This window comes from Ruegeria sp. J8, from assembly GCF_056531925.1.
The window spans coordinates 1-54,264 of record NZ_JBQFMR010000014.1; the positions used below are offsets into that span (position 1 = coordinate 1).

Below are 54,264 nucleotides of genomic sequence, written 5' to 3' on the forward strand. Positions count from 1 at the left end.
TCCCGCGCGCTTTCTCTTCCGGCGCACCGTCAATCTGGTCATACGCTTTGAAGTCACCGAAATACTTGGTGATCGCTGCGGTCAGCGTGGTTTTACCATGGTCAACGTGGCCGATCGTGCCGATGTTGACGTGCGGTTTTGTACGCTCAAACTTTTCCTTTGCCATTCCTCAGGCGCCCTTTTGCGATTTGGGGGACCCGTGGTCCCGTGGTTACATCTGCGCGCGCGAGATATTTGGTTCGCAGGGGAAAATCAAGCACATCCTGCGGGAAAAGCCGTTTACGACGCTGGATTTTGCGTGAGTTCACCGGAATCCAGCGGCTGGATCAGATCGGGGCGGCTTTTGAACCAACCGTTCTGCTGATGTTCCTCGGCCAGCCATTCTTCGACTCGGTCCGCTACCTTCAGGGACAGACCGCTCATCTGCTCTTCCTTGGTGCGCTCATGGCCTGAGCCTTTGAACGCGCTGCCGCCTGTGGTGTCTTCCAGAACCTGAAATTTTTTACCCTTGGCCAGAAACTCTTTCTTGTTCACGTCGTAGACATTCACAAGCACGATTGCAGTGCTGCGCGGGTTGTAGATCAATGGAATGCCCGGAGGCGCAAGCATGTATCCTTCCAGGCTGATGCCGATGTCGTAATCCTGCGCGCCCTCATAGCGGCCGAGACGGATATCCACCGCATTCTGAATCGCCGCGGTCCACTCATCGGGTGTGGCATCGCGTGAAACCGGGCCCTGCACCGCCTTTTCGGCAAAGGCATAGTTGACGCGCAGTTTAAATTCACCCAGCGACTCGGGCTCTTCATACACTTGTGTCTGCGTACAAGCGCCCATCAGGGCCAGTCCGGTGATCAAGGTCAGAATGCGCAACATGTCTCTCGTCTCGATATGCCTGTTTTCTTTGATCTAGCGCACCGATACGGACTGTGCCAAGCCGTATCGGCGGAATTCCCCGCAAGCGGGCGCGAGATCACGAGAATTTATAGTCCCTCGGGAAGCCGTAGGGCGGTTTTTTCCCCACACTGGCGCGTTTGGCCAGCCATTGAGACATATCCGCCTCGTGCCGGGTCTTGTCACCGCCCATGGACCATTTCAGGCCTTCTTCCCAGTTGAACGTCGTGATATCAGACAATCCACCATCCAGCTCCAGCGTTCCCTGCCGCCCTCGTGCCATATTGTATTTTTGCAGGCGCACGCCTTTGCCGCGGGTCATCTCGGGCAGGTCTTCGGTGGGGAAGACCAGGAACTTGCCGTTTTGCGAAACGACAGCCACGTGATCCCCATCGACCGGTTTACAGATCATTGCCGTCTCGTCGCCCTTGACGTTGAGGACCTGTTTGCCATTGCGGGTTTGCGCGAGCACATCATCCTCGGGCACCATGAACCCGTTGCCCGCATCCGAGGCCACCAGCAGCTTGCGCCCCGGCTTGTGGATCAGGATGTCGATGATCTGCGCCTCGTTCGGCAGATCGACCATCAGACGCAGCGGCTCGCCCATGCCCCGCCCGCCGGGCAGGTTGGCCGCGCTAACTGTGTAGAACCGACCATTTGAGGCAAATACCAGCAGGCGGTCGGTAGTCTCGGCATGGAAGATGAAACGCGGGCCGTCGCCATCCTTGAACTTCAACTCGCGCTTAAGGTCGATATGGCCGGTCATGGCGCGAATCCAGCCCATTTGAGAACAGACGACCGTGATCGGCTCCTTGTCGATCATCGCCTCAAGCGGGACTTCCTCGACCTGACCAGCCTCAGCGAACTGGGTACGGCGCGCGCCGCCTTCATAGTCTTTGCCGAAAGTCTTCTTGGTCTCTTTCAACTGCTCGGCGATCTTGGCCCATTGCAGGGCGGGATCAGCCAGCAGGTCTTCGAGATTGGCGCGCTCTTCCATCAACGCGTCACGCTCGCGGACCAGCTCCATCTCTTCCAGACGGCGCAGGCTGCGCAAGCGCATGTTGAGGATGGCGTCGACCTGAACCTCGGACAGTTCGCCCTCGCCTGGTTTGGGCGAGACATAGTCGGATTCGTCCGTCGCTCGAACGTGGTCGATGCCCCAATCTTCGCGCATCAAAGCAGCTTTGGGATCATCGTCATAACGGATGATGTCAATCACACGGTCGAGGTTCAGGAAGGCAACGATAAAGCCCTCCAACACTTCTAACCTGTGGTCGATCTTAGCCATGCGGTGACGCGAACGCCGCAACAAAACCTCTTGCCGGTGGTCAAGGAAGGCGCGCAGCACTTCCTTCATCGAGCAGACCTTGGGCGTCACCCCGTCGATCAGCACGTTCATATTCAGGCTGAAACGCACCTCAAGGTCCGAGTTGCGGTAGAGCATCCCCATCAGCACCTCGGGGTCCACGTTTTTAGAACGCGGCTCAAGGATCAGACGAATGTCATCCGCGGATTCATCGCGGACATCGCCGAGGATGGGGATTTTCTTGGTCTGGATCAGTTCCGCGATCTTTTCGATCAGCTTGGATTTCTGAACCTGATACGGGATCTCGGTGACAACGATCTGCCACTGGCCACGCCCCAGATCCTCGACCTCATACTTACAGCGCAGGCGGAACGATCCACGCCCGGTGCGATAAGCCTGCGCGATATTCTCAGGGGGCTCGACAATCACGCCACCAGTCGGAAAGTCCGGGCCGGGGACATAGTTCAGCAGCGTGTCATCCCGCGCGTCCGGCGTCTTGATCAGATGCAGACAGGCGTCACAAAGCTCCGAGATATTATGCGGCGGAATATTCGTCGCCATGCCCACCGCGATCCCGCTGGCGCCATTGGCCAAAAGGTTCGGGAACTGCGCAGGCAGCACGACCGGCTCGGTCAGCGTACCGTCATAGTTGTCGCGGAAATCGACAGCGTCTTCGTTTAGACCTTCCAGCAGCGCTTCGGCCACGATGGTCATCCGCGCCTCGGTGTATCGCGAGGCCGCCGGATTGTCGCCGTCAATGTTGCCGAAATTCCCCTGCCCGTCGACCAGCGGGTAGCGGACGTTAAAGTCCTGCGCCAGACGCGCCATCGCATCGTAGATCGCGGCATCACCGTGTGGGTGATAGTTGCCCATCACATCGCCCGAGATCTTCGCGGACTTACGGAATCCCCCTGTCGCGCTGAGTCGCAGCTCGCGCATCGCATAAAGGATTCGCCGGTGAACCGGCTTCAGACCATCACGGGCATCGGGCAGCGCTCGGTGCATGATGGTGGACAAAGCATAAGTAAGGTAGCGTTCGCCAATCGCGCGGCGCAGCGGTTCGGCTACCTCGCCCCCGCCTTCGGGGGCCTCCATGTTGGGGTCGTCGATCGTGTCGTTCATATATGATGTGATACGACGCAAGCGCGCCGCGGTAAAGCAACCGGCACTCATTTTGCTGGGGACAAGTGGCGCTTTTTGCAACAGGGGGAGGCAACTGCTGGATTTCCCCCGATCTTTCGACTCGGGGCCTAAGATATGGTACGCTCCGGATCATTAAGCTGCTGCCTATTTCATGTTTCACGATTACCTGGGGGATGCGCCATGACGCGCCTTATCGTTATTAGTTTCGCTGCACTCGGCTGGTGCTTCTATGTCATGAGCGGAGGGCCCGAGTTTGAACCGCGCGGCCTGCGGTCCGAACAACCCGTGCGCGTTGCTGCCCAGCCCAGTCCGACTCAGATCGCACCAGCACCCGCCGAGGCGCTTGTCACCAACGTGGCCGCGCGCACGCCGACCGAGCGCATCACACCGATCAAACAGCAACCCGAGATTGTCGAATTCGTAGCCGAACCCGCCAGCCTGGAGGGGTTCAATGGCTTGTCGGTGTTTGACACCCAAACCAGCGGCATCCAGCTTGCGTCGCTTGAGGACGGTGTGACGGGTCTGAAACAAGTCCCTGCCGAAACCCAACAGGCTGACCCGATAGCACCGGCAGAGCCGGAAAAGGACATCCGCGAAATCTCGGGCACGCGGGTCAATATGCGCGATGGGCCGGGCACGATCTATCCGATCATCGGCAAGGCCACGATTGGCCAGAAGGTCGAAATTCTCAGCGATTCGGGCACCGGCTGGCTGCGTCTGCGCGTGTTGCCACAGCAACAGGTCGGATGGATTTCTGCCTCGCTGGTCGGAAAATCGACGAACTAGCCAAAGCAGCAATTGTCCCGAGCTCAGCCTCACCCTAGCTATGGGCCAGGCTCAGGTTCGGGGACATGATGCAGAAATCAATTCTTATCACCGGCTGCTCGTCCGGTATCGGGCTGGACGCAGCACATGGAATGCGTGCACGGGGCTGGCGCGTCTTTGCTTCGTGCCGTCAGCAACGTGATTGCGACCGGCTGCGCGCCCAAGGGTTTGAAAGCCCCCGCATCGACTATACCGACACCGACAGCATCACCACAGGGCTCGCCGAAGTGCTTGAGGCAACCGGAGGCACTCTCGACGCGCTGTTCAACAATGGCGCGCACGGCCTGCCCGGAGCAGTCGAGGACCTTCCCACCGACGGGTTGCGCGCCATCTTCGAAACCAATTTCTTTGGCTGGCACGAACTAACCCGCCAGGTCATCCCGGTGATGCGTGCGCAGGGGCGTGGCCGAATCGTCCAGAATTCATCCGTACTGGGACTGGTCGCGTACCCTTGGCGCGGCGCATATGTGGCGACGAAATACGCGATCGAAGGCCTGACCGACACGCTGCGACTGGAACTGCGCGACACAGAGATAAAGGTCATCCTGATCGAACCCGGCCCCATCACCTCGCGGCTGAGAGAGAACGCCATCCCGATCTTCGAACGGTTTATCGATTGGGAAAACTCCGCCCTTCGCAGCCGGTACGAAGGATCGCTGCTGAAACGGCTTTACGAATCCTCGGGACCCGACCGGTTTGAACTGCCGGCCTCGGCCGTGTCCGACAAGCTGGTCCACGCGGTCGAGGCCAAGCGCCCCCGCCCCCGCTACTACGTCACGACGCCCACATATATCGCAGGCTGGCTGCGTCGGATTTTGCCGACGCGGGTCATCGACCGCATCCTGTCGGATGTCTGAGACGAAATTATCGGTTCGCATTTTGGTCTCGCGGGTCTAGATGATAGGCCAATGTAATAAACGCGGACGGTGGACCCATGGACCTTTTGATGGTCGTATTGTTGCTGGCCATGGCGGCGGTTGTCGTCGTGCTGGTGATCGGCATTTCAAACTTCGGCAAGGCCGGGAAAAGTGCCGCGCTGAAAAGCAACAAGATGATGCAGCTGCGCATCCTGTTTCAATTCATTGCCGTGGTGCTGATCGTGCTCTACGTCTGGCTGCGCGGACAGGGAGGTCAGTAAATGGTCGTGCTTAACAAAATCTACACGCGCACAGGCGATGACGGCAAAACAGCCTTGGGCAATGGGGAGCGCGTCGCCAAGTATTCGGGTCGTGTTGCCGCCTATGGCACAGTGGATGAGCTGAACTCATTCGTCGGTGTCGCCCGAACTGAAGCTGATGGTGAGGTCGAGGCCGCACTGTCGCGCATCCAGAATGACCTGTTCGATCTGGGTGCCGACTTCTGCCGCCCCGACATGGATAAGGATGCCGAGGCCGAATATACGCCGCTGCGCATCGTCCCCTCGCAGATCGACCGGTTGGAAGCCGAAATTGACGCCATGAACGAGGCGCTGCAACCGTTGCGCAGCTTCATCCTGCCCGGTGGGTCTCGACTGGCAGCGCATCTTCATGTGTGCCGTACCGTCTCGCGCCGGGCCGAGCGTCTAGCGGTTGAGCTGACCAATATGGAACCGGTGAATGAAACGGCGGTGAAATACCTTAACCGCCTGAGCGACTGGTTCTTCGTGGCCGCACGCTGTGCCAATGAAAATGGCGCGGCCGATGTGCTGTGGATTCCGGGCGCAAACCGCTGAGACGTTGACTCTACGGCACCTTTGTTGCGCGCCGTAGCGTCAAAAAACATGAAACGCGACGTCCCAAGCCCACGAGATGACGATTTTGCCCTGTTGTCGCGTGACTTGAGACGTTATTCAGACGTCCGAGAGCATTGGTGGAGTCGCGTCGCGGCTTACCGTTATTTGTGAGGAGCAAGCGCAAAATGAAGGTACTCGTGCCTGTCAAACGCGTGATTGACTATAACGTGAAAGTTCGCGTCAAAGCGGATGGCAGCGGTGTTGATCTCGCCAATGTCAAAATGTCGATGAACCCGTTCGACGAGATCGCCGTCGAAGAGGCGATCCGCTTGAAAGAAGCAGGTAAGGCTGACGAAGTCGTTGCCGTTTCCATCGGCGTCAAGCAGGCGCAGGAAACTCTGCGTACCGCGCTGGCCATGGGTGCAGACCGCGCCATCCTGGTGGTCGCAGCCGACGACGTGCACACCGATATCGAACCGCTGGCCGTTGCCAAAATCCTGGCCAAAGTGGTCGAGGAAGAGCAGCCGGGCATCGTTCTGGCGGGCAAACAGGCGATCGACAACGACATGAACGCCACCGGTCAGATGCTGTCGGCTCTGCTGGGCTGGAGCCAAGGCACCTTCGCCTCTGAGGTGGATATCGAAGGCGACAGCGCCAAGATCACGCGCGAGGTTGACGGCGGTCTGCAGACCATCAGCGTCAAGATGCCGACCATCGTGACCGTTGACCTGCGCCTGAACGAGCCGCGCTATGCGTCGCTGCCCAACATCATGAAGGCGAAGAAAAAGCCTCTGGATGAGAAAACCGCCGCCGATTACGGCGTCGACGTCACTCCTCGTCTGGAAATCGTCAAAACCGAAGAGCCGCCGGCACGTGCCGCTGGTATCGTCGTGGGCTCGGTTGACGAGCTGGTTGCGAAACTCAAAGAAGCGGGGGCTGTGTAATGGCTGTTCTTCTTCTCGCCGAAGTCAACAATGGTGAACTGGCGCTGGACGCCACCGCCAAAGCCGTCAACGCCGCAAAGGCGCTGGGTGACATCACCGTTCTGGCCGCAGGTGGTTCTGCCGCTGCTGCTGGTGAGGCCGCTGCAAAAATCGACGGTGTTGCCAAAGTTCTGGTCGCCGAAGACGAATCGCTGGGTCACCGTCTGGCGGAATCGACGGCAGCCCTGATCGTAGGCCTTGCCGATGGCTATGAGCACATCGTCGCACCGGCGACCACCGACGCTAAGAACGTGATGCCCCGCGTTGCGGCCCTGCTGGACGCGATGGTGATCTCGGATGCATCCGGCGTGGTTGACGGTTCGACCTTCGAGCGTCCGATTTACGCAGGCAACGCGATCCAGACCGTGAAATCGAACGACGCCAAGAAAGTCGTCACCTTCCGTACCGCATCCTTTGATGCAGCAGGCGAAGGCGGTTCGGCTGCCGTCGAGACCATCTCGGTCGGCGACAACCCCGGTCTGTCGTCCTGGGTTGAAGACAAGGTTGCCGAAAGCGACCGACCTGAGCTGACCTCGGCTGGCATTGTTGTTTCGGGTGGCCGTGGCGTCGGCTCGGAAGAGGACTTCAAGCTGATCGAGGGTCTGGCAGACAAACTGGGTGCTGCCGTTGGCGCATCGCGTGCCGCCGTTGACTCAGGCTATGCTCCGAACGACTGGCAGGTGGGTCAGACTGGTAAGGTTGTTGCCCCCGACCTGTACGTTGCCGTAGGCATCTCGGGCGCGATCCAGCACCTGGCTGGTATGAAGGACTCGAAGGTCATCGTTGCAATCAACAAAGACGAAGAAGCACCGATCTTCCAGGTTGCCGATTTCGGTTTGGTTGCCGACCTGTTCCAGGCTGTACCGGAACTGACTGAGAAACTCGGCTGATCTTTAGACCAAGATTTTTCGACGAAAAATCTGATGGGCCCGCCGGATTGGCGGGCCTTTTCTTTAGCGCAAATTCTGGATTGGTCCGACCAACGCATCGGCAATCGACCGATGCCCTGCGGGTCCGATCATAAACTCGGCCATCGGTTGTTGCAGCGTACCGAACAACATATCCTCCAACTCATCCGACTGGCCCGAAACACACACCGTTTCCCGCACAATCCGCGCGCAATAGGGTCTGACGGCGTTCAGCATCTCACGCGTCAACGGCACTTCTGTTTCCTGAACTGGTCGAGAGTCTTCCGATTGCCGTATGACGCGAAGGCACAAAAGGATCACCGGTGATTGCAGGCTTTGCAGCAGGCCGCCGACCTCCCGGACCCAGTTTCGGCGCAATTCTTCCGCCACAGCTTCGAACCTCGCATCCTGATGACCCTGCAGCAGTTTCATCAGATGATGCACGAAATTGACATCAGCGAAATCAATCTCGGGATAGAGCGAGATCAGGTCATCGGTCGCGGCAAGAAACCGGTCGTTCCGCCTTGGGTGCACACGATAGAAGCGATTCGATTGCCCCAAAAGGTCCGGAGCCTGTAAGACGCATAGCTCTGCAGCGTCTAAAATGGACTGCAGGCCTTTTTCCTGACAAAGCGCGTCGACTCCGCAAAACAGACTGCCGAGATTGAGACAACGCCGGTCCAACCGGTCCTCAAGCACTGCTGCAAAGGGACGATCGACAAAACGACCGAAGGTTTCTGTCCCTCCTGCACAAGCCATATATGGTGTATCCAAGGACCGCTTGGGCCCCCGAAACCAAAGCCGCGCACTAGAATATTGGCAAACGGCATCCTCGGGTATCCCCGAGCCTGTTTGATGATAGCTCATAACACTCACCCATTTTTCACCCGGGTGCCATCTTGCAGCCGTAAGTCTTGAGAATTCTCTAATGTGCGCATTTGAAGCAAATTGGATGCACCCGATGCTCTTGCCGCCCGCCCCAATCTACCGATACTGTCGCCCTGACCCGTGAGACAAAGGCACCAAAAAATGGATGTAAAATCAGTCGGAGTGATAGGCGCAGGACAGATGGGCAACGGTATTGCTCATGTCCTTGCCCTGGCGGATTACGATGTTCTTTTGAATGATGTCAGTCAGGATGCGCTCAATAGTGCTTTGGCAACAATCGAAGGCAATTTGGCCCGCCAGGCGTCGCGCGGCAAGATCTCGGATGAGGCAATGCAGAACGCGCTGAAGCGCATCACAACAACGCTGGAATTGCCCCGGCTTGGGCAAACCGATTTGGTGATCGAGGCTGCGACCGAGCGCGAGGCCGTCAAACAAGCCATTTTCGAAGACCTGCAACCCCATTTGCTACCGCATACGATTCTAACGTCGAACACTTCGTCGATTTCGATCACGCGGCTCGCCAGCCGCACGGACCGGCCAGAACGGTTTATGGGGTTTCATTTCATGAACCCGGTCCCTGTCATGCAACTGGTGGAATTGATCCGCGGGATTGCCACGGATGAGGACACTTTCAGTGCCTGCAAGGCGGTGGTCGACAAGCTAGGCAAAACCGCTGCCAGCGCCGAGGATTTTCCCGCCTTTATCGTAAATCGCATCCTGATGCCGATGATCAACGAGGCCGTCTATACCCTTTATGAAGGAGTCGGGAATGTTCAGTCCATCGATCAATCGATGAAACTAGGTGCAAACCACCCGATGGGGCCGCTGGAACTGGCGGATTTCATTGGCCTGGATACCTGTCTGGCGATCATGAATGTACTGCATGACGGGTTGGCCGATACCAAGTATCGTCCGTGCCCCCTGTTGACGAAATATGTCGAGGCCGGGTGGTTGGGTCGCAAGACGCAACGTGGGTTTTATGATTATAGGGGTGATGCCCCAGTACCGACGCGGTAAGGGGGCCAGCCCCCTCGCCCGGAAATTATCCGGGCTCACCCCCGGGATATTTCTAGCCAGATGAAGAGGCGGATCAGTGTTTGGGCGCCTGGCGCAGGGACAATGTGTGTTTTCTGAGCCAGGCCATGAAACCGCGCGGGTCGGTTTCGAGCAGCTGCATATCTTCGTCCGAGATCGGTTCGCCGATAACGGGGGACTGCGGTTTGTTGCAGGAGCGAACAATTTCATGCAGTAACAGACCCTGACGCAGGATCGCTGATAGTTTGTTGGCGATCTGGTAGGCGCGCGAATTGCTGCCTGGGAAGAAGATTGGCACGACCTGAGCGCCGGAGCGGCGGATCATTTTGGCAGTGAAGACATTCCATTCCCGCTCAATCGCGGGACCGAACCAGTCATCGGAGGACATCACTACGCCAGAGGGAAACAGTGCGACGACGCCACCGTTTTTGAGATGCTCCATGGCTTTGCCGCGCATTTCCAGCATTTTGGCTTGTGCTTCGGGGTCATGCGGGAAGGGCACCGGGATCATGAACGACGTCGCCGCCTCGTCAAGCCCGGTTAGAACCGAGCGAGTCAAGATGCGGTAGTCGCTGCGCACACGCCCGATCAGTTCGGCGAAGATCATCCCATCGACCATGCCGTGCGGATGGTTGGCAACCACAACGACCGGCCCTTCCTTTGGAATATTTGCGATTTGCTCTGGCGGGGTGGTCAGGTCAATTCCCATAACCTCGAGCGCACCGCCCCAGAACCGTTGCCCTCGATAATACTCGTTCTTCTTTTCGAACTTGTTGACCATGCGCAAAATGGTCAGTTTGCCGGTGCACCATTCGATCGCGCGGATGGCTGTCGACGTCCACGCATCGTCAAAGGAATTTGCATAGGTCAGAGTTCTACGATCGTAGATTTCCCCCTGATCCTCGACCCCGTTTACAACCGGGCCTGTCTTGGTCTCGTGCGTTGTTTCCGCCAATTCCTGGTCTTCCCGTTCTTGGTCCTGCGGCAGGTGCGGTCAGAACCCCTCGCCGAACTTGTCGTTCACCAGAGTTTCCAACGCATCGGCCAACGCCTCAGCATCCGGTCCGGACGTCTCGACGTCAATAGTCGTTCCACGCGACGCTGCCAACATCAAAAGGCCCATAATGCTGTCACCAGAGGCCGAAAGCCCATCTTTCGACACTTCTGCCTGAGCATCAAACCCTTCCACCACCTCAACCAGTTTGGCCGAGGCACGGGCGTGAAGGCCCTTTTCGTTCACGATCTTCAAGCTTCGGGTGGTCATGTATGGTCAATCCGGTCTTCGTCCAATGTCACATTTTGCGCATTGATATATTTTCGTCCAGCCTCCATCGCCAATCGCACGGCGTCGCCAATCGGCAAATGGCGAGATTTGGCCAGTTTGATCAGCATAGGAAGATTTGCGCCATACAGGATGCGCCGATCCTGTGGCGCACAGGCCCGCAGGCTGAGATTCGATGGGCTGCCGCCGAACAGGTCGGTCACGACAACGACGCCGTCGCCAGCATCCACGCTGTCGGCAGCGGCGCAAATTTCGGCCTGCTTTGCGTTCCGGTCATGATCGGCCTCGATCGAGATTGCGACCAGGCCGGGTTGTTGTCCGACGACATGCTGCATGGCCGCCAGGTATTCCTGGGCCAATCCACCATGTGCAACAAGTACGATCCCGATCAATCCGGCCTCACATTCAACAAGCGACGTTCCATTTCGCGGTGCCTAATTGCCACTTGCTGCCCCTCCTCCGCAAGGGCTTTTGCAACCGCCTCGGCGGTGGCGACCGATCTGTGTTGGCCCCCGGTACAACCAAAGGCAACCGACAGATGGGCCTTTCCTTCGGCGCGATAGGCCGGAAGCAGCAGTTTGAGCAAATCGACCACGCGTTCGAAGAACGGTGCATAGTTCGCGTCTGACTGAACATAGTGCGCCACATCCGGGTTTCGACCATCCTCTGCCCGCAATTCCGGCCGCCAATATGGGTTGGCCAAAAACCGGCAGTCAAACACCATATCCAGCCCGCGCGGTAGGCCGCGTTTATAGGAAAAGGACTCTATTGAAACCGCCAGATGCCTCCCGCCTTGAGGGGCAAACCAACGTTCAACCTCTTCACGCAACTGGTGTACGTTCAAGGGGCTGGTGTCGATCAGGGTGTCAGCAATCTCGCGGATGGGGGCAAGCAGTTCCTTTTCCTGCACAACACCGGTTTCAGGGCTGGCGTTTGCAGCGACAGGGTGGCGGCGGCGAGTTTCCGAAAAGCGCCGCAAAAGGATATCATCCGTACAATCCAGATAGAGCGTGGTCAGATCTACCTGCTCCATCCGGCGCAATTTCGCGGCCAGTTCGATAAAGCCAATGGTCGAGAAATCGCGATTGCGTGCATCAATTCCCAGCGCCATCGGCCGGTCGTCTTGCGAGCCATCCAGCAAGCGCAGAAGTAAACCCATCGGCAGGTTGTCGATGGCTTCGAATCCCAGATCTTCAAGCACACGAATCGCGGTCGAACGCCCGGCCCCCGAAGGACCGGTCACCAGAACGATGCGCCGTTGCGGTGTCATGTGTTGGGCCATTCCGGGTTCACCCGTCCCATTTTCAACATCTGAAAGAGTGCTGCGGCCAAATTGGGCACGCCGCCGCCCCGTAGCAAGGGAACAGTTTGCCTCAGGGCTCGAATTTCTAGCGGATCGGGTAGTCGGGCCTGTTCTGCTTGATCCATATCCACGATACAGGCGACGGGAACAGGCCCAACGTTTGTGGCGCACAGCAGGCCTACGCCTCGCGCCTCGATCAATCCGCTGATATTGGGAGCGGCCTCTGCGACGATGTTCTGGCCGTCCATGCGCAACACTACACGGTCGTCGCCCACCAGCCCGGCGCCCAAAGCCATCATTTGCAATGCAAGGCCGGATTTGCCGGACCCCGATGCGCCGATGATCACAACGCCCAGGCTATCTACGGCAACGCAACTGGCGTGGATGATGGCCTTGTCCTGATTTTCAGTATCAGAGAGGGGCGAGCCACTCATGGGTTAAACCGGCAGCCCAACCACAAATCGCGCACCCAGCGGGTCCGACGTGATGTCGGCTTCGGTCGGGCGAATATTTTCAGCCCAAATCACACCGCCATGCGCCTCGATGATCTGTTTCGAAATCGCCAGACCAAGGCCTGAATTGTTGCCGAAATGCTCGGCCGGGCGTTGCGAATAGAAGCGTTTGAAGACCTTGGTCAGCGCCTGTTCGGGAATGCCAGGGCCGGTATCTTCGACCACGATCAACACGCGGTTTTCGCGCCGCCGCACCCAAACGCGGATTGCATCGTTTTCTTCACAGAACGAAATCGCGTTGGTGATCAGGTTGACGAAAACCTGCGCCAGACGCGCCTCAAGCCCGTTGATGACAATGGGTTGGCTGGGCAGATCGGTGATATAGTCAATCCCTTTCGAGCGCGCATCCTCACCCAGATATTGCCCGATATTGCCAAGCAGCTTGAGCAGGTCGAAGGGCTGCTCCTCTTCTTTCACCAGTTCGGCATCCAGACGCGACGCGTTCGAGATATCGCTGACCAATCGGTCGAGGCGGCGCACATCGTGTTCGATCACATCCAGTAGCTTGTCGCGCTGATCCTCGCGCTTGACCATACGCAGGGTGCCAACAGCCGATTGCAGACTGGCCAGCGGGTTTTTGATTTCATGCGAGACATCGGCTGCGAACTGTTCGTTGGCATCAATGCGGTTGTAAAGCGCCGTCACCATCCCCCGCAGCGCGCGGCTGAGGCGTCCGATTTCATCTGGTCGCGCCGACAAGTCGGGGATACGAATACGTCCGGGATTAACCCCTGTTCCGCGGTCTTTTCCGGTTTCTGCCGCCGCAGCAAGATCGGCAAGTGGGTTTGCAATGGTCGAGGCCAGAACAAGGCTGAGCCCAATGGAAACCAACAGCGCCACGACGAACATTTGCAGGATTCGCTCCTGCTCGCGCCGGGCCAAAGCGTCAATCTCGCCCGCAGGTCCTGCCATGGCGACGGCACCGACCGGCACGCCTTCCAGCTGGATTGCCGAGGCCGCGACGATCACCGTCTCACCTGCGTCATCTTTGACCGCCTGAACCTGCGTCTGCCCCTCGAGGGCACCGGGAATAATGGCCTGAACCCGTTGCGCCAGGGTCGGAGCGACCCCTTGATCGTCACTGGTGAAAACCCGTGACAAGCCCGTCCAGACAGCATTGAGCGCGTCGCTGATCAACGTACTGCCTGACTGAATATCCGCATCAACGCTCAGCAGACCCGGCATTTGTGTCTCACCGCCGCGTGTCCAGCCGATCAGAGTGCCTGAGCCATCGTAAACAAAGACTTCACCGCCTTCGGGCAGGCTCAACTCGGCCAGAGTATCCTTGACGTCCAGCTCTCCGGCATATTCAGACAGGCCAAATTCGCTTTGTCGCAACTGCGCTTCGAACACGTTACTGACAAGCTGGGCGTCCCCCATCAGGTTCTGCGCGGTTTGCGCCACCTGCTCTTCCCGCGAGTCATCCAGATACAGCAATCCGGTGACCAATGTAACTAGAGCGATCAAATTGAAGGTGATGATCTTGCGTGCCAGCGGCGAGCCGCGCAGGGCAAACAGGTTGCGACGGCTGCGCGTCGCGTTCAGTTCGGCCGCGTCGGCATCCTGCGGGATGACCCAGTCATCCCCCAATACGACATCCCCGTCGCGAAGCTCATTGGCGTGTTCCGTATCGCGCACCAGACCCGACTACCTTTGCTTATTCAGTCAAAGTTATTCTTCGTTGTACCGATAACCGATGCCGTACAGCGTCTCGATTGCCGAAAACTCAGGGTCGGCGGCGCGCATCTTTTTGCGCAGACGCTTGATATGGCTGTCGATGGTGCGGTCATCCACATAGACCTGATCATCATAGGCCACATCCATCAACTGATCGCGGCTTTTGACGAAACCGGGACGTTGCGCAAGCGCTTGAAGCAGCAAGAACTCGGTCACCGTCAGCGACACATCCGATCCTTTCCAGCTAACAGCATGACGCAGCGGGTCCATCCGCAGTTCTCCCCGCTCCATGACTTTAGCATCGCCAGTGGTTGCAGCGGTGGCATCTCCCGAGGTCGCCTCCTGCCGGCGCAGCAGCGCGCGGATACGTTCGACCAGAAGACGCTGCGAGAACGGCTTTTTGACATAGTCATCCGCGCCCATCCGCAGACCCAGAACCTCGTCGATCTCGTCGTCTTTCGAGGTCAGAAAGATCACCGGCATCTGGGTTTTCTGCCGCAGACGCTGCAACAGGTCCATGCCATCCATGCGCGGCATCTTGATATCCAGAACTGCCATATCCGGCAGTTTCTTGTTAAATGCGTCCAACGCGGCCTGTCCGTCATTGTACGTCTCGACCTCAAAGCCTTCGGCCTCAAGCGTCATGGACACGGACGTCAGAATGTTTCTGTCGTCGTCCACCAATGCAATCTTCGACATCGGGTTAGCCCCTATTCCTGCTCACTCATGCAATATATCGTTATTAGTAAGGTATTTCTGGCGTTTTTAAGGCCGCGAATCAATCCGTATCTGCGAATCGTGCGATTGTTGTCACACAGATGCGGCAAAAAAGCCGTTAATGTTGCCGGAAAAGCGCCCTTATTTCGGTCGTGAAAAAAGTGATGGCGCTAAACTTGGACTTGGTTGCGCTAACTGCGTCAAACCCGCCTGTTCATGTCCTGAATGACCATGGTAAGACGCGCCCACCCGCCGGTTTTTCCCGGCTAATTGCCCAAATGGCGCATCCGGCCCAATCGCCCTGCGCCGCCACACGGAGAAGACACACATGACATCTGGACGGGTTAACCCGCAATTCCGCCTCGAAGATCAGGGCATCGAGGGTCTGGGCAATGTCTATTACAACTTCATGGAACCGGCGCTGATCGAAGAAGCGCTGAAGCGCGGCGAGGGTACTCTGGGCAATGGCGGGGCCTTTCTGGTCACCACCGGCAAGTTCACCGGCCGCTCGCCCAAAGACAAACACGTCGTGCGCACCGACAGCGTCGCTGACCACATCTGGTGGGAAAACAACGCCGAGATGAGCCCCGAAGGCTTTGATGCGCTTTACGAAGACATGCTGGCCCATATGAAGGGTCGTGACTATTTCGTGCAGGATCTCGTCGGGGGCGCCGACCCGACCTATTCGATCAACGTGCGCATGGTCACTGAACTGGCTTGGCACAACCTGTTCATCCGCCACCTGCTGCGCCGTCCGGATCGTGAGGACCTGGATGAGTTCACCGCAGATTTCACCGTCATCAACTGCCCAAGCTTTCAAGCCGACCCGGCAAAGCATGGCTGCCGGTCCGAGACCGTGATCGCGATGAACTTTGACCGAAAGCTGATCCTGATCGGCGGCACCGAATATGCGGGTGAGAACAAGAAATCCGTCTTCACCTTGTTGAACTACATGCTGCCGGAAAAGGGCGTGATGCCGATGCATTGCTCGGCCAACCATGCCGTTGGCAACCCGGTTGATACGGCCGTGTTCTTTGGCCTGTCGGGCACGGGCAAAACCACCCTGTCCGCTGACCCGGCCCGCACCCTGATCGGTGATGACGAGCACGGCTGGTCAGATCGCGGCACTTTCAACTTCGAAGGCGGTTGCTATGCCAAGACGATCAACCTGAACGCTGAGGCCGAGCCCGAAATCTATGCAACCACCAGCAAGTTCGGCACCGTGATCGAAAACATGGTGTTTGATCCCGAGACCAAAGAATTGGATTTCGAAGACGACTCGCTGACCGCTAACATGCGCTGCGCTTACCCGCTGGAATACATCTCGAACGCGTCCAGCAGCGCCCTGGGTGGTCACCCCAAGAACATTATCATGCTGACTTGTGATGCGTTCGGCGTGCTGCCTCCGATCGCGCGGCTAACGCCTGCGCAGGCCATGTATCACTTCTTGTCGGGCTTCACGTCCAAAGTGGCTGGGACCGAGCGTGGTATTACCGAACCGCAACCCACCTTCTCGACCTGCTTCGGTGCGCCTTTCATGCCGCGTCGTCCGGAAGAATATGGCAACCTGCTGCGGGACAAGATTGCTCAGCATGGCGCAACCTGCTGGCTGGTCAACACCGGCTGGACCGGTGGGGCCTATGGTGTGGGCAGCCGGATGCCGATCCGCGCAACCCGCGCACTGCTCACGGCCGCTCTGGACGGGTCCCTGCGTGATGCCGAGTTCCGCAAGGATGCCAATTTCGGCTTTGACGTACCCGTTTCGGTGCCCGGCGTCGCCGAGGTTCTGCTGGACCCGCGCCGTACTTGGGATGATCAGGCGGCCTTCGACAAACAGGCCGAGAAATTGGTGCAGATGTTTGCCGCGAACTTTGAACAATATCTTCCATTCATAGACGAAGATATCAAAGCCGTCGCAATCGGGTGAGAAGACAGAGGGGCACTTTCGCCCCTCTTTTCGTTTGAGGAGTCTCACCGCATCGTGATCACGCATAAGTTGTAATATGCACGTTGTATTTACAATGCCGTTGCCCGAAGTGTCGGATTGAGGTATCTCACCATGTCATTAGCATGACAAAGCCCGGCGCTTGACGCGCCGGGCAAAAACCAAAAAACCTAAGGGTTGCCTGATCGCACACTCACATTTGCGAATTTGGCCACCTAATCAAGTACTAAAGAACCAAAAAAGGGGATGAGTGTCAATATGAGACGTGCTGGAAAATTCTGAGACCGGTATGTTTCTTCCGCTTCATAAACTCGGCGGGCGACACAGGAGATAACATGACTGAGATTTCGAAACTGACAGAACTTCGCAAGCTGATGCAAAGCATGGAGCGCACATTGGGGCTGGAGCAACTCTCTCCGGTTGAGCGCGACATCTACTACGCAGCGGAAGAACTGTCGAAGAATGATCAAGAAGTCCGCACATTCGGTCTGATCGAACACACGCTGGTACAAAGCGTCTCTCGCCCAACGTTTTTCCGGGCGCTGAAATCGCTGGTACAAAAGGGATACCTGTCGCAAAGCGGCAACTCAAATCGGGGCCGATATATCGTTCATGCCCCAAGATGATGCCCCCAATGCGCGCGGCGATGGCTGACCATCGTGCGCAAATGGGCCTCTGAAACCTTCTTCGCCTCGTTGGCTTATGTCGTGGCATCATTCCTCACGTTCGAGGTTTTGATGCCGCTGCAAAACCTGTTCTTCCCAGAATATCCAAGCCGGGCCAGTCTTCTGTTTCTTCCGCATGGCGTGCGGGTTCTTTCTGCATGGTTGTTGGGATGGCGAGCCATCTTCGCGCTGCTGCCAGGTGTTTTCATTGTATTCGCCGTCATCGGCGGAGCCGACGTATTTTTACCCAGCCGACTTGCTGCAATAACTATTGCCGTTACGACGGTTCCAGCAGTGTTCTATTTGCTGAAGTGGGCCGGTTGGGACCTATTCCCACGCAGCGACCGCAAACCCTGCTGGGCTTGTATCATGGGTGTAGGAGTCATCACGTCCTTCCTTGTCTCAGGCCTGACCAATATGGCTTTTGGCAGCGCCCGCGTTGAATACGTCGCCTATTTGATCGGCGATATCTCGGGTTTGTTCTTCCTTATGCTCGGGCTCTACTTTGCGTTTCGGTTTGCAGATAGGCGTGCCTAGCCAAAGACGGCACGCCGCAACAGATTTAGCCCCCCAAACAGCAACACCAGCAATGTAATCTTGCGAAAACGCGCCTGATCAATACGGGCTTGCAACCGCAGCCCAATCCACATTCCGGCAAGCGCAGGGACAACCAAGATCGCTGAAAAAGGCACCGTCTCGGCGCGCAGAATTCCTGAACCCAGATGCGCCACGACCAGCGCCACGGCGCCCAACCCATAAATAACGCCTTGCACCCGCATTTGAATGTCTTTTGGCGTGTTCATCGCCGTCAGGTAAAGCACCGTCGGCGGCCCCCAAATCCCCGAAATCCCTCCGACAAACCCAGCAACGGCACCAATCGTGGCTTCAATCCATCGAGACGGCTCCGAAAGCGTCAACTTCAGCCCAGCAACCTGAATCAGCGCAAAAAATGTCACCGGAATGCCGATCAAAAACAGAAACGTGGTCTCGGGGACAAGACTGACCAGCATCGCGCCAGCCAGGAGAAACAGAAGTCCGGTTAGCAAGAAAACGCGAAACTGGCGCACTGCATCGACAGCAGCCGGAAGCCCGCCGCGAAGAGCCTGAACGACGTTTGTTACCAATGCAGGCAGGATCAATCCGGCCAACGCCAGTTGCGGTGGTAAAAAAATGCTCATCCCCGACATCAGAACCATCGGCATGGCAAAACCGACCATACCCTTGATCCATCCCGCTGCAAAAGCCACGAGCAGCGCGAACAGAAAATCCTGTGGAGATAAAAGCGAAAACAGTGTCATCCACCCGTGATATCACTCCAGTCGGTTTCTGCATCGCAAAATCTCTTGAGTAATTATTGAACTTTTTTTTGCCTTTGCACGTATTTTTGTTGCGCTGCATGTGCAGCATGGTATGACCAATCGACCCAGAAAAGGACGTGATTCATGGCCCATGACGGACAGGATATGACCCAGATGACAGCATCCGCGATTTTGCCCGACCTACTGACACTGACACGCGCCGCCGTTCCGGCTGTGGAGGCGGTGTTTGACCGCGCGCGCAAATCAGTGCGCGAAATGGTAAGCGCCGAGGGCCGGGTATCCGGAGCGTTGATCGAAGCCAACCAGACCGCCGCCCATGGCCTTGCATGGCTGGCCACCTACAACCAGTCTCTGCAACAGATGCAACGCTGGGCCGAAGCGCTGGAGGCCGACGGCAAGTTCGGCGAGATCGAACAGTTGGTGCACCAGATCGCCTTTGGCGAATACCTACATCAGGTCGCTGGCGGCATCCCCATGAATCAGGGCGAAGTTATCCGCCTGCAAGACATGGGTCTGGGATGGGACGCGCTGTCTGGTTTCCAAATTCCTGAAGTCCAGAGCCTGATGGCGCAGGCAAACTCGCAAGCCGCTCGTAGTCGCCTTGTCGAATTGATGGAGGATCAGGCTGGTGCCACAATGTTTGGCGCCTCAGGCCTGGATGAAGAACTGGAAATGATCCGCGACCAGTTTCGACGCTACGCCGTCGAAAAGGTCGAGCCGCACGCCCATGAATGGCACTTGAAAGACGAACTGATCCCGATGGAAATCATCGAGGAATTGGCCGAGATGGGCGTCTTTGGGCTGACCATCCCCGAGGAATTCGGCGGGTTCGGCCTGTCCAAAGCCTCGATGTGCGTGGTGTCCGAGGAACTGTCTCGTGGATATATCGGCGTGGGTTCTCTAGGCACGCGGTCCGAGATCGCGGCCGAGCTGATCATCGCTGGCGGCACGGATGAGCAGAAAGCCAACTGGCTGCCGAAACTGGCCAGCGCTGAAATCCTACCTACCGCCGTCTTCACCGAGCCCAACACCGGGTCCGACCTTGGCAGCCTGCGCACCCGCGCGGTCAAGAACGCCGATGGCGATTATGAAATCACCGGCAACAAAACCTGGATCACCCATGCGGCCCGGACCCATGTTATGACCCTGCTGGCCCGCACCAACCCCGACAGCACCGACCACCGTGGTCTGTCGATGTTCCTGGCCGAGAAAACGCCCGGAACAGATGAAGACCCTTTCCCAACCCCCGGCATGACCGGCGGCGAGATCGAGGTTCTGGGCTATCGCGGCATGAAGGAATACGAACTGGGCTTTGACGGCTTCAAGGTCAAGGGCGAAAACCTGCTGGGTGGCGAAGAAGGCAAAGGCTTTAAACAGCTGATGGAGACCTTCGAATCCGCCCGTATCCAGACCGCCGCCCGTGCCATTGGCGTGGCTCAGTCAGCGCTGGATATCGCCATGCAATACGCACAAGATCGTAAGCAGTTCGGCAAATCCCTGATCAACTTCCCGCGCGTCTCTGGCAAGCTTGCGATGATGGCGGTTGAGATCATGATCGCGCGCCAGCTGACCTATTTCAGCGCGTGGGAGAAAGACCACGGCCAGCGCTGTGATCTTGAGGCGGGCATGGCCAAGCTGCTGGGCGCGCGAGTCGCTTGGGCTGCTGCGGATAACGGGCTGCAAATCCACGGCGGCAACGGCTTTGCGCTGGAATACAAGATCAGCCGCGTCCTATGTGACGCGCGGATTCTAAACATTTTTGAAGGAGCTGCCGAAATTCAGGCGCAGGTTATTGCAAGACGTCTGCTGAGCTGAAACGGCATTCCTGTTTCCCCAACTTGACCCGGCGCACGCGCCGGGTCTTTTTTCTGCCATCGGTCCTCGGCCGCCGACCGAAAATAGCCCCCTGTACCTGCCCCCGGAATGCCGTTAATCAACGACGACACTCAGCAGGGTTTTCATCGTTATGATCCGACATTTTCTGGCCCTTTTCCTGACCTTCGCGGCGGTGGCACTGGCAGCGTGCGCAACGCAGCCTCCGACCGCTAGCCAGAACGAAATAGACGAGCTAGCCAGCGCGATCCGCAGCCTGAGCCCCACCGTGGACCCAACCGAAGCTCAAACAGCTGCAACCATCTCCTATACGTATTCTCAATACCTGGCGCGCGAATGGAATGTCACTGACTCGGCGATCATCCATAACGCCAAAGTCATAAACGGCCTGCGAGAAAAGGGGTTGTGTAACGATTGGGCAGAAGCCATGACAGCTCGTCTGCGGCAGGAAAACTTCGAAACGTTGGACTTGCACTGGGCGACGTCTCCTCCAACTGCGTTTCGCATCATCCACCATTCTGCCCTGATCAGCGCCAAGGGGGCGTCCATGTACGAGGGGCTGATCCTTGATCCATGGCGCAATAGCGGTGCGCTAACCTGGGCCCCCACGCGCGAGGATACCCGGTACAACTGGCGCCCCCGCAGCGAGGTCAGGGCCGAGTTGATCAGTGGCGAGAACCCCTATTGAACCCAGCTTCCCACGGCGGCAACAGCGAGGTAGAAACCTCTCATGGTACGATTGATCCTGACATTTCCTCTGCTGGCTCTGTTTCAATGCGGCACGGATGAAACTGTCGCCAGCTATGGTGCAGCGGATCAAATCTGGACCTTAAAGGAAATCGACAGCCAACCCTTTGCCGCGAGCGCGCAGTTGCAGTTCCATGGGGATGGCAAGATCAGCGGTCACGCGCCCTGCAACAGCTATAGCGGCACCTTGAACGCCCCCTACCCGTGGTTCGAAATCCAGGACCTGAGCGCAACACGTGCGGCTTGCGCGGGACTCGAAGCTGAAGGGATGTATTTTGCCGCTCTGCTGGCGATGACCCAATCTGAGGTCTCCGGCAATGTGCTGATCCTGCGCAACGAAGACGGGCATGAGATGGTGTTCACAGCCGCCGAGTGAAGCGCTCGACAAACCGGGTTCGCGCTTCGGGCACTGGCTTATGCCCTAGCGCCGGGGCCAAATGGTTCTCAAGGAAATAGCCTGTCGTGAGCAGCCCCTGCGCGATCTCCTCATCCGGCGCGGATCCCTCGCCCCGTAAACAAGGTGGAAGCGGCAATAGCCGATCCGCCCATTCGCCTGCACCTTGGGCACTGACCGCGCGCCCGGTTTTGGGCGAGACATAGACCAGCCCCTCGGTCGATCCGGTCACAGCGCAACTAGACAAATCCAGCCCAAATCCAAGCTCTTCTAGCAACGCCAATTCCCAGAGCAGATAAGCCAAAGGCCAGACCTCATCCTGCCCCAGCAAATCCATCAACTGTTCCGAATGTTTGTAAATCGCCGGATGCGGCTCACGTTCAGGCAGGCAAAAGGACAGCAAGGCGACAACCGAATTCAACCCGGCCAGCGCCAGACGCCCTGAAAACGCCGCGGCCGCGCGAGATCGGAGCGGCTCGACCTGAAACGTCCCGATATGTTCTTCAAGCCGCGCCCGCCACAACACATCCAATTGCGCGCCTGGTTGCAGGATTGGCGCGATCTTGCGACTGGTCCCACCTCGCACAACGCCCGCATGCCGACCATGGGCTTGGGTAAATACCTCAATGATCGCCGCCGTCTCACCATGTCGGCGAGTGGTCAAGAGTATGCCGTGATCGCGCCAGTCCACTGTTTTGCTACCAGGCAGCAACGCAGATTGAGAAAAATCGAAAAAGGCTGAGCCCGTCGTACATTTATTATCCAAAACGTTTGTTAAAGATACTCACCATTATTCTAGTTTCGACGCGCCACCAACGATCTTGGATCAAGCTGTTTTCCCACGGTACAGACACGGTTCCGCCGCTTGCTAGAGCAATTGTACTCCACCGCTGCAATCGGCTCGACTCGCAGTCTGTCTGACTGCTTACCGTATCGAGAAGCTAAAATAGCTCGGGCTGAATCTACAGCCTGTACCATTGTCTGCGTTCTGGCGGGAATGACATACACCACCCCCCGCTTCGCCACAAACGCGTATGTCCCCCCGTTCGGCAGCACTTTGGAGTTACCTCCTCTTTGACCTTCAAACAACGCGAATTGACCACCAGAATGAACAGGAACACTATCCAACATAGCGCCAGGAACACCGCTTTTCTTTTTCCGCGATATCCACTCTGCATTTATGTTGAAGCCAAATGGGCCCATGACGTAACCGCCGTTATCCCCCCTGCACTTTTTTGTAGTCCCCTTCTTAACAGGACAAAACACGCCACCGGCAAATGGCATTTGACCCGTTCCGAAGTGCAATATCATCAGATGCACGTCGTTTGCGCTCAACTGCTTCTGAGGCCTACTGTCACTTGCGCCCCCCAAGGGTTGTTGAGCAATCGCTATCGAAGGTAATTGCAATGCGACAATCAAATAAAGGCCTAAACCCAAAAAGCAGGTCTTCAGGAAGTTCAAATCGATCTCCTTTTTTTAGAGAAACTGCGTCAATACCAATAGATTTTTTTATCGCAGCGGCATCGCACACACCTAAGAAAATAGGATGCCGAGCCTGAGTGAAGAAGAAATCACTCATTCGGGGTCAGCACCAATCAACCAAGAAATTGTTGCTTTCCAAACACAAAAACGGCTTGGCTCCGTGGGCCTATAGCAACCCCTCTTCCCCCAGCAGATGACGCCCTTGCCGATCCTCGACCTCGATTACCCAAAGGTCAGGATCAAAACTACGTTGTTTCGCGATGGCAGCATCGACATCCCTTTCGGACCCCGAGGTTAGCTCGACCCATTTCCGCTCACCGCTCAACAGATCGAAGCTGCGGTGAAAAGCTGTGGCCTGCCCGTCCAGCGTGTTCAGCTTGATCAGGACGGCCCCTGCGGTATCATCGCCATGTGCGACGACAAAAGCGGGTATTTCCTGAAACCGCAATCGGGCCAGATAGGCGTGAACCCAAAACTCTGCGGTCAGACGGGCCATGTGCGCCATCCATCGACAAGCGCCGAGAATTTTCGTCGAACATTCTTAGCCCGTGTCATGCGTTGCCGTCTTTGAAATCCAGACCCATTTCCGAATACCGCTCGGATTCCTCCAGCCAGTTAGGCCGGACTTTCACTTGCAGAAACAGATGGATTTTGCGGTCGAGAAACTCTTCCAGTTCAGCGCGGGCAGCCTGACTGACGGCTTTAATCGTCTCGCCCCGCTTGCCCAGCACTATGCCCTTGTGACCGTCGCGCATGACGTAGATGACCTGATCAATCTTGGCCGAGCCGTCTTTGCGCTCTTCCCAATTCTCAGTCTCGACGGTCAGTTGGTATGGCAGTTCCTGATGCAGGCGCAGGGTTAGCTTTTCACGCGTCATCTCGGCTGCGATCATGCGCAGCGGCAGATCAGCAATCTGGTCTTCGGGGTAGAGCCATGGGCCTTCGGGCAGTTCGCGTGCCAGCCATTGGCGCAGGTCGTCGACACCGTGACCTTTTTCTGCGGAAATCATAAAAGTCTCGGAAAAAGAATAGCGTGCGTTCAGGTCGCTCGTCAGCGCCAGCAGTTTTTCCGAAGGCACTTTGTCTATCTTGTTGATCGCAAGCGCGACGGTACGGCTTTGACCAATTTCCTCGAGCCCTTCGAGGATACGTTCAACGCCTTCTGTGATACCGCGATGGGCCTCGATCATCAGAACGACGACATCCGCATCAGCTGCCCCGCCCCAGGCTGCGGCGACCATGGCGCGGTCAAGACGGCGGCGGGGTTTGAACAGGCCAGGCGTATCGACAAAAACCAACTGTGCGTCGCCTTCCATCGCCACGCCCCGGATGCGGGCGCGGGTTGTTTGTACCTTATGCGTCACGATCGAGACCTTGGCCCCGACCATGCGGTTCAGAAGGGTGGATTTGCCCGCGTTGGGCTCTCCGATCAGGGCGATAAATCCGGCACGTGTGGTCATGTGTATTGCGATCCTGTTTGCAAGTGCGCACCCCTATAGCAGAAAGCACCGGCGGGCCAGAGGGTTTTGTCAGGGTGAGCGTGTGTGGATCATCGCGCCTGTGTGCTTCGAATTGGCTGCGCCAATCCGACCGGGAGGGGGCCAGCCCCCTCGCCCGGATTTTATCCGGGCTCACCCCCGGGATATTTTTGGCCAGATGAAGGGGATCCGGGCAGAAACGAGTGGGACTATTTAGGTAGGCTGTCCAGCAAGGCCTTGGCCGCTGCTTGTTCCGCTTGGCGTTTGGAACCTGCGGTTGCCTGCGCTTCGGCACCGTCTTGCAGACGGGCCGCGATGGTGAAGATCGGGGCGTGATCGGGGCCGCTGCGTTTGATTTCAACGTAAGAGGGCGGCTTTTGGCCGCGTGCTTGCGCCCATTCCTGAAGTGATGTTTTTGCGTCGCGCGCGTCGGCCTCGACCTTGTGGATCCGGTCGCCCCAGAGGCGCAGGATCACGTCGCGGGCGGCCTCGAACCCGGCATCGCGGTATATGGCGGCGATCACCGCCTCCATCGCGTCGCCCAATAGGGCTTGTTTGCGGCGGCCACCGGACAGCATTTCTGACCGACCCAGTTTCAGCACCGCACCCAAATCGATCTGGCGAGCGACATCGGCGCAGGCCTCTTTTCGCACAAGCGCGTTGAAACGGGGGGCTAATTGCCCCTCTGACGCCTTCTTGTCGGCTTCCAGCAGGGCTGTTGCCATAACCAAACCCAACACGCGGTCGCCCAGAAATTCGAGCCTCTGGTTATCGGGGCGCGTCGGCGAGGACACCGAGCCATGGGTCAAAGCGCGCAGCAGCAATTCAGGGTCGGAAAATTGGTACCCCAAACGTTGCTGAAACGCTTTTATCTCGGCCGAAAGTTTCAATTCACCGCCTTGAAGAACCGATCCCCGCGCCAGGTCCAGAAGAAGAGCATCGACCGGCCAGCGGACGAGAACATGATCCGGTCGGCCCGACCGATCAAGTCCTGATAAGGGACAAATCCCACTCCGCCCGCGGATTGCGGCAGGCGGCTGTCGCTGGAGTTGTCACGGTTGTCGCCCATGAAGAAATAGTGGCCTTCAGGCACAGTGTAGATTCCGGTATTGTCCGACCCTTGGTTGCCGATATTCAGCACGTCATACGAGACTCCATTGGGCAGAGTTTCGATCATCCGCGATTTTTCGCAGCGACCGCCAAACCCGACTGGGCCATTTTCACAGCGCGGGCGCAACCCTTGCGAACCCTGAGGCTCGGCCAGTTCGGTGAACACACCATCGGGTTGTTGCGGAACCGGCGTTCCGTTTAGAATGATCTGACCCCCGCGGATCTGAATTCGGTCACCCGGCAAGCCGATCAGACGTTTGATGTAGTCGCGACCATTGACCGGGTGACGGAACACAATCACATCGCCGCGCTCGGGTTCACCGCCCCAGATACGCGTGTCTTCATCTCCCGGTAGCCAGCCGCAGATATCCTCTGCATCGATGTTGAGGCCAAAGCGGGGAATGATCAGGCTGGGACAGGAGGCGTAGGAATAGCCATACGCCATCTTGTTGACGAACAGAAAATCCCCGATCAGCAGGGTCTGTTTCATCGACCCCGATGGGATCCAGAAAGGTTGAAAGAACAGTGTGCGGAATACGCCTGCGATCAGCAAAGCGTAGACGATGGTTTTGATCGTCTCCCATACGGGATTTCCGGTTTTGACGTCCTCGGCCATACTGCTCTCCGGTCCTTGGTTTGTTGGGGTGCTACATGCGGGGCGCAGAGAGGTTAGTCAAGGCTGGCCGCTGCGTTCGTGATGGCGCGCGCTTCAATCACTACGAAAGCCTGCGCCCAAGGATGGTCGTCGGTCAGGGTGACATGGATGATCGCCTCATGGCCTTCGGGGGTCATCTCGCGCAGGCGCTCGGCGGCCCAGCCGGTGACATGCATGACCGGCTGGCCAGTGTTCAGGTTGGTGACGGCCATGTCCTTCCACGCGATGCCCATGCGCAGACCGGTGCCCAGCGCCTTGGAGCATGCCTCTTTCGCCGCCCAGCGCTTGGCATAAGTCCCAGCCGTGTCATGGCGACGTTCGGCCTTGCGCTGTTCGGTGTCGGTGAAAACGCGGTTGCGGAACCGGTCGCCGAACCGGTCGAGCGTGCCCTGAATACGCTCGATATTCGCGAGGTCTGTACCGATTCCTAGGATCATCCGTTTCGCTCCATGTTCTTTAAAAACATCGAGTAGCCTCTTTTGACACCCAGAATGAATGCATATCGGCACAAAATAATGGAGACAGTACCAACGATAGCCACTTGAACAACAAAACCCGTCAGATCGCCTTCATTCCCCGAGATTTCCGGAAAACCGAGATCTAGAACAGCGACAAGAACAATTCCGGCTATGGTTAACAGCCCGGTAAAGACCATGTTTCCAGCAAGCACCCAACTCTTCCAAGACGGCCCACATCGGTTGCCGCGTAAGCCTTTACGCGCCACATAGAAAAGTGATGCCAGAACAAGTGCCAATCCCATGGAAAAAGGGAACGAAGGTTCGGTCAAATCGAAAGTGCGTTTGATCAGATAGAGTGCGGACAACACCGAAAATACGAGCGCAGAATAGGTAATGTAATCAAGTTTCACCCTACCTTTTGCTACGGTTTTCGCCCGACACTGTTTCAAGCCCGCGCCTCATCCATCAGGCGGCGCATCTCGGCAATGGCGGGGGTGAGGCCGCGGAAGATGGCCTCTCCGATCAGGAAGTGGCCGATATTCAGCTCGCGCACCTCGGGGAAGGCGGCGATGGGTTGCACCGTGTCATAGGTCAGGCCGTGGCCCGCATGGACCTCTAGGCCCAGGGAATGCGCAAAGGTGGACATTTGGCGCAGGCTGTCCAGCTCGCGGGTGGCTATGTCTGTGTGGCCCTCGGAGACGGCGTCGCAATAAGCACCGGTGTGCAGCTCGATCACCTCAGCACCGATACGGTGCGCGGCTTCGATCTGGCGCTGGTCGGCGGCGATGAAAATGGACACACGGCAGCCCACGTCGCGCAGGGGAGCGATGAAATGGGCCAGCTTGTTTTCCTCGCGCGCGACTTCCAAACCGCCCTCGGTCGTCCGTTCCTCGCGCTTTTCGGGAACGATGCACACCGCATGCGGTTTGTGCCGCAGGGCGATCTGCTGCATCTCGGGCGTCGCAGCCATTTCAAAGTTCAGGGGCACCGACAGAACCTCCATCAGCCCGTCGATATCGGCGTCCGAGATATGGCGGCGATCTTCGCGCAGATGGGCCGTGATGCCATCAGCCCCGGCCTCTTCCGCCAGCTTGGCGGCGCGCAGAGGGTCAGGGTACGCCCCACCGCGCGCGTTGCGCACGGTTGCTACGTGGTCGATATTCACGCCCAGACGCAGGATATTGTCAGACATCGTTTGATTCCTTTGCCGAATTCTGGCCCGAGCCTAGTGGTTTTGGAACCGAAACGGCAGGCTTGGATTCAGCCAACCGCCGGATTTCGTCGAACTTGGCTTTGATCTTGGCCCGGCGGCGCTGCTGATAGGTTCGGATCAACGGCAGGCTCAGGTAGTGACACACAGCCCCGGCGACAAGACCGGGCAGAATCCCCCCAACCAGATAGGGAAAAAACACCTCATCATAAAAGATCCTTAGCCCGTACCAGTCGGCCATGCGGTCGGTGAAGATCGCCAGAAAATTGTTCTTCAGATCGCCGAGCGCACCAGCGAATTTGCCCATCAGACCGTGGGTGTCGCCTTCTTCGAATTTGGTACCCAGAATGAAGTGGCCGGTTTGCAGGCTGACAACGCCGATCGGGACATATGTCAACGGATTACCAAAGAATGTCCCACTCAGCGCAGCCAGAATATTGCCGTTGATCAACCGCGCCAGAAGCGCAGCAACCACAAAGTGCAGGCTATAAAAGGGCGTGAAGGCAGCAAACACCCCTGCCCCGATCCCACGTGCGATACGTTCCGGGGAATCGGGCAACCGGCGTACACGGTGTTTGACATAGTGAAAGGCTCGGGTCCATCCGCCACGGGGGTAGACGAATTCAGATGCGATCTGGACAGGCGAGCGTCGATCTCGGCGCTTGAATACCACTCCTGATCACCCCTTCTCAGCCAGCCGCCACGGCGGTCTTGGACCTGTCCCTGAACCGTTCCACCGCCGCTACGTCGCTTTCGGCTTCAAGCATCAGCATCAGCGAATGCAGCTGTTCGAGATCACGCAGTTCGACACTGATCAACAATCGGTAAAAATCCGGTTTGCGATCAACGAATTCCAAGTTTGAGATATTGGCCTTTTTCTCGCCAATCAATGTGCAAATACGCCCCAGTACGCCCGCATCATTCCCGATCGTCAACTCCAGCGTTGCACCGTAGACCGCCGGATGGGTTCCGGTATGCCAATGCAGGTCAACCCACCGCTCGGGCTCGCCCTCGAACTCGGTCAGACGATTACAGTCGATGGCGTGAACCACCACGCCTTTGCCGCGATAGGTAATGCCGACGATGCGTTCACCAGGTAGAGGCTGACAGCACGGCGCGCGGTCAAATTTCTGCCCCGGCTCAAGCCCGATTACGGCACGGCGCAACGGGATGGCGTCGCCTTCATCCTGCGTCAGTTCCGGGTAAACGGCGCTGACCACATCATGGGCGGTCAGTTCGGCACTGCCTAGCCGGGCCAACAGTTCGTCTCGATCCTTCAGGCGCAAGTGTTTAGCGGCCGTCTCCAGCGCCTTGTCTGTGGCCTTGCGCCCCACATGTTCGAAGCCCGAGCGCGCCAGTTCTTTGCCCAGTTTGATAAAGCGCTCGCGATCCACCTCTCGCAGAGCGCGCCGGATGGCGGTGCGGGCCTTGCCGGTGACAGCAATCTCAAGCCAAGTGACCTGCGGGGTCTGACCGTCCGCGGTGATGACATCAACCGATTGGCCGTTCTTGATCCGGGTCCATAGCGGAACCCTGATACCATCTACCTTGGCGCCAACGCAGGCATGACCGATCCGTGTGTGGATCGCATAAGCGAAATCTATTGGTGTCGCCCCACGCGGCAGTTTCACCACATCGCCCTTGGGTGTGAAGCAGAACACCTGGTCCGAATACATCTCAAGCTTAACTGCTTCGAGGAAATCCTCGTGGTCATCCTCACTATCAAACTGCTCGGTCAGGTTCGCGATCCACTTGGCTGGATCGACTGCAAACGGGTTTTCCGACCGCACCCCATCCCGATAAGACCAATGCGCCGCCACACCCGTCTCAGCCACGTCGTGCATCTGACGGGTACGGATTTGCACCTCGACGCGCTTACCGTCGCGCCCCGACACTGTGGTGTGAATCGAGCGGTAGCCGTTGGATTTTGGCTGGCTGATATAGTCCTTGAACCGCCCCGGCACCGCACGCCAGCGTTGGTGGATTGCGCCCAACGTCCGGTAACAATCTTCTTCCGTCTGGGTGATGATGCGGAACCCGTATATGTCGGACAGGCGCGAGAACCCCTGATCCTTTTCCTGCATCTTGCGCCAGATCGAATAGGGTTTCTTTGCGCGGCCAAAGACCTCGGCTTCGATCCCGGCTTTTTCCAGCTCGAACCGCATGTCGCCCGTGATCCGGTGGATCACATCGCCGGTTTCACGTTGCAGAGTGATGAACCGCCGGATGATCGACTGGCGGCCTTCGGGATTCAGCACGCGGAAGGCCAGGTCCTCCAGCTCTTCGCGCATCCATTGCATCCCCATCCGGCCGGCAAGCGGCGCGTAGATGTCCATTGTCTCGCGCGCCTTGACGATCTGCTTTTCCGGGCGCATCGCCTTGATCGTGCGCATATTGTGCAGACGGTCGGCCAGCTTGACCAGAATGACCCGCAAATCCTTGGACATGGCCATGAACAGTTTACGGAAATTCTCGGCCTGTTTGGTTTCGCGGCTGGACAGCTGCAGGTTGGTCAGCTTGGTGACCCCATCGACCAGCTTGGCCACTTCATCGCCAAACAGCTCGGACACCTTGCTGTAATTGGCTTTTGTGTCCTCGATCGTGTCATGCAGCAGCGCGGTAATGATCGTGGCATCATCCAGACGCTGTTCGGTCAGGATGGCGGCAACGGCAACGGGATGAGTGAAATAGGGCTCGCCCGAGTGGCGAAACTGACCTTCGTGCATCAGTTTCCCAAACTCATAAGCTCGGGTTATGCGGTCAGCATTTGTCTTGGGGTTGTAGTTGCGGACCAGCGCAATCAGGTCTTCAGCAGAAATCATCCGGTCCGCACCTTCGTCTTTGGGGATTACCCCTGGCCTTGAGCCTCCATCAGAGCGCGCAGCAGCTTCTCTTCGGACATGTCGTCATCGGCGGGCTTGTCGGATTCCGCTCCCATCAGCAGAGCCATCTGATCCTCTTCAGGCTCGTCAACCTCGATCTGGGTCTGGTTGGCCTCGATCAGGCGCTCGCGCAGCTCATCAGCGCTTTGGGTTTCATCGGCGATTTCGCGCAGCGACACGACCGGGTTCTTGTCGTTGTCGCGGTCCACGGTGATCGCGGCACCGGCCGAAATCTCACGCGCACGATGGGCGGCAAGCATCACCAGCTCAAACCGGTTTTGTACCTTGTCTACGCAATCTTCTACCGTCACGCGGGCCATGGGGCGCTCTCCGTTTCTGAATCCATGTCAGGAAGAGGTTTATCTAAGGGCGAATCCCCGCCTTGACAAGCAAGAAATGCTGCAAATGCACCCTTCACAAAGGGGTGACAGAGGCAATTTCATTGGCAGGTAGCTGCGCCAGCATTTCCCGAACGCTCTGACCCAAGACTGGATGCTCCCAATCCGGGGCGATATCGGCCATCGGAACCAGCACAAATGCGCGATCCTGAAGCCGCGGATGCGGCAGAATCAACTGGTCCGGTGCGCGTTGCATCTGGTCATCTTGCGGCAGTGTCCTCCAGCGTTCGTACTCCGTCCGGTCGGGCAATACGCCGTCACCAAAACACACCAGATCCAAATCCAGCGTCCGCATCCCCCAGCGCTGAATCCGCTCGCGCCCGTATTCCTTCTCCACCTCATGCAGCAGATGCAGCAATTCGGACGGCGTCTTTTCTGTCTCAATCAAAGCTGCGGCATTAACATAGTCTGGCCCCGCGCCGGCTGGGAAACACGGTGTCTCAAAAAAGCGGCTGACCGCGCGAATCACCACCCCCTGACGCTTTAGTGCGTCAAGAGCCTTCTCAAGTGTCACCTTGGGCCCATCACCTCTCAAATTGAGATTTGCACCCAGTGCGATCACCGATTCTGACGTAATCTTGCGCATTCTACTCCCTATATTCGGTGAATTGCATACTTGCGATACACATTAAAAACACTAATTATAGGCGTATCAGCGCGCCGCCTATTTCCTAAGCTCACTCACGTAACACCCGGCGTTCTGGTAGATACCGGAAGGACCTATTTATGTTTTATAAAGACGAACGGCTAGCGCTGTTCATCGACGGCTCCAATCTTTATGCGGCCGCAAAAGCACTGGGGTTTGACATCGACTACAAATTGCTGCGCCAAGAATTCATGCGTCGCGGCAAGATGCTTCGTGCTTTCTACTACACAGCGCTACTGGAAAATGACGAGTATTCCCCGATCCGACCCCTGGTGGACTGGCTGCATTACAACGGCTTCACCATGGTGACGAAACCCGCCAAGGAATACACCGACAGCATGGGGCGTCGGAAAGTCAAAGGGAACATGGATATCGAACTGACCGTCGATGCCATGGAACTGGCACCGCGCGTTGATCATATCGTGCTGTTTTCGGGCGATGGGGATTTCCGCCCGCTGATTGCCAGCCTGCAACGTCAGGGCGTGCGCGTTTCGGTCGTCTCGACCATCCGCAGCCAGCCGCCGATGATCTCGGACGAGCTCCGCCGCCAAGCCGACAACTTCATCGAGCTGGAGGATTTGCGCGACGTAATCGGCCGCCCTCCGCGTGACGTCCCGATGGAGCCGCGCAGCGTCGCGGCAAGTGGGCAGTAACACCGCCCCCGTCAGTTCGGCTTAAAAATCGACGCGGTCGGGGCAAATGCCCTGACCGCGTTGCTTAAACTAGGAACAGGTGCTGAAACATCTGATTGCTAACACTGATTCATGTCAGTTGAATGACACAGTCCTGTCTGGACCATGGCGAGGAAAAGACCTACCTGTGGCCGTAAGGAGTATGTGACATGAACAAGCCCCCACTGACCTTGTATCTTGCCGCCCCGCGCGGGTTTTGCGCCGGCGTGGACCGGGCGATCAAAATCGTTGAGTTGGCCCTGCAAAAATGGGGCGCGCCGGTTTATGTGCGCCACGAGATCGTGCACAACAAGTTCGTGGTCGACGGTTTACGCGAAAAAGGCGCGGTGTTTGTCGAGGAACTGGACGAATGCCCCGATGATCGCCCGGTGATTTTCTCGGCCCATGGCGTGCCAAAATCCGTCCCGGCCACAGCCGCACAGCGCGAAATGATCTATGTCGACGCCACCTGCCCGCTGGTATCCAAGGTCCATGTCGAGGCGCAGCGCCATGCTGAGGCCGGGTTGCAGATGATCATGATCGGCCACAAGGGCCATCCCGAAACCGTCGGCACGATGGGGCAACTGCCCGAGGGCGAAGTTCTGCTAGTCGAAACGGTCGAGGATGTCGCCACCGTTCAGGTGCGCCACCCCGAAAAGTTAGCCTTTGTCACTCAGACCACCCTGTCAGTCGATGACACCAAGGATATCATAGCCGCGCTTGAAGCCCGGTTTCCCGCCATCGTCGGCCCGCATAAAGAAGATATCTGCTACGCCACCACTAACCGGCAAGAGGCCGTCAAAGCCGTCGCCCCCAGATCCGACGCCCTGTTGGTTGTGGGCGCGCCGAACTCGTCAAACTCGCGTCGTTTGGTCGAGGTCGCCGCACGTGCTGGGTGCGACTATGCCCAACTGGTGCAACGGTCCACCGATATCGACTGGCGGGCGCTGAAAGGGATTTCCTCGGTTGCCATCACCGCCGGGGCTTCGGCCCCAGAAGTTCTGGTCAACGAGGTGATCGACGCATTTCGCGACCATTACGACGTGACGGTCGAGATGGTCGAAACCGCTGTTGAGAACGTCGAGTTCAAAGTCCCGCGCGTGCTGCGCGAACCGGCATGAGCGGCATACCAAGAGCCCCGTTATTTCTGGGGCTGGCCGGGCTGATCCCCTTTGTCTGGGGCGCACTGACCTACCTGAATGACGATCTGCACGCTTGGGGTACTCAGGCGCTTGGGGCTCGTTTTGTGGGACCTTATGTGCAGTTGTTCTACGGCTCTGTCATCCTCAGCTTTATGTCCGGCGTGCTGTGGGGTTTTTCGACCAAGACATCTGGTAGCAAGGCGGCGACCTGCTATCTGCTCTCGGTTCTGCCCGCACTTTGGGCCTTTGCGAAAACGGGCGGCGGGCCGGTCGCTGCAGGCACCAACCTGATGTGGGGTTTTGCCGGGTTGCTTTTGCTGGACGCTGTGTTCTCATACTGGCGATTGACGCCGGTCTGGTGGATGCGTCTGCGCATGATGCTGACGGCCGTTGTTCTGGCCTGCTTAGCCGTTGGAGTGTACCTGTGACCGACAAGAGAACGATTGACGCCTACACTGCCCGCGTGGCCGAATATCTGAGCATCCCCCTGCCCCCCGAACAAATCGAAGCCCGCATGGCCTTTGCCGAAGCGGTTGCGGAAGGCGGTTATGTGCTGGATCTCGGTTCCGGCCCCGGATCGGACAGCGCCTTTCTACAACGCGAAGGGCTGCGTGTCCGTGCCCTTGATGCCACGCCCGCCTTTGTCGAACATGCGCAGCAGAACGGGATTGACGCGCGTCTGGGCACGTTTGACGACGTGACGGAAGAGGCTGAATATGACGGCATCTATGCCAGCTTTTCCCTGCTGCACGCCCCGCGCGCGGATTTTGCGCGGCATCTGTCCGCCATCCACAAAGCGCTGAAACCCGAGGGTGTTTTTTTTCTGGGCCTGAAACTGGGCACGGGTGAACATCGCGACGATCTGGATCGCTACTACACCTATTTTTCACAAACTGAAATCGAGGAGGCTATGACAAAGTCCGGGTTCACGATCGACCGGATCACGACGGGCGTGGGTGCCGGCCTTGCGGGTTCATATGACGGTTTCATTCTGGTGCTGGCCCATGCCTGAGCTGTTCGCCTATACGGACGGCGCATGTTCCGGCAATCCGGGCCCCGGCGGCTGGGGGGTTCTGCTGCGCGCGATGGATGGCGACAATGTCCTGAAAGAACGGGAACTCAGCGGCGGCGAGGCCGAAACCACAAACAACCGGATGGAACTGCTGGCTGCGATCAGCGCGCTAGAAACATTGGAGCGGGCCTCGAAGATCACCGTTGTGACTGACAGCGCCTACGTGAAAAACGGCGTCACGGGGTGGATTTTCGGGTGGAAGCGGAACGGTTGGAAGACCTCGAACAAGAAGCCTGTTAAGAATGTAGATTTGTGGCAGCGGCTGGATGAGGCACAAACCCGCCATGACGTGACCTGGGAATGGGTCAAAGGTCACGCGGGCCATCCTGAAAACGAAAAAGCCGACGAGTTGGCCCGGACGGGCATGGCCCCGTTCAAGCCCAAGAAAGCAAGGGCCTAGACGGCGCGCCAAAAGGAATACACCTGCCATGAAACCACAGTTCTGCTTTGCAGTCAGTTTCGCCCTTATGGCCGGGTGTACCCCATCCTACGACGCCCTGCGGTTTGAGGCACAGAGCGACCGGATTGTCGCCTCGGGCACTATCGACCACACGTCCTTGCATGCCTTTCAGGAGGTCATCCGCAGCAATCCGCAGGCTAAAACCCTTGTCCTGCAATATATTGAAGGCTCCGTGGACGATGACGCAAATGTCGTCTTCTCGCGTGTCGTGCGGGAACTGGGGTTTGACACGATTGTTCCGTCAGACGGCATGGTGGCGTCGGGCGGCACGGACCTGTTTCTGGCAGGCAACCGCCGCGTTCTGGAACCTGATGCCTGCGTTGGCGTGCACAGCTGGGGCGGCTTGAACATCGTGGCCACCGAAATCCCCAAAGACGACTCAGAGCATGACCGGTACCTGGACTACTATGCCGATATCGGTGTTGACCCGGCCTTCTACTGGTACACGCTTAACGCGGCCTCGGCCGAGGACATGCACTGGATGAGCGCGACCGAAGTTGAACGGTTCGCCCTCACGACCCGTAATGTGCCGCAACTTGGATCATCCGCAACCTGCGACGCGCGATGACCTCAGCGTGACAGCAACCTGGCTCCGATCTCTTTGACGAATTTCGCAGCCACCATGGCCGTCATCCCATACGGGTCACGATGAGGATTCAATTCGACGATGTCAGCGCCGACCAACTGCCCCTTGAAACGGTGGATCAGGTTGATCACCTCGCGGGTGCTTAACCCACCGGGTTCATGATGCGACACGCCAGGCGCAAAGGCGGGGTCCAACGCATCCAGATCCAGCGAGAGGTAAACAGGGCCATCAAAGCTGATTTCAAGATCGGGGCGCCAGCTTTGCATGTCGATCACTTCGACTCCGAACTTGTCGGCCTGTTCCTGCTGGTGCTTGTTCATGGTACGGATGCCAACCTGCACCAGACGGTTAATTGCGCAGGTTTCCATTACCCGCGCGAAAGGGCAGCCATGGCCCAGCGGACCGACCTGCTGACTGTCATACAAGTCTGGATGCGAGTCGATATGAAGGATGTTCAACCCCTCATACCGTTCCGAATGCGCCTTGATCAGCGGATAGGCAACCGAATGGTCCCCTCCCAAAGATAACAGTCGCGCACCGCTTGAAATCCGCGCAGCAGCACCAGCTTCGATCCGGTCGATAGGTTCCTGTCCGATCATCTCGAACACATCCAGGTCGCCTGTATCCTTGAAGCGGTCGGTCGCGCCGAGATCTGTGCCATCCTCTGCGGTCAGGTTAGCGGCTCCGGAATGCAGAGCCTCGCGAATACGACCAGGGGCAAAGGCGGGCCCTTGCAGAAACGAGGAATGAAGATCCAGAGGCACCCCCATAAGTGCGACGTCACCTGGGTTCAGATCCTGTGGCATGGAACACCTTTCAGATAAATTCTGCGGCGATCTGGCCGAATTGATTCCGAAAGGTCAAGAGGTCAACGGCGCAGGTATGTCTGCCAGATCCAGATCACCAACAACGCACCCAAAACCGCACCGACAAAGCCCGACAGCCAGCCCGCTACGGCGATCAATGCACGTAGAAGGAACCCGCCGACCAGCGCGCCAACGATGCCGATCAACATGGTTGTGGGAATATCGGCCTCGATCCGCATCAGTCGTGTCGCCAGAAACCCGGCGGCGGCTCCGATGATGACAAGGGCGATGACGGGCACGTTATTTCCTCCAATGAGTGGGCACGATGATCAGCGCCCCGATGGATGACAGGACCGCGTCCAGTCCGGGCGGGCCGAAGCTGATGCCAAACATGATGCGCACAAAGTAGAACAGGAACGCGCCGCCCGCGCAAATGATGATCGAGGGCAGGTATCCATTGTGGGTAAATCCGGTTTTTTCAGCCAGATACCCCACGATCCCGGCAATCACGACGGTGCCCATCAATATCATGAACATCTGGTTTACTCCGAACTGAGCCGCGTTCCGGTCGAAACAGGCCACCCCCGTAAAAAGGTTTCAACATCCTGCGCCCCTTTCCCTGCCCGTTGCAGCCGCAAAAGGTCAACCGCGCCGTCGCCACAGGCCACGCGGAGTGTGTCATTCAGAACCTCTCCCGGAGCGCCCTGCCCAGCGGCCAGCCGAGAGGACAAAAGCTTGACCCGCTCGCCTTCGATCTCGGTCCAGGCGCCGGGGAACGGGGACAGGCCCCGGATTTGCCGATCAACCTCGGCGGCAGGACGCGCCCAGTCGACGCGCGCCTCGGATTTGTCGATCTTCGCAGCATAGGTCACGCCATCTTCAGGCTGAACCTCAGGGGTCAGGTTCGGCAGCTCCTCCAACGCTTCAACCACCATAGCAGCGCCCATTTCTGACAATCGATCATGAAGCTGCGCTGTGGTTTCCAGCGGCCCAATATCCGTAGCCCGACGCAACAGGACCGGGCCGGTATCCAGCCCGGCCTCCATCTGCATGATGCAGATACCCGTCTGAGCGTCGCCCGCCATGATCGCACGCTGAAGCGGAGCAGCCCCGCGCCAGCGCGGTAACAGGCTGGCGTGAATGTTCAAACAGCCATGTTTCGGCGCATCCAGGATGGCTTGCGGCAACAGCAAGCCATAGGCGACAACGACAGCGACATCTGCGTCCAAGGCCGCAAACGCCGCTTGTTCGTCGGGCGATTTGAGCGAGACCGGGTGGCGAACGTCGAACCCCAATACCTCGGCCCGTGCGTGAACCGGGGTAGGACGGTCCTTTTTGCCACGCCCTGCTGGGCGCGGTGGCTGGCAATAGACAGCGGCGATCTCATGTCCGGCGGCAACCAGAGCATCCAACACCGGTACCGAGAAGTCGGGCGTTCCCAAGAAGATGATACGCATGAGGGTCCTCCGGAGCTGGGGATGCAGGGCAGACGCCCCGGGCTACCCGAGTTTCTTGGCTTTGCGCAGCAGCATGTCACGTTTAATTTTACTGAGCCGGTCGAAATACATCCGACCGTTCAGATGGTCGATCTGATGCTGTACGCTGGTGGCTTCGATCCCCACAAAGTCACGACGGTCGATCATGCCTTGTTCATTCAGAAACTTCACCGTCACCGCGCGCGGACGTTTCACCTTGGCCGAAACGCCGGGCAAGTTGGGGCTGGCCTCATCATGTTCACGTAGCTCAATCGAACTGTGCAGGATTTCGGGGTTCGCCAGACGAACGGCCCGGCCCCGCTCGGTCGAGCCATCCACCACGGCCAGCCGCAACATCACCCCGATCTGAGGCGCGGCGAGGCCGACGCCGGGCATCGCCTCCATCGTGTCGATCATGTCGTTCCAGATGGCGCGAATTTCATCGGTGACCTCTGCCACGTCTTCCGCCTTGGTGCGCAGACGTTTGTCAGGCCACGGCAGACAAGCGCGGACCGTCATGCGCGGGCCATTTCACGTTTCAATTTTTGCATTTTGCGCGTGATCATCTGGCGTTTCAGCGGTTTGAGATAGTCGATGAACAGCTTACCGTTCAGATGGTCGAGCTCATGTTGCACACAGGTGGCCCAAAGGCCGTCGAAGGTTTCCTGCTGCGCGTTGCCGTCGCGGTCGATCCAGGCCACATCCACGACTTTGGGACGGGTGACCTCGGCATATTGCTCGGGGATCGACAGGCAACCTTCTTCGTACACATTGGTTTCGTCGGACGACGCGATGATCTCGGGGTTGAACATGATCAAGGGGCGCGGGGCCTCGCCCTCTTCCTTGACGCAATCCAACACTATCAACCGATCCAGCACACCGATCTGCGGCGCGGCCAACCCGACGCCGGGCGCGTCATACATCGTCTCCAGCATGTCGTCGGCCAGCTTGCGCAGCTCATCCGTCAGATCGGCCACAGGGGCACAGACCTTTTTCAGGCGGGGGTCGGGATGGATCAGAATAGTGCGTTTCATGAGGTTGATTTAGGCCATCGCGCGATCCGCCGCAACGCCCCCCTTGCACCTGCCGCGATTGTAACTAGCTTTCGTCGCGACAGATGGAGATGACATGACGTTCAACGACCTCACCGACCGCCGGGGCACCAACAGTTCAAAATGGGACAAGATGGAGCGCCTCTATGGCATTTCGCCAGATGACGGGCTGGCCATGTGGACTGCGGATTCTGATTATCGCACAGCGCCTTGCGTGATTGATGCCGTGCAACAGGCCGTCGATCACGGTGTGTTCGGCTATTCCTGGATGCATCCGGACTATCTGGCTTCGGTCCAGTGGTGGATGGTAAATCGCCACGGGTGGGAGATTGACACAGATTGGGTCCTGACGTCGCAGGGGTTGGGCAACGCGATCGCCCTGTGTCTGGATGTCTGGTCTCAGCCGGGCGACGGGATTGTGATCTTCTCCCCTGTTTACCATGAGTTCGCGCACAAAGTGAACAAATCCGGCCGCCGCGTGGTCGAATGCCCATTGGTGCGTGATGGTGAAAGCTATGCCGTTGACCTCGAGGATGCGCAATCGCGACTGGACGGGTCGGAAAAGATGCTGCTGTGGTGCTCACCGCAGAACCCCTCGGGCCGGGTCTGGACACCGGACGAGCTGCGCGCGGTCGCGGCATTTGCCGAACGGAACGGGCTGATCCTGGTGTCGGATGAGATCCATCATGATCTGGTCTATCCCGGCAGCATCTTTGTGCCGATGGATGTTGCAGCACCTGATGCGCGCCCTTGGACGGTGACCCTGACGGCGGCTTCCAAGACCTTCAACATCGCCGGTCAACGCACCGGGAATATGATAATTCCCGATACTAAGCTGCGCGCGGACATGCGCCACCGCATTCAGGCGCTGGACTATGACCCCAGCGCGCTAGGTGTGGCGATGATCACCGCCGCCTACACGCCCGAGGGCGCCGCATGGGCCGACCAGCAGGTCGCGCATCTGGACGGAAACCGCAAACTGTTCGACGCGACGATTGCTGAAATCCCCGGCCTTTGGTCAATGCCGTTGCAATCCACTTATCTGGCCTGGGTCGATTTTTCGGGCACAGGCATGGACCATGCCGAGTTCACCCGACGTCTGCGAGAAGATGCCAAAATCGCCACCTCACCCGGCCCCGGCTTCGGAGCAGGCGGAGAAACCTTCGAGCGTTTCAACCTTGCTACTCAGCGCAGCCGTGTCGAGGACGCATGCGCCCGGCTGAAGCGTGCTTTTGCAGATTTGCAGTGATCGGAAGGCCCGGCGGTCTGTCCGTCGGGCATCCCGTTAGTCCTTATGGCCTAGCAGCGCGATGGGCGCATCCGGCGCACGGTAGAAATCCAAAGGAGCCTTATCCGAGGCGGCAGTGCTACGCTTGAACTCATACCGCATCTCACCCGCCTCATCTTCGTCAGCGATGATCAGGCATTGGTACAGATGGTTCGCACCGTCATAGATATCGACCAACCCGCGCAATTTCGGCGTCGTTGCGGCCTCAACCGTGAAGCCGTCTTTCCACAATCTCAGAATTTTATACGTATTGTCGCCGATTTCGACACGAAGGCGGCTGGTCTTTTTCAACCCCGCGATTCGCGCCGCATCCAATTCGGCGCTTATTTCCTTAGAAACATAGGTCGTCATAACAATTTTCCCCCGCAGTACATACTATTGTGAGCAACTCTTCGTAAAAATCCAATGAAGCTGAGAACCTGAAACAAACCGATTTCAATCTGTTGCGCGGAAATCCCGGATCGACCTGTGCAATGACGCAGGCAAGATGCGCGCGCCCTCGCATGGAACCGACCCGAGCGACACCCTATGTTTGCCGAAATCGGATTTCGGAGGGACAAAGATGGGCCTGTTGGTCGATGGCAAATGGCACGACACTTGGTATGACACCAAATCCACCGGCGGCGCGTTCAAACGCAGCGCTGCGCAGTTCCGCAACTGGCTGACCGCCGATGGCAGCGCGGGCCCCTCGGGCAAGGGCGGGTTTAAGGCGGAAGCTGGACGCTATCACCTCTATGTCAGCCACGCCTGCCCCTGGGCACATCGCACCCTGATCTTCCGGGAACTCAAGGGGCTAAGCAATCTGATCTCTGTCTCGGTCGTGCATCCGGATATGCTGGACAAGGGCTGGAACTTTCAGCCAGACGACAAAGGCGCAACCGGGGATGATCTGTACGGGCTGGACTATGCCCATCAAATCTATACCAAGGCGGACCCGTCCTATTCCGGCCGTGTCACAGTGCCGATCCTTTGGGACAAGGAACAGGAAACGATCGTCTCGAACGAAAGTTCAGAGATCATCCGTATGTTCAATTCGGCCTTTGATGGCATCACGGGCAATAACGACGATTACTGGCCCGAGACGATGCGCGATGACATCGAAGCGGTCAACGCCCGGATCTATTCCGACGTGAACAATGGCGTCTACAAATCCGGCTTCGCCACCAGCCAGGCCGCCTATGACAGCGCTGTTGGGCCGCTATTCGATACGCTGGATTGGCTCGAAGATCGCCTGTCCCAAAACCGCTACCTGATGGGGGATCGCATCACCGAGGCCGATTGGCGCTTGTTCACGACCCTGATCCGGTTCGATCCGGTTTATCACCTGCATTTCAAATGCAACCGGCGGCGGCTGATCGACTATCCGAACCTGTGGGCCTATACGCGCGAGCTGTATCAATGGCCGGGCGTCGCGCCCACTGTGAACATGGAGCACATCGTGCGCCACTACCACTACAGCCATGAAAGCATCAATCCGCACCGCATCATCCCGACCAATCCAGTGCTGGATTACGCAGAACCGCATGGGCGCGGTCAGCGATCCGCCGCGTAGTGTTCGACCATCGCCGCCAGATCCTCTGGCGGCGTTCCGCTTTGCACATAGGCGCACGCATTGGGGCTGTGGGCAAAGATGGACCCGTCCGAGAAAAAGGTGGTGTTCGTGACGAAGATCACCCGCGCCTCAGGGCGGCGATAGCTGGCGAAATCAGCCACGGCCAGCGCGCTGCCTGCCTCCAGCACCAAATCCAGCACGATAATGTCAAACGCGACCCCGTAAAGCGCGAGGATCGCGGCCTCTTGCCCGGCGACAAGCGTGACCTCAGCGCCTTGACGTTCAAGGTGCCGCTTCCAGACCCGACCTAGGTCGGGATTACTCTCAACAATCAAAACATTCATAAGTAACAACCTCGGCACATGAAGTGGTGAACGGTGCCGACCCCTGAGTTTGTGATCACGCCAATTCCTTAACAAAGGGTTAACGCTGTTTTCCGGTTGCCGCCGAGGCACGGATTCGCTTGTGCAAATGGCAAAAATCCGCTTGAAACGGGCCGAAACGCGCGATTCCGGCGAGAACCTAATGACAAGCTCTGACAAAAACTTGAACCCGCGCGCCCGTCGCGACCATGGCGGAGGACTGGATGATGCTATCCAAGCCTATGGCGGATCGCGGCAAGACTGGCTGGACCTGTCGACCGGAATCAACCCGCAGCCCTACCCGATGTCTGACCTGAGTGCCGAGGATTGGACCGCCCTGCCCGACCACGGCGCGTTCGAGCAACTGACCAACGCGGCCCGCCAATTCTGGTCCGTGCCTGATAACGCCGCGATTTTGCCTGGGCCCGGCGCCTCGGCTTTGATCGCCCGCATTCCGGCCTTGGCGCCGCAGGGGCGGGTTCAGATCACAACCCCCACCTATAACGAGCACGCCGCCGCCTTTTCCGCGCAAGGCTGGAGCGTTCAGCCCGAAGGTCCAGCCGACGCGCGTGTGATCGTTCACCCCAACAATCCCGATGGTCGCTATTGGACCGAGGCCGACGCCAACGCGCTGCTGACCATCATTGACGAGAGTTTCTGCGATGTCGCCCCCGAAGCATCGCTGATCCATCTGGCCGAGCGGCCCGGCGTGATCGTGCTGAAAAGCTTTGGCAAGTTCTGGGGGTTGGCCGGGCTGCGCCTTGGCTTTGCCATCGGCGAACCAAAGCTGATCGCACGGCTGAACGATCTGACTGGCCCATGGGCGGTCTCGGGTCCTGCTTTGCGAATTGGCGCGCGGGCTTTGCAGGACACGGGCTGGGCCGCAGCCACCCGACGGTATCTTCAGCAAGGCGCGGACCGGCTGGATACCCTCGTGACGGGTCAGGGTGCCTGTTTGGTCGGGGGTACACCGCTCTTTCGCCTTTACTCCGTCGAAGACGCCGCCGAGTGGCAGGACCGTCTGGCCCACGCTCATATCTGGAGCCGCATCTTCCCCTATTCGACAACTTACCTGCGTCTGGGCTTGCCACCAGCAGACGGCTGGGCCCGGCTTGAGGCGGCATTGTGAGCACCGCCTTCCTTCTGGTCTGCGCCCTCTGTCTGGATGCGGCCCTGGGCGAGCCCGACTGGCTGTGGTCGCGGGTGAAACACCCCACCGTCGTGATCGGCAACCTTATTGGCTGGCTTGACAAACGCCTCAACCACGGTGCGCAACGGCGTCTGAAAGGTGTCGCGGTTGTCGCCTTGTTGGTGTGCGGCGCATTGATTATTGGGCGCGCGCTGACCCTTCTGGGACCAGTAGTCGAAATAATCGCCTGCGCCATTCTGCTGGCTCAGAAGTCACTGGTCAGCCATGTGCGCGATGTTGGCACCGGTTTGGCCATCTCGCTGGAAGACGGGCGGGCAAAAGTGGCGATGATCGTCTCGCGCGATACACGCGACATGACGCAGGCGCAGGTCGCGCGGTCAGCGATCGAAAGCGCGGCCGAAAACCTCAGCGACGGGGTCATCGCGCCCGCTTTCTGGTTTCTTCTCGGCGGCCTGCCCGGTCTGTTGGTTTACAAGGCCGTAAACACCGCCGACAGCATGATCGGCTACCGCAGCGAAAAATACCGCGACTTCGGCTGGGCCTCGGCCCGGTTGGACGATGTACTTAACCTGATCCCCGCCCGCCTGACCTGCGTGATGATCGTGGCGCTGTCGGGCCAATGGGCGCGCTGGCCTCAGATGGTCGCGGATGCCCGCCGCCATATCTCGCCCAACGCTGGCTGGCCTGAGGCCGCCATGGCCCGCGCCTTGAACGTCGCCCTGGCTGGACCGCGCAGCTATGACGGGCAGCTGCGCGATCTGGCCTGGGTCAATGGCGACGCCCCCCGCGAGATTGGCGCGTCAGAGGTTTTCCGCGCATGCGACATGCTCTGGCGGGTCTGGGGGCTTGCGCTTGGCATCGTGTCGGTGTCGGTTGGGGTCAGTTTCATTTTCTGACGGACCCGTTTCATGCGTTTGCTCTCTGGCCTTATGGTCGCCGCCCTCTTTGTGTCACCCGCCTTTGCCCAATGCGGCGGCGGGTTCAATAGTTTCGTAAAAGGCCTGAAATCCGAGGCCGTGCAACAGGGCTTTGACCGCGCCACCGTCGACGCCTTCTTCAACGGCGTGCAGCAGGACAGCGCGGTGCTGAAAGCCGACCGCGCGCAAGGCGTGTTCCAGAAGCCGTTCATCGAGTTTTCGCGCCGTCTGATCTCGCAAAACCGCATTGATCGCGGGCAGGCTATGTCGCGCAAATATGACGCCGTGTTTGACCGGATCGCACGCGATTACGGCATCTCACGCGGCGTACTGCTGGCCTTCTGGGCGTTCGAGACCGATTACGGTGCCTTTCAAGGCGATTTCAACACCCGCAATGCGCTCGTGACGCTGGCCCATGACTGCCGTCGGCCCGAGCTGTTCCGTCCGCAAATCTTCGCTGCCATCGAATTGTACGAGCAGGGCAATTTCGACCCCGCCCGCACCACCGGGGCTTGGGCCGGAGAAATCGGCATGGTCCAGATGCTGCCCCGCGATATTCTTGAGAACGGTGTGGACGGGGATGGGGACGGCAAGGTGTCGCTGAAAACCTCGGCCCCGGATGCGCTGATGTCGGGGGCCAAGATGCTGTCGGGCCTGGGATGGCAACCGGGTCAGCCTTGGCTGCAAGAGGTCAGTGTGCCCAGCGAAATGGATTGGTCGCTGTCCGGCCCCGGCAAACCGCGCCCAGTGTCCGAGTGGCAGGCCATGGGCGTTCAGGCCCGCAGCGGGTCGCTGTCCAACCTGCCCGCCTCGCTGATCCTGCCGCAGGGCCATAAGGGGCCCGCCTTTCTGGCCTATCCGAATTTCGACGTCTATTTCGAATGGAATCAGAGCTTTACCTACGTCCTGACCGCCGCCTATTTCGGCACCCGACTGGAGGGTGCGCAGATTTACGACGCGGGCAACCCGGCGCAAGGTTTGTCAGGGGCGCAGATGAAGCAGCTACAGACCAAACTGCAGGCGCGTGGGTATGACGTGGGCAAGATCGACGGTATTCTGGGGGCTGGTACGCGGGCGGCGGTGCAGGCAGAGCAAAAGCGATTGGGGCTGCCTGCGGATGCGTGGCCAACGGTGGAATTGTTGAACAGCCTATAGCTGATCAAACGGCTCTACTCGTCTTCGAACACCGGTCGCGGGGCACCGTTGCTATCCAAAGCAACGAAAACGAAATCCGCATCCGTTACCTTTTGTCCATTGTCCGATTGCCTGGGACGCGCCCAGACATCCACATGAACCCTTATAGACGTGCGCCCAACATTCACCAGCGTTGCATAGAGCGTCACCTCATCCCCAACTTTTACTGGCTGAAGAAACTGCATCGCCTGTACGGAAACTGTGGCCGTTCGACCCTGCGCAACACGCGCGGCCATGTTTCCCGCCGCCAAATCCATTTGGGACATCAACCAGCCGCCAAATATGTCCCCTGCCGGGTTTGTGTCGGCTGGCATTGCTATGGTCCGAATGACAAGAACGCCTTCATCCTGCTGGCGACCATGTGATCCAAGCTTCTTACCACGCGCCAACCGGCTGTCCGTGTCTTCCGTCACTGATTATGTCCTTTCAAGAGGTTGTGTCTGGCGTAATTTTACTCAATCTACCAGGTCTGCCCAGCGAGCAGTTACACCCACCCGTTTCGCGGTGCCATATGGGAAAGTTCTAAATAGCCGCAAGGCCCGGATGACTACTCCGGCCGTACCGGATACCGATCCCCTTTTTCGTCAATCAGCACCAACCTTTCACCGCTGCGCACATACAGATCGCACCTGCTGAACCCATTACGATAGGCGATGCAGACGCTGCCGTCCTCGGCGATGGAATAGGTGCCAAAGGCGGCGTCTCCGCTGGCGTAGGTGTAGGAATAGGCCCCTCCGGCCGAGAATTTTGCCTGACCGTCGTCAAAAAATGTCAGCGTGCGTCCGGCCAAAGCGTCCAGTTCTTCGGGCGACAGGGGGACGTCTCCGGGTTTCGTGGGCCATTCGGCGGCAAGGGCGGGGCCAGCGGTCAGCAAGGTGAGGATCAATAGTCGCGTCATGGGAACAGTCTAAACCGAACTGCTCTGCAACAGGCATAACGTTGCAGTGAAAGGTTAGGCGACCATCTGTTCGGCTTTCTTCAGGTCGACTGAAACCAACTGGCTGACGCCCTGTTCTTGCATGGTCACGCCGAACAGCCGGTCCATCCGCGCCATCGTCACCGCATGGTGGGTGATGATCAGGAACCGCGTGTCGGTCTGGCGGCACATCTCGTCCAGCAGGTCGCAGAACCGCGTCACGTTGGCGTCGTCCAGAGGCGCGTCGACCTCATCCAGCACACAAATCGGCGCGGGGTTGGCAAGGAACACACCAAAGATCAGCGCGGTTGCAGTCAGGGTCTGTTCGCCGCCCGAGAGCAGGCTGAGCGTCGAGAGTTTCTTGCCCGGCGGTTGACACATGATCTCGAGACCCGCGTCCAACGGATCGTCGCTTTCAACCATGACCAGATTGGCCTCTCCACCACCAAACAGATGCTTGAACAGCATGGCAAAGTTCGAGTTCACCTGTTCAAACGCCGTCAACAGACGTTCCCGCCCTTCGCGGTTGAGGCTGGCGATACCGCTGCGCAGGGCCTTGATCGCCTCTTCCAGATCAGCCTTTTCGCTGTTCAACGTGTCGAATTCTTCCTGAACTTCTTTGCTGTCCTCTTCGGCCCGCAGGTTCACCGCACCCATCGCATCGCGCTGACGTTTGTGGCGGTTGACCTCGGCCTCAAGCGCGTCGGCGGCGGGCATCTGGTCTGGGTTCACGTCCAGCTGGTTCAGCAACTGGTTCGGCGTCAGCTGCTGATCCTCGGCGATGCGTTCCGCAGCGGCGGTTACGCTTTCTTTGGCGGCGTCAGAGCGCGCTTCGGCGGCGGCCCGGCTTTCGCGCGCTTCCGAGGCCAGACGTTCCGCATCACGTTCGGCCATCACCCATTCGCGCTGCTGAGCCTCGGCTTGGGCCAGCTTGTCCGCAGCCTCGGCACGACGCGCGTCGGCGGCTTCAATCAATTCGTTCAGTTCTTCGCGCGCCTCGGCGATTTCACCGGGGGCGGCCATGGCATCGGCAAGCTCCTCCTCCGAGCTTTCCTTGCGTTCGACCAATTCCGAGATGCGCTTTTCCGCCGTCTCCAATCGGTGCTTCCAGCCACTGAGGTCTTTTGTCACCTCTTGGCTGCGGCGGGTCCGCGCCTCGCCCTCGCGGCGCAATTCGTCATGGGTCGAGCGGTGGGTCAGCATGGTGATCCGTGCAGCTTCGACCGTTTGTTTGATGTCCTCAACCTGCGCGCGGGCGCTGTCGAGGTCCCCCAGCCCGGTCAGTGCGCCCTCGGCCTCGCGCAGTTGGGCGCGGGCGGACATGGCGTCCTCCTTATGGCGGTCGACGGCCAGCGTCAGGGTTTCCAGCTTGCCCTGCGCGAGATTGCGATCCGCCTCGGCCCGACTGAGCGCGCGTGCAGTTTCGGCCATACGTTGATCGGCGGCCCGTCGGGCGTCGCGCGCACGGCGGTCAGCCTCGGTCACGTCGGCCAGTTGCTGCGACAGCGCCTCATGCGCCGCCCGCGCGCCATCTGCCTGCGCCTCGGTCCGGGTGAGTTCCTGTTTCAACGCTTCCAGCTTGTTCAGCTGTTCCAAGCGCAGGGCGGCGGCGCTTGGGGCATCCTCGGCCCAGGCGCGGAACCCGTCCCAGCGCCACAGGTCGCCCGAGCGCGAGACCAAGCGCTGACCGGGTTTCAGCGAGGCCTGCAGACGCGCGCCCTGATCCGAACCGACCAGACCGATCTGCGCAATGCGGCGGCTGAGGCGGTCGGGGCCGGAAACATGCAGCGCCAGCGGTTCGGCCCCCTCGGGCAGCGGCTGATCGGCGTCATAGCCTGCAACCTGCACCCAACCGGATGGCCCGTCGCCTTCAACCAGAGGCGCGCGCAGGTCATCGGCCAAAGCCGCGCCCAACGCCTTTTCGTATCCCGGTGCCACGCGCAGCAGATCCAGCACCTGTCCGCCTTCTGCGGTGTCGCGTTCGACCAGTTTGGCCAGCGCGGTGGTTTCGGCCCGGATCGCGCCTAATTCACCTTCAGCCTCGGAGCGTTTGGCCCGAGCCTCGGCCTCGCGCGCCTGAGTTTCGTTGCGCAGCTCATCGGCGGCGGCCAGTGCCTCTTCGGCGGCCTCGGCGGCCTCGCGTGCTTCTTCCTCGCCTTCTTGCGCGGCTTCGAATGCTTCGGCGGCGCGAGTCAGCGCCTCGTGCGCCTCATTCACAGCACCGCGCGCTTTTTCCTCTTCGCTCTCGGACCGGGCCAGCGTTTTGCGGCTGTCTTCGACCAAACGTTGCGCCGATTGGTGACGGGCGACCAGACGAGCCATATCCTCGGTCTGTTGTGACAGGTGATCTTCACGATCCTGCAAGACCGACGCCGCCTCGCGCGCGATTTCGGCCGCCTCGGCCACCTTGTCATCATGACCTTCCGCGGCCTTTGTCAGCTCGCGGGCTTCCCATTCCAGCCGTTCGATCATCTGGCCCGCATCGCGGTTCAGGCCGGTTTCACGCTCGATATCATTGCTCAACTGCTGAATACGGTTGGTGAGCGTTTCGATGGTCTGACGGGCGCGGGTTTCCTGATCAGAAAGCTGGTCACGCTGCACCTGCTGGCGCTGCAACACGGCGGCGGCGATGGCCTCTTCCTCACGCAGCGGCGGCAGGGTTTCTTCGATCTCGGCGCGCTTTGCGGCGGCGGCACGGGCCTCTGCCTCAGCACGCGAGGCTTCTGTGATCCGATCGCGCAGCTTCTCCTCGGCCTGTTGGCGGGCCATATCGGCCTCTTTCCAACGACGGTAGAGCAGCATTCCCTCGGCCTGCCGCAATTGTTCACCGATCTCGCGATAGCGCGCGGCCTGACGGGCCTGACGCGCAAGTTGCGCCAGCTGCGTGCCCAACTGTTCCAACACGTCATCAACGCGGGTCAGGTTGGATTCGGTGCCCTTGAGTTTCAGCTCGGCCTCATGCCGCCGCTGATAGAGGCCCGATATTCCAGCCGCCTCTTCCAGAATACGCCGCCGGGCACGGGGTTTGGCGTTGATCAGCTCGGCAATACGGTTCTGCCCCACCAGCGCTGGCGAATGCGCCCCGGTTGAGGCATCCGCGAACAGCATCTGCACATCGCGCGCGCGTACGTCCTTGCCGTTGGTCTTGTAGGCGCTGCCGACGTCGCGGGTGATGCGGCGGATGATTTCCAACTGGTCCGTGTCGTTGAACCCCGAAGGCGCTAACCGTTCCGAATTGTCCATAGTCAGGACCACTTCGGCAAAGTTGCGCGCGGGACGCGTGGCCGCCCCTGCGAATATCACATCTTCCATCGCCCCGCCGCGCATGGATTTGGGGCGGTTTTCGCCCATCACCCAGCGCAACGCTTCAAGCAGGTTGGACTTGCCGCAACCATTTGGCCCCACCACACCGGTCAGCCCATCCGCGATGATCAAATCGGTCGGATCGACAAAGCTTTTGAAGCCGGTGAGTTTGAGTTTGCTAAAGCGCAAAGGCAATGAGTCCCGTGATTCCTATATGCTTGAAGTCTGCGCAAGGGATTGGGGACCTGTCAACGCAGTTGCGCAGGATATGGGAATTCGACCCGAGTTATCCACAACATCTTGCTCAAATACGCAAGATTACGCGCAGGTCAGTAGGGCGTGCATTCAAACACCTGATAGCCGTAATCGCCGCCGATATCGTCGAAGACGCCCGTATCTACGCATTCATAGTTCGGGCGCGAAATTGCAGTCAGCAAAAGGCGCTCGGCCATTTCTCGATCACAGCCCAGTACACCAACGGTGACTGCGGCATCCCCCAGCACATCCAGAATCGGACACCCCGACACCTGTGCCATTGCCAATGCTGCGCGGTCGCGGATTGGACCAAGCCGCGGCGCGTATTGCATGTTGATCCGCACCGCCTCGGCCAGTTCACCACGCACGCGCACGTCAAAGACACTGCCATTCACCGCCACGCGCGTGGCTGGCACATCGCGAAAATGGGGCGTGCCGGCCGAACATGCGGCCAGCACCAGGAGAGACAGATACCGGATCATACGCCCAGTGTTGCGGGCAAACCGTTAATGAAACCTTACCCGATCTGGGTTTTCAGGACCTGCCCCAATCGTGCGATCCCTTCGCGGATCGTCGCCTCATCAGAGTTCGAGAAGCTAAGTCGCACGGTATTCGCCCCACTACCATCGGGGAAAAACGCCCGACCGGGTACAAAGGCCAGCTTGACTGTCTCCAGCGACCGCGCCAACAGCGCGGCGCCGTCGGCCCCTTCGGGCAAGGTCAGCCAGATGAACATCCCGCCTTCGGGCCGGGTCCATTCTACCCCGTCGGGCATATAGTCCTCCAACGCCTGCAACATCGCGTTTCGGCGCGCGCCATAGGTTCGGCGCAACATCGGGATGTGGCTATCGAAACAGGTGCGCGCCACCTGCTCGGTCGCCATCTGGTTGAGTGTTGGCGAATGCAGATCAGCCGCCTGCTTGATCAGAACAAGCTGCTGGATCACTGGCTGCGCGGCCACGATCCAACCCACACGCAAGCCCGGCGAAAGGGTTTTCGAGAAGCTGCCGCAATAGATCGTCCGGCACGCCTCGATCGAGCCCTTACGCTTTTGCTCCAGTGCCAGAATGGGCGGGATCGCATCACTCTCGTAACGCAACGCCTGATAGGCCCCATCCTCGATCACCGCGATATCCAGCGCATCAGCCAGATCCAGCAGGCCCTCTCGTGCGCGCAAATCAACGGTCTCACCTGTCGGGTTGGCGAAGTCCGGTGACAAATAGGCAAATTTTACCCGCCCTTCGCCCGCTGCCGCGGCGTACTCCGCCGCTCCTTGGTTGCCGTTCAGGTGCAGCCTGTCGAAGCGCGGCTCATAGGCGTCAAACGCGTTGATCGCCCCCAGATAGGTTGGCCAACCGACCAAGGCGGTATCCCCGGGCGATAGGTAGAGCTTGCCAAGATAGTCCAACGCCTGTTGTGACCCCGAGGTGATCAGGATGTTCTCAGCCCCACAATCAATGCCGTTGCCCCGCATATGATCGACCAGCCATTCACGCAGAGGACCATAGCCCTCACTGACCGAATATTGCAGCGCGCGGTCACTGTGATCTGCGGTCATTGCGGTCTGGAACGCCTGCGCAAATTCTTCTTTCGGGAACAAGGCCGGGTCGGGAATACCGCCAGCGAAGGAAATGATTCCGGGCTGATCGAGAAGTTTCAACAACTCGCGGATCTCGGACGCTTTCATTCGCGATGCACGCGTAGCGAACAGCGCTTGTGTCGACATGTGCCCCCTCCCTGTTCGGACATGGGCAGCGTATCGAGGATTTTTTTAAAGTCAATAATTCTGACCTATTCTCACCTCAAGGCCGCGACATTCTTGTACCCGCCTGCATTCCATGGTCATATGAATTGACCAATTTCAGCGACGACATCCCCATGCCCTTCCAAAAAGTTCAGACCGAGAAGCTCTCAATCGCAGTGGTACGGCAGATCGAGCTGCTGATCCTGCGCGGCATTCTACGCCCCGGCGAGCGCTTGCCCGCTGAACGCGAACTCGCCGAGCGGTTGGGCGTGTCGCGCCCATCCTTGCGCGAGGCGATTTCGGAGCTTCAGGAGCAAGGTCTTTTGGCCGCCAAGGCCGGATCCGGGATCTATGTGGCCGAGGTGTTGGGCTCTGCCTTTTCACCCGCCCTGATCCGCCTTTTTGGCAGTCATCCAGAAGCAGTTTTCGATTATCTCTCATTCCGTCGGGACATGGAGGGCTTGGCGGCTGAGCGCGCAGCGAGAATGGGATCAGAAAGCGACCTGAAAGTGGTCCAAACGATCTTTGAAAAGATGGAGGCCGCCCATGCCCGCAACGCTCCGAAAGATGAGGCCAATCTGGACGCGCAATTCCACATGGCCATTATCGAGGCGAGCCATAACGTCGTAATGCTGCATATGATGCGGTCGATGTTCGACCTGTTGCGCCAAGGCGTCTTTTACAACCGTCAAATGATGTTCAATCAACGCACAACCCGAGAAGCCATCTTGGATCAGCACCGTGCAATCAATACCGCGCTACAGGCGCGCGACCCGGAAGGCGCCCGCGAGGCTGTTCAGAAACACCTGAACTTCGTTCAACAATGCACACAAGATCACCAAAAGGCTTTACGGAACGAAGAAATCGCGCGGCAGCGACTGGATCATGAAACGCGTTGATCTGACATGATGGACCGCCTGAATGTCAGCGAGGTTCAAAGCTTCCGAATAGCTCGTTCACACCGGTGTCTCCAAAGGCTCAAGTGCTTCAACGGTTTAGGATCGTAGTCGATCAGTCCGGGAAAGGTGCTGTCAGCTTCCGACCGGCTCCGCAGTATGGTGGGCGCGGCCACAATGGATTTCGTAACTGCGTCCGCGCTGTCTGCCTTCTGCTTTTCAGCGGCTATCACAGCTAGCATTTCTGCATGATAGGCGTCCATGGCCTCTGAGCGCTGGCCTTTGCGGAACCGAAACGCACCGATCTTGTCGTGAACTGCTATTAGTTCGGCGCAGCGCGAAAACCGCAGCCAAAGCTCACCATCGACAGCCAAGGACAGGCGCTCGTCAAGCTGTCCACCGGCTTTATCCCATAAGCTGCGTCGCCAAAATGTCGACTCCTGCTGCACCCACTGATAGTCGCCCGCAAGAAACCGTTGATACGAAATTGGTCTTGGACGTCGAGAGGCCAAGATACACCCTGCCTCGTCTATCGTCGTGAGCTTACCCGTCACCCAGTCCAACTTTGACTTTAGCGCAAAAAGAGACCCAACAAGTCCGAGCCCACCCGGCATTAGGACATCATCGGAATTGATCCACCCCATGACCTCGCCAGTGGCGAGAGCAAACCCCTTGTTGACCGCGTTGGCTTGCCCGGTATCCGGCTCGGATATGATATGTGCGAATGCCCCGCGATATCTTTCGACAATATCAAGCGACCCGTCTGTGCTGCCTCCATCCGACAAGATCAGCTCAAGATTAGGATAAGATTGGCTGACAATTGACGTAATGGTCTGCTCGAGAAAATCGGCGCAGTTCAGGTTTGGAATGACCAGACTTATCTTGGGCATTTTCGCCATGCATAATCCTTTTACCCAAGGCCGAGCTGCGTTGACGCAGCAACAGAGTTTCTGTCCGGTTGCATCAACACTGACAAGTTGATCATTGCAACAGCTTCTTTGGAATGCGCTTTCCGCTGCC

65 protein-coding genes (1 of these 65 only partly in view) are annotated in these 54,264 nt (G+C 58.5%); 25 read left to right on the top strand and 40 right to left on the bottom strand.

Annotated features, from left to right (window positions below; all coding sequences use genetic code 11):
- The 3 genes from ACR0L1_RS21295 to parC all read right to left on the bottom strand — a co-directional run.
- The coding region (locus ACR0L1_RS21295; RefSeq protein WP_480860237.1) for a GTP-binding protein at positions 1 to 166 on the bottom strand (166 nt) is incomplete at its 3' end.
- A 113-nt stretch (positions 167 to 279) separates the two neighbouring features.
- Positions 280 to 873, bottom strand: coding sequence for a hypothetical protein (locus tag ACR0L1_RS21300; protein WP_170775380.1), 594 nt, complete (start codon positions 871 to 873; stop codon positions 280 to 282).
- Between the two features lie 97 nt (positions 874 to 970).
- Positions 971 to 3,319: a DNA topoisomerase IV subunit A gene (gene parC, locus ACR0L1_RS21305; protein WP_480860701.1), complete on the bottom strand. Its 2,349-nt coding sequence runs from the start codon at positions 3,317 to 3,319 to the stop codon at positions 971 to 973.
- Positions 3,320 to 3,520: 201 nt separating this feature from the next.
- Between parC and ACR0L1_RS21310 the strand changes: the two genes are divergently transcribed.
- The 6 genes from ACR0L1_RS21310 to ACR0L1_RS21335 all read left to right on the top strand — a co-directional run bounded on the left by ACR0L1_RS21310 (position 3,521) and on the right by ACR0L1_RS21335 (position 7,749).
- On the top strand, positions 3,521 to 4,126 hold the full coding sequence (locus tag ACR0L1_RS21310; protein ID WP_480860702.1) for an SH3 domain-containing protein: 606 nt from the start codon (positions 3,521 to 3,523) through the stop codon (positions 4,124 to 4,126).
- Between the two features lie 68 nt (positions 4,127 to 4,194).
- Positions 4,195 to 5,022, top strand: coding sequence for an SDR family NAD(P)-dependent oxidoreductase (locus tag ACR0L1_RS21315; RefSeq protein WP_480860757.1), 828 nt, complete (start codon positions 4,195 to 4,197; stop codon positions 5,020 to 5,022).
- Between the two features lie 77 nt (positions 5,023 to 5,099).
- Entirely contained in the window at positions 5,100 to 5,303 is a 204-nt protein-coding gene (locus ACR0L1_RS21320; RefSeq protein WP_170356709.1) for a twin transmembrane helix small protein, read from the top strand.
- Complete coding sequence (locus ACR0L1_RS21325; RefSeq protein WP_170775376.1) at positions 5,304 to 5,876, top strand: cob(I)yrinic acid a,c-diamide adenosyltransferase; 573 nt, start codon at positions 5,304 to 5,306, stop codon at positions 5,874 to 5,876.
- A 185-nt stretch (positions 5,877 to 6,061) separates the two neighbouring features.
- Positions 6,062 to 6,820: an electron transfer flavoprotein subunit beta/FixA family protein gene (locus ACR0L1_RS21330; protein WP_170775374.1), complete on the top strand. Its 759-nt coding sequence runs from the start codon at positions 6,062 to 6,064 to the stop codon at positions 6,818 to 6,820.
- A complete protein-coding gene (locus ACR0L1_RS21335; RefSeq protein ID WP_480860705.1) occupies positions 6,820 to 7,749 on the top strand; it encodes an electron transfer flavoprotein subunit alpha/FixB family protein in 930 nt (309 codons plus the stop codon). Before ACR0L1_RS21330 ends, ACR0L1_RS21335 begins: the two co-directional genes overlap by 1 nt.
- Before the next feature lie 63 nt (positions 7,750 to 7,812).
- On the opposite strand, the gene ACR0L1_RS21340 is transcribed toward ACR0L1_RS21335, so the two are convergent.
- The gene (locus ACR0L1_RS21340; protein WP_237218081.1) at positions 7,813 to 8,634 is read right to left on the bottom strand and encodes a DUF6473 family protein; all 822 of its coding nucleotides are present in this window, start codon (positions 8,632 to 8,634) and stop codon (positions 7,813 to 7,815) included.
- 162 nt (positions 8,635 to 8,796) lie between these two features.
- Here ACR0L1_RS21340 and ACR0L1_RS21345 point away from each other — a divergent pair, with 162 nt between their 5' ends.
- Entirely contained in the window at positions 8,797 to 9,672 is an 876-nt protein-coding gene (locus ACR0L1_RS21345) for a 3-hydroxybutyryl-CoA dehydrogenase (RefSeq protein WP_170775370.1), read from the top strand.
- A gap of 73 nt (positions 9,673 to 9,745) precedes the next feature.
- Here the strand turns inward: ACR0L1_RS21345 and ACR0L1_RS21350 are convergent, their stop codons facing one another.
- Genes ACR0L1_RS21350 through ACR0L1_RS21380 form a run of 7 tightly spaced genes read right to left on the bottom strand, consistent with a single transcriptional unit; the run spans position 9,746 to position 15,163 of the window.
- The gene (locus ACR0L1_RS21350; RefSeq protein ID WP_170775368.1) at positions 9,746 to 10,645 is read right to left on the bottom strand and encodes a lysophospholipid acyltransferase family protein; all 900 of its coding nucleotides are present in this window, start codon (positions 10,643 to 10,645) and stop codon (positions 9,746 to 9,748) included.
- 39 nt (positions 10,646 to 10,684) lie between these two features.
- Positions 10,685 to 10,954, bottom strand: coding sequence for an HPr family phosphocarrier protein (locus ACR0L1_RS21355; protein ID WP_170356715.1), 270 nt, complete (start codon positions 10,952 to 10,954; stop codon positions 10,685 to 10,687).
- Positions 10,951 to 11,364 (bottom strand): PTS sugar transporter subunit IIA, encoded by a 414-nt coding sequence (locus tag ACR0L1_RS21360; RefSeq protein ID WP_170775360.1) that lies wholly within the window; start codon positions 11,362 to 11,364, stop codon positions 10,951 to 10,953. Before ACR0L1_RS21360 ends, ACR0L1_RS21355 begins: the two co-directional genes overlap by 4 nt.
- Positions 11,361 to 12,254 (bottom strand): RNase adapter RapZ, encoded by an 894-nt coding sequence (rapZ, locus tag ACR0L1_RS21365; RefSeq protein WP_170775357.1) that lies wholly within the window; start codon positions 12,252 to 12,254, stop codon positions 11,361 to 11,363. The genes ACR0L1_RS21360 and rapZ overlap by 4 nt, the downstream gene beginning before the upstream one ends.
- Positions 12,239 to 12,709 (bottom strand): HPr kinase/phosphorylase, encoded by a 471-nt coding sequence (locus ACR0L1_RS21370; RefSeq protein ID WP_480860707.1) that lies wholly within the window; start codon positions 12,707 to 12,709, stop codon positions 12,239 to 12,241. The genes rapZ and ACR0L1_RS21370 overlap by 16 nt, the downstream gene beginning before the upstream one ends.
- A gap of 3 nt (positions 12,710 to 12,712) precedes the next feature.
- Entirely contained in the window at positions 12,713 to 14,425 is a 1,713-nt protein-coding gene (locus ACR0L1_RS21375) for an ATP-binding protein (protein WP_480505755.1), read from the bottom strand.
- 33 nt (positions 14,426 to 14,458) lie between these two features.
- Positions 14,459 to 15,163, bottom strand: a complete 705-nt coding sequence (locus ACR0L1_RS21380) for a response regulator transcription factor (RefSeq protein ID WP_170775352.1) — start codon at positions 15,161 to 15,163, stop codon at positions 14,459 to 14,461.
- A gap of 346 nt (positions 15,164 to 15,509) precedes the next feature.
- Here ACR0L1_RS21380 and ACR0L1_RS21385 point away from each other — a divergent pair, with 346 nt between their 5' ends.
- From ACR0L1_RS21385 to ACR0L1_RS21395, 3 genes are all read left to right on the top strand, one after another.
- Positions 15,510 to 17,108 carry a phosphoenolpyruvate carboxykinase gene (locus tag ACR0L1_RS21385; RefSeq protein ID WP_170775350.1) on the top strand — a complete coding sequence of 533 codons (1,599 nt, stop codon included), beginning with the start codon at positions 15,510 to 15,512 and terminating at the stop codon, positions 17,106 to 17,108.
- A gap of 353 nt (positions 17,109 to 17,461) precedes the next feature.
- Positions 17,462 to 17,752 carry a hypothetical protein gene (locus tag ACR0L1_RS21390; protein ID WP_170775348.1) on the top strand — a complete coding sequence of 97 codons (291 nt, stop codon included), beginning with the start codon at positions 17,462 to 17,464 and terminating at the stop codon, positions 17,750 to 17,752.
- A gap of 111 nt (positions 17,753 to 17,863) precedes the next feature.
- Positions 17,864 to 18,328 (top strand): hypothetical protein, encoded by a 465-nt coding sequence (locus ACR0L1_RS21395; protein ID WP_237218085.1) that lies wholly within the window; start codon positions 17,864 to 17,866, stop codon positions 18,326 to 18,328.
- Here the strand turns inward: ACR0L1_RS21395 and ACR0L1_RS21400 are convergent.
- Complete coding sequence (locus tag ACR0L1_RS21400; protein WP_170775346.1) at positions 18,325 to 19,089, bottom strand: sulfite exporter TauE/SafE family protein; 765 nt, start codon at positions 19,087 to 19,089, stop codon at positions 18,325 to 18,327. The genes ACR0L1_RS21395 and ACR0L1_RS21400 overlap by 4 nt on opposite strands.
- Before the next feature lie 144 nt (positions 19,090 to 19,233).
- On the opposite strand from ACR0L1_RS21400, the gene ACR0L1_RS21405 reads away from it, so the two are divergent.
- The 3 genes from ACR0L1_RS21405 (at position 19,234) to ACR0L1_RS21415 (ending at position 22,066) form a co-directional block, all read left to right on the top strand.
- Positions 19,234 to 20,925, top strand: a complete 1,692-nt coding sequence (locus ACR0L1_RS21405) for an acyl-CoA dehydrogenase family protein (protein ID WP_170791607.1) — start codon at positions 19,234 to 19,236, stop codon at positions 20,923 to 20,925.
- A 151-nt stretch (positions 20,926 to 21,076) separates the two neighbouring features.
- The gene (locus ACR0L1_RS21410) at positions 21,077 to 21,631 is read left to right on the top strand and encodes a hypothetical protein (protein ID WP_170791608.1); all 555 of its coding nucleotides are present in this window, start codon (positions 21,077 to 21,079) and stop codon (positions 21,629 to 21,631) included.
- A 42-nt stretch (positions 21,632 to 21,673) separates the two neighbouring features.
- On the top strand, positions 21,674 to 22,066 hold the full coding sequence (locus ACR0L1_RS21415; protein WP_480505748.1) for an META domain-containing protein: 393 nt from the start codon (positions 21,674 to 21,676) through the stop codon (positions 22,064 to 22,066).
- On the opposite strand, the gene recO is transcribed toward ACR0L1_RS21415, so the two are convergent.
- The 13 genes from recO to folK form a co-directional block, all read right to left on the bottom strand.
- Positions 22,050 to 22,775, bottom strand: a complete 726-nt coding sequence (recO, locus tag ACR0L1_RS21420; RefSeq protein ID WP_170791610.1) for a DNA repair protein RecO — start codon at positions 22,773 to 22,775, stop codon at positions 22,050 to 22,052. The genes ACR0L1_RS21415 and recO overlap by 17 nt on opposite strands.
- A 104-nt stretch (positions 22,776 to 22,879) precedes the next feature.
- Positions 22,880 to 23,545, bottom strand: coding sequence for a hypothetical protein (locus tag ACR0L1_RS21425; protein WP_480860709.1), 666 nt, complete (start codon positions 23,543 to 23,545; stop codon positions 22,880 to 22,882).
- 187 nt (positions 23,546 to 23,732) lie between these two features.
- Positions 23,733 to 24,062 carry a DUF1491 family protein gene (locus ACR0L1_RS21430; RefSeq protein WP_170775332.1) on the bottom strand — a complete coding sequence of 110 codons (330 nt, stop codon included), beginning with the start codon at positions 24,060 to 24,062 and terminating at the stop codon, positions 23,733 to 23,735.
- A 55-nt stretch (positions 24,063 to 24,117) separates the two neighbouring features.
- Complete coding sequence (gene era / locus ACR0L1_RS21435) at positions 24,118 to 25,026, bottom strand: GTPase Era (protein WP_170775330.1); 909 nt, start codon at positions 25,024 to 25,026, stop codon at positions 24,118 to 24,120.
- A 227-nt stretch (positions 25,027 to 25,253) separates the two neighbouring features.
- Positions 25,254 to 25,934, bottom strand: a complete 681-nt coding sequence (rnc, locus tag ACR0L1_RS21440) for a ribonuclease III (RefSeq protein ID WP_170775328.1) — start codon at positions 25,932 to 25,934, stop codon at positions 25,254 to 25,256.
- Positions 25,931 to 26,770 (bottom strand): signal peptidase I, encoded by an 840-nt coding sequence (gene lepB, locus ACR0L1_RS21445; RefSeq protein ID WP_170791612.1) that lies wholly within the window; start codon positions 26,768 to 26,770, stop codon positions 25,931 to 25,933. The genes rnc and lepB overlap by 4 nt, the downstream gene beginning before the upstream one ends.
- Positions 26,771 to 26,823: 53 nt before the next feature.
- The gene (acpS, locus tag ACR0L1_RS21450; RefSeq protein WP_170356731.1) at positions 26,824 to 27,246 is read right to left on the bottom strand and encodes a holo-ACP synthase; all 423 of its coding nucleotides are present in this window, start codon (positions 27,244 to 27,246) and stop codon (positions 26,824 to 26,826) included.
- On the bottom strand, positions 27,243 to 27,677 hold the full coding sequence (locus tag ACR0L1_RS21455) for a hypothetical protein (protein ID WP_480505738.1): 435 nt from the start codon (positions 27,675 to 27,677) through the stop codon (positions 27,243 to 27,245). Before ACR0L1_RS21455 ends, acpS begins: the two co-directional genes overlap by 4 nt.
- A 35-nt stretch (positions 27,678 to 27,712) precedes the next feature.
- Positions 27,713 to 28,459: a pyridoxine 5'-phosphate synthase gene (locus ACR0L1_RS21460; RefSeq protein WP_480505736.1), complete on the bottom strand. Its 747-nt coding sequence runs from the start codon at positions 28,457 to 28,459 to the stop codon at positions 27,713 to 27,715.
- The gene (locus tag ACR0L1_RS21465; RefSeq protein ID WP_170775320.1) at positions 28,452 to 29,150 is read right to left on the bottom strand and encodes a DUF2062 domain-containing protein; all 699 of its coding nucleotides are present in this window, start codon (positions 29,148 to 29,150) and stop codon (positions 28,452 to 28,454) included. Before ACR0L1_RS21465 ends, ACR0L1_RS21460 begins: the two co-directional genes overlap by 8 nt.
- 16 nt (positions 29,151 to 29,166) lie before the next feature.
- Complete coding sequence (locus tag ACR0L1_RS21470; RefSeq protein ID WP_480860710.1) at positions 29,167 to 31,299, bottom strand: RelA/SpoT family protein; 2,133 nt, start codon at positions 31,297 to 31,299, stop codon at positions 29,167 to 29,169.
- 26 nt (positions 31,300 to 31,325) lie between these two features.
- On the bottom strand, positions 31,326 to 31,679 hold the full coding sequence (gene rpoZ / locus ACR0L1_RS21475) for a DNA-directed RNA polymerase subunit omega (protein ID WP_170356736.1): 354 nt from the start codon (positions 31,677 to 31,679) through the stop codon (positions 31,326 to 31,328).
- A 94-nt stretch (positions 31,680 to 31,773) separates the two neighbouring features.
- Positions 31,774 to 32,343: a 2-amino-4-hydroxy-6-hydroxymethyldihydropteridine diphosphokinase gene (folK, locus tag ACR0L1_RS21480; protein ID WP_480505734.1), complete on the bottom strand. Its 570-nt coding sequence runs from the start codon at positions 32,341 to 32,343 to the stop codon at positions 31,774 to 31,776.
- Between the two features lie 140 nt (positions 32,344 to 32,483).
- Here folK and ACR0L1_RS21485 point away from each other — a divergent pair, with 140 nt between their 5' ends.
- The 6 genes from ACR0L1_RS21485 (at position 32,484) to ACR0L1_RS21510 (ending at position 36,316) form a co-directional block, all read left to right on the top strand.
- Positions 32,484 to 33,056, top strand: a complete 573-nt coding sequence (locus ACR0L1_RS21485) for a LabA-like NYN domain-containing protein (RefSeq protein WP_170775314.1) — start codon at positions 32,484 to 32,486, stop codon at positions 33,054 to 33,056.
- A 188-nt stretch (positions 33,057 to 33,244) separates the two neighbouring features.
- Complete coding sequence (gene ispH, locus ACR0L1_RS21490) at positions 33,245 to 34,195, top strand: 4-hydroxy-3-methylbut-2-enyl diphosphate reductase (protein WP_480860712.1); 951 nt, start codon at positions 33,245 to 33,247, stop codon at positions 34,193 to 34,195.
- Entirely contained in the window at positions 34,192 to 34,644 is a 453-nt protein-coding gene (locus ACR0L1_RS21495; protein ID WP_170787294.1) for a DUF3429 domain-containing protein, read from the top strand. The genes ispH and ACR0L1_RS21495 overlap by 4 nt, the downstream gene beginning before the upstream one ends.
- Positions 34,641 to 35,228, top strand: coding sequence for a class I SAM-dependent methyltransferase (locus ACR0L1_RS21500; RefSeq protein WP_331252145.1), 588 nt, complete (start codon positions 34,641 to 34,643; stop codon positions 35,226 to 35,228). The genes ACR0L1_RS21495 and ACR0L1_RS21500 overlap by 4 nt, the downstream gene beginning before the upstream one ends.
- Positions 35,221 to 35,688, top strand: coding sequence for a ribonuclease HI (gene rnhA, locus ACR0L1_RS21505; protein ID WP_480860714.1), 468 nt, complete (start codon positions 35,221 to 35,223; stop codon positions 35,686 to 35,688). Before ACR0L1_RS21500 ends, rnhA begins: the two co-directional genes overlap by 8 nt.
- Positions 35,689 to 35,716: 28 nt before the next feature.
- A complete protein-coding gene (locus ACR0L1_RS21510) occupies positions 35,717 to 36,316 on the top strand; it encodes a COG3904 family protein (protein WP_480860716.1) in 600 nt (199 codons plus the stop codon).
- Between the two features lie 2 nt (positions 36,317 to 36,318).
- On the opposite strand, the gene speB is transcribed toward ACR0L1_RS21510, so the two are convergent.
- The 6 genes from speB to def (ACR0L1_RS21540) form a co-directional block, all read right to left on the bottom strand.
- Positions 36,319 to 37,140, bottom strand: coding sequence for an agmatinase (gene speB / locus ACR0L1_RS21515; RefSeq protein WP_170791619.1), 822 nt, complete (start codon positions 37,138 to 37,140; stop codon positions 36,319 to 36,321).
- 62 nt (positions 37,141 to 37,202) lie between these two features.
- On the bottom strand, positions 37,203 to 37,439 hold the full coding sequence (locus tag ACR0L1_RS21520; RefSeq protein WP_170791620.1) for a GlsB/YeaQ/YmgE family stress response membrane protein: 237 nt from the start codon (positions 37,437 to 37,439) through the stop codon (positions 37,203 to 37,205).
- 1 nt (position 37,440) lies between these two features.
- Complete coding sequence (locus tag ACR0L1_RS21525; protein WP_480860718.1) at positions 37,441 to 37,677, bottom strand: hypothetical protein; 237 nt, start codon at positions 37,675 to 37,677, stop codon at positions 37,441 to 37,443.
- 5 nt (positions 37,678 to 37,682) lie between these two features.
- Positions 37,683 to 38,597, bottom strand: a complete 915-nt coding sequence (gene fmt / locus ACR0L1_RS21530) for a methionyl-tRNA formyltransferase (protein WP_480860720.1) — start codon at positions 38,595 to 38,597, stop codon at positions 37,683 to 37,685.
- Between the two features lie 42 nt (positions 38,598 to 38,639).
- Entirely contained in the window at positions 38,640 to 39,134 is a 495-nt protein-coding gene (gene def / locus ACR0L1_RS21535) for a peptide deformylase (RefSeq protein WP_480860722.1), read from the bottom strand.
- A complete protein-coding gene (gene def, locus ACR0L1_RS21540) occupies positions 39,131 to 39,649 on the bottom strand; it encodes a peptide deformylase (RefSeq protein WP_170791624.1) in 519 nt (172 codons plus the stop codon). The genes def (ACR0L1_RS21535) and def (ACR0L1_RS21540) overlap by 4 nt, the downstream gene beginning before the upstream one ends.
- Positions 39,650 to 39,743: 94 nt before the next feature.
- Between def (ACR0L1_RS21540) and ACR0L1_RS21545 the strand changes: the two genes are divergently transcribed.
- Positions 39,744 to 40,916, top strand: a complete 1,173-nt coding sequence (locus ACR0L1_RS21545; protein ID WP_480860724.1) for a MalY/PatB family protein — start codon at positions 39,744 to 39,746, stop codon at positions 40,914 to 40,916.
- A gap of 36 nt (positions 40,917 to 40,952) precedes the next feature.
- Here ACR0L1_RS21545 and ACR0L1_RS21550 read toward each other — a convergent pair whose 3' ends face one another.
- Positions 40,953 to 41,306: a hypothetical protein gene (locus tag ACR0L1_RS21550; RefSeq protein ID WP_170775290.1), complete on the bottom strand. Its 354-nt coding sequence runs from the start codon at positions 41,304 to 41,306 to the stop codon at positions 40,953 to 40,955.
- Between the two features lie 211 nt (positions 41,307 to 41,517).
- Here ACR0L1_RS21550 and ACR0L1_RS21555 point away from each other — a divergent pair, with 211 nt between their 5' ends.
- Entirely contained in the window at positions 41,518 to 42,507 is a 990-nt protein-coding gene (locus tag ACR0L1_RS21555; RefSeq protein WP_480860726.1) for a glutathione S-transferase family protein, read from the top strand.
- Here ACR0L1_RS21555 and ACR0L1_RS21560 read toward each other — a convergent pair.
- Positions 42,489 to 42,851, bottom strand: coding sequence for a response regulator transcription factor (locus tag ACR0L1_RS21560; protein WP_480860727.1), 363 nt, complete (start codon positions 42,849 to 42,851; stop codon positions 42,489 to 42,491). The genes ACR0L1_RS21555 and ACR0L1_RS21560 overlap by 19 nt on opposite strands.
- Positions 42,852 to 43,032: 181 nt before the next feature.
- Here ACR0L1_RS21560 and cobD point away from each other — a divergent pair, with 181 nt between their 5' ends.
- The 3 genes from cobD to ACR0L1_RS21575 are packed head-to-tail and all read left to right on the top strand — an operon-like array spanning position 43,033 to position 46,091.
- On the top strand, positions 43,033 to 43,998 hold the full coding sequence (gene cobD, locus ACR0L1_RS21565; protein WP_480860729.1) for a threonine-phosphate decarboxylase CobD: 966 nt from the start codon (positions 43,033 to 43,035) through the stop codon (positions 43,996 to 43,998).
- Positions 43,995 to 44,915 (top strand): adenosylcobinamide-phosphate synthase CbiB, encoded by a 921-nt coding sequence (cbiB, locus tag ACR0L1_RS21570; protein ID WP_480860730.1) that lies wholly within the window; start codon positions 43,995 to 43,997, stop codon positions 44,913 to 44,915. Before cobD ends, cbiB begins: the two co-directional genes overlap by 4 nt.
- Positions 44,916 to 44,927: 12 nt before the next feature.
- Complete coding sequence (locus tag ACR0L1_RS21575; protein ID WP_480505713.1) at positions 44,928 to 46,091, top strand: lytic murein transglycosylase; 1,164 nt, start codon at positions 44,928 to 44,930, stop codon at positions 46,089 to 46,091.
- A 14-nt stretch (positions 46,092 to 46,105) separates the two neighbouring features.
- Here ACR0L1_RS21575 and ACR0L1_RS21580 read toward each other — a convergent pair whose 3' ends face one another.
- The 5 genes from ACR0L1_RS21580 to ACR0L1_RS21600 all read right to left on the bottom strand — a co-directional run bounded on the left by ACR0L1_RS21580 (position 46,106) and on the right by ACR0L1_RS21600 (position 52,330).
- Positions 46,106 to 46,444 (bottom strand): acyl-CoA thioesterase, encoded by a 339-nt coding sequence (locus tag ACR0L1_RS21580; RefSeq protein WP_480860759.1) that lies wholly within the window; start codon positions 46,442 to 46,444, stop codon positions 46,106 to 46,108.
- A gap of 233 nt (positions 46,445 to 46,677) precedes the next feature.
- On the bottom strand, positions 46,678 to 47,028 hold the full coding sequence (locus ACR0L1_RS21585; protein ID WP_480505711.1) for a hypothetical protein: 351 nt from the start codon (positions 47,026 to 47,028) through the stop codon (positions 46,678 to 46,680).
- A gap of 54 nt (positions 47,029 to 47,082) precedes the next feature.
- On the bottom strand, positions 47,083 to 50,538 hold the full coding sequence (locus ACR0L1_RS21590) for a chromosome segregation SMC family protein (RefSeq protein ID WP_480860733.1): 3,456 nt from the start codon (positions 50,536 to 50,538) through the stop codon (positions 47,083 to 47,085).
- Between the two features lie 140 nt (positions 50,539 to 50,678).
- Entirely contained in the window at positions 50,679 to 51,086 is a 408-nt protein-coding gene (locus ACR0L1_RS21595; protein WP_170775274.1) for a hypothetical protein, read from the bottom strand.
- Between the two features lie 35 nt (positions 51,087 to 51,121).
- A complete protein-coding gene (locus ACR0L1_RS21600; RefSeq protein WP_480860734.1) occupies positions 51,122 to 52,330 on the bottom strand; it encodes an aminotransferase-like domain-containing protein in 1,209 nt (402 codons plus the stop codon).
- 152 nt (positions 52,331 to 52,482) lie between these two features.
- Between ACR0L1_RS21600 and ACR0L1_RS21605 the strand changes: the two genes are divergently transcribed.
- Positions 52,483 to 53,247, top strand: a complete 765-nt coding sequence (locus ACR0L1_RS21605) for an FCD domain-containing protein (RefSeq protein WP_170787321.1) — start codon at positions 52,483 to 52,485, stop codon at positions 53,245 to 53,247.
- Between the two features lie 35 nt (positions 53,248 to 53,282).
- Here ACR0L1_RS21605 and ACR0L1_RS21610 read toward each other — a convergent pair whose 3' ends face one another.
- Entirely contained in the window at positions 53,283 to 54,143 is an 861-nt protein-coding gene (locus ACR0L1_RS21610; RefSeq protein WP_480505705.1) for a glycosyltransferase family 2 protein, read from the bottom strand.
- An 82-nt stretch (positions 54,144 to 54,225) separates the two neighbouring features.
- On the bottom strand, positions 54,226 to 54,264 hold the final stretch of the coding sequence (locus ACR0L1_RS21615; protein WP_480860736.1) for a hypothetical protein. The gene runs 777 nt beyond the window's last position; 39 of the gene's 816 nt are visible here — the last part of the coding sequence; its start codon lies off the right edge, out of view; it ends in the stop codon at positions 54,226 to 54,228.

Coding starts and splice junctions, on each gene's coding strand:
- lepB (WP_170791612.1), bottom strand. CDS start 26,770: ATGGCCGAGGACGTCAAAACCGGAAATCCCGTATGGGAGACGATCAAA.
- ACR0L1_RS21605 (WP_170787321.1), top strand. CDS start 52,483: ATGCCCTTCCAAAAAGTTCAGACCGAGAAGCTCTCAATCGCAGTGGTA.
- ACR0L1_RS21495 (WP_170787294.1), top strand. CDS start 34,192: ATGAGCGGCATACCAAGAGCCCCGTTATTTCTGGGGCTGGCCGGGCTG.
- ACR0L1_RS21315 (WP_480860757.1), top strand. CDS start 4,195: ATGCAGAAATCAATTCTTATCACCGGCTGCTCGTCCGGTATCGGGCTG.
- ACR0L1_RS21370 (WP_480860707.1), bottom strand. CDS start 12,709: ATGAGTGGCTCGCCCCTCTCTGATACTGAAAATCAGGACAAGGCCATC.
- ACR0L1_RS21400 (WP_170775346.1), bottom strand. CDS start 19,089: ATGACACTGTTTTCGCTTTTATCTCCACAGGATTTTCTGTTCGCGCTG.
- ACR0L1_RS21430 (WP_170775332.1), bottom strand. CDS start 24,062: ATGGCCCGTCTGACCGCAGAGTTTTGGGTTCACGCCTATCTGGCCCGA.
- ACR0L1_RS21355 (WP_170356715.1), bottom strand. CDS start 10,954: ATGACCACCCGAAGCTTGAAGATCGTGAACGAAAAGGGCCTTCACGCC.
- ACR0L1_RS21610 (WP_480505705.1), bottom strand. CDS start 54,143: ATGGCGAAAATGCCCAAGATAAGTCTGGTCATTCCAAACCTGAACTGC.
- era (WP_170775330.1), bottom strand. CDS start 25,026: ATGACCACACGTGCCGGATTTATCGCCCTGATCGGAGAGCCCAACGCG.
- ACR0L1_RS21555 (WP_480860726.1), top strand. CDS start 41,518: ATGGGCCTGTTGGTCGATGGCAAATGGCACGACACTTGGTATGACACC.
- def (WP_170791624.1), bottom strand. CDS start 39,649: ATGAAACGCACTATTCTGATCCATCCCGACCCCCGCCTGAAAAAGGTC.
- rapZ (WP_170775357.1), bottom strand. CDS start 12,254: ATGGCCCAACACATGACACCGCAACGGCGCATCGTTCTGGTGACCGGT.
- parC (WP_480860701.1), bottom strand. CDS start 3,319: ATGAACGACACGATCGACGACCCCAACATGGAGGCCCCCGAAGGCGGG.
- cobD (WP_480860729.1), top strand. CDS start 43,033: ATGACAAGCTCTGACAAAAACTTGAACCCGCGCGCCCGTCGCGACCAT.
- ACR0L1_RS21470 (WP_480860710.1), bottom strand. CDS start 31,299: ATGATTTCTGCTGAAGACCTGATTGCGCTGGTCCGCAACTACAACCCC.
- ACR0L1_RS21340 (WP_237218081.1), bottom strand. CDS start 8,634: ATGAGCTATCATCAAACAGGCTCGGGGATACCCGAGGATGCCGTTTGC.
- ACR0L1_RS21410 (WP_170791608.1), top strand. CDS start 21,077: ATGATCCGACATTTTCTGGCCCTTTTCCTGACCTTCGCGGCGGTGGCA.
- ACR0L1_RS21325 (WP_170775376.1), top strand. CDS start 5,304: ATGGTCGTGCTTAACAAAATCTACACGCGCACAGGCGATGACGGCAAA.
- ACR0L1_RS21485 (WP_170775314.1), top strand. CDS start 32,484: ATGTTTTATAAAGACGAACGGCTAGCGCTGTTCATCGACGGCTCCAAT.
- ACR0L1_RS21595 (WP_170775274.1), bottom strand. CDS start 51,086: ATGATCCGGTATCTGTCTCTCCTGGTGCTGGCCGCATGTTCGGCCGGC.
- acpS (WP_170356731.1), bottom strand. CDS start 27,246: ATGATCCTAGGAATCGGTACAGACCTCGCGAATATCGAGCGTATTCAG.
- ACR0L1_RS21525 (WP_480860718.1), bottom strand. CDS start 37,677: ATGTTCATGATATTGATGGGCACCGTCGTGATTGCCGGGATCGTGGGG.
- rpoZ (WP_170356736.1), bottom strand. CDS start 31,679: ATGGCCCGCGTGACGGTAGAAGATTGCGTAGACAAGGTACAAAACCGG.
- def (WP_480860722.1), bottom strand. CDS start 39,134: ATGACGGTCCGCGCTTGTCTGCCGTGGCCTGACAAACGTCTGCGCACC.
- speB (WP_170791619.1), bottom strand. CDS start 37,140: ATGCCACAGGATCTGAACCCAGGTGACGTCGCACTTATGGGGGTGCCT.
- ACR0L1_RS21545 (WP_480860724.1), top strand. CDS start 39,744: ATGACGTTCAACGACCTCACCGACCGCCGGGGCACCAACAGTTCAAAA.
- ACR0L1_RS21560 (WP_480860727.1), bottom strand. CDS start 42,851: ATGAATGTTTTGATTGTTGAGAGTAATCCCGACCTAGGTCGGGTCTGG.
- folK (WP_480505734.1), bottom strand. CDS start 32,343: ATGCGCAAGATTACGTCAGAATCGGTGATCGCACTGGGTGCAAATCTC.
- ACR0L1_RS21345 (WP_170775370.1), top strand. CDS start 8,797: ATGGATGTAAAATCAGTCGGAGTGATAGGCGCAGGACAGATGGGCAAC.
- ACR0L1_RS21580 (WP_480860759.1), bottom strand. CDS start 46,444: ATGCCAGCCGACACAAACCCGGCAGGGGACATATTTGGCGGCTGGTTG.
- ACR0L1_RS21460 (WP_480505736.1), bottom strand. CDS start 28,459: ATGTCTGACAATATCCTGCGTCTGGGCGTGAATATCGACCACGTAGCA.
- ispH (WP_480860712.1), top strand. CDS start 33,245: ATGAACAAGCCCCCACTGACCTTGTATCTTGCCGCCCCGCGCGGGTTT.
- ACR0L1_RS21415 (WP_480505748.1), top strand. CDS start 21,674: ATGGTACGATTGATCCTGACATTTCCTCTGCTGGCTCTGTTTCAATGC.
- fmt (WP_480860720.1), bottom strand. CDS start 38,597: ATGCGTATCATCTTCTTGGGAACGCCCGACTTCTCGGTACCGGTGTTG.
- ACR0L1_RS21310 (WP_480860702.1), top strand. CDS start 3,521: ATGACGCGCCTTATCGTTATTAGTTTCGCTGCACTCGGCTGGTGCTTC.
- ACR0L1_RS21395 (WP_237218085.1), top strand. CDS start 17,864: ATGCCGCTGCAAAACCTGTTCTTCCCAGAATATCCAAGCCGGGCCAGT.
- ACR0L1_RS21380 (WP_170775352.1), bottom strand. CDS start 15,163: ATGTCGAAGATTGCATTGGTGGACGACGACAGAAACATTCTGACGTCC.
- ACR0L1_RS21550 (WP_170775290.1), bottom strand. CDS start 41,306: ATGACGACCTATGTTTCTAAGGAAATAAGCGCCGAATTGGATGCGGCG.
- ACR0L1_RS21300 (WP_170775380.1), bottom strand. CDS start 873: ATGTTGCGCATTCTGACCTTGATCACCGGACTGGCCCTGATGGGCGCT.
- ACR0L1_RS21600 (WP_480860734.1), bottom strand. CDS start 52,330: ATGTCGACACAAGCGCTGTTCGCTACGCGTGCATCGCGAATGAAAGCG.
- ACR0L1_RS21575 (WP_480505713.1), top strand. CDS start 44,928: ATGCGTTTGCTCTCTGGCCTTATGGTCGCCGCCCTCTTTGTGTCACCC.
- ACR0L1_RS21320 (WP_170356709.1), top strand. CDS start 5,100: ATGGACCTTTTGATGGTCGTATTGTTGCTGGCCATGGCGGCGGTTGTC.
- ACR0L1_RS21330 (WP_170775374.1), top strand. CDS start 6,062: ATGAAGGTACTCGTGCCTGTCAAACGCGTGATTGACTATAACGTGAAA.
- ACR0L1_RS21510 (WP_480860716.1), top strand. CDS start 35,717: ATGAAACCACAGTTCTGCTTTGCAGTCAGTTTCGCCCTTATGGCCGGG.
- ACR0L1_RS21405 (WP_170791607.1), top strand. CDS start 19,234: ATGGCCCATGACGGACAGGATATGACCCAGATGACAGCATCCGCGATT.
- ACR0L1_RS21585 (WP_480505711.1), bottom strand. CDS start 47,028: ATGACGCGACTATTGATCCTCACCTTGCTGACCGCTGGCCCCGCCCTT.
- rnhA (WP_480860714.1), top strand. CDS start 35,221: ATGCCTGAGCTGTTCGCCTATACGGACGGCGCATGTTCCGGCAATCCG.
- ACR0L1_RS21385 (WP_170775350.1), top strand. CDS start 15,510: ATGACATCTGGACGGGTTAACCCGCAATTCCGCCTCGAAGATCAGGGC.
- ACR0L1_RS21390 (WP_170775348.1), top strand. CDS start 17,462: ATGACTGAGATTTCGAAACTGACAGAACTTCGCAAGCTGATGCAAAGC.
- ACR0L1_RS21335 (WP_480860705.1), top strand. CDS start 6,820: ATGGCTGTTCTTCTTCTCGCCGAAGTCAACAATGGTGAACTGGCGCTG.